This is a genomic window from Chryseobacterium sp. YR221 (genome assembly GCF_900176315.1).
GTDB lineage: Bacteria > Bacteroidota > Bacteroidia > Flavobacteriales > Weeksellaceae > Chryseobacterium > Chryseobacterium rhizosphaerae.
The window spans coordinates 173,015-230,685 of record NZ_FWXM01000005.1; the positions used below are offsets into that span (position 1 = coordinate 173,015).

General features: G+C 35.1%; 50 protein-coding genes and 3 tRNA genes (1 of these 53 cut by a window edge). 19 read left to right on the plus strand and 34 right to left on the minus strand.

Annotated elements, in window-relative coordinates; genetic code table 11:
* Positions 1-293 precede the first annotated feature (293 nt).
* On the minus strand, positions 294-560 hold the full coding sequence (locus tag B8967_RS15835; RefSeq protein ID WP_123863356.1) for a hypothetical protein: 267 nt from the start codon (positions 558-560) through the stop codon (positions 294-296).
* Positions 561-864: 304 nt separating this feature from the next.
* Between B8967_RS15835 and B8967_RS15840 the strand changes: the two genes are divergently transcribed.
* Positions 865-2,541, plus strand: a complete 1,677-nt coding sequence (locus tag B8967_RS15840; RefSeq protein ID WP_179140072.1) for a helix-turn-helix domain-containing protein — start codon at positions 865-867, stop codon at positions 2,539-2,541.
* Between the two features lie 434 nt (positions 2,542-2,975).
* On the opposite strand, the gene B8967_RS15845 is transcribed toward B8967_RS15840, so the two are convergent.
* From B8967_RS15845 to B8967_RS15860, 4 genes are all read right to left on the minus strand, one after another.
* Positions 2,976-4,433: a TolC family protein gene (locus B8967_RS15845; RefSeq protein ID WP_047489214.1), complete on the minus strand. Its 1,458-nt coding sequence runs from the start codon at positions 4,431-4,433 to the stop codon at positions 2,976-2,978.
* Entirely contained in the window at positions 4,405-7,596 is a 3,192-nt protein-coding gene (locus B8967_RS15850) for an efflux RND transporter permease subunit (protein WP_084086724.1), read from the minus strand. Before B8967_RS15850 ends, B8967_RS15845 begins: the two co-directional genes overlap by 29 nt.
* 21 nt (positions 7,597-7,617) lie before the next feature.
* Positions 7,618-8,700 carry an efflux RND transporter periplasmic adaptor subunit gene (locus B8967_RS15855; RefSeq protein ID WP_047489532.1) on the minus strand — a complete coding sequence of 361 codons (1,083 nt, stop codon included), beginning with the start codon at positions 8,698-8,700 and terminating at the stop codon, positions 7,618-7,620.
* A 151-nt stretch (positions 8,701-8,851) separates the two neighbouring features.
* The gene (locus B8967_RS15860) at positions 8,852-9,238 is read right to left on the minus strand and encodes a hypothetical protein (RefSeq protein WP_084086725.1); all 387 of its coding nucleotides are present in this window, start codon (positions 9,236-9,238) and stop codon (positions 8,852-8,854) included.
* Positions 9,239-9,926: 688 nt separating this feature from the next.
* On the opposite strand from B8967_RS15860, the gene B8967_RS15865 reads away from it, so the two are divergent.
* The 3 genes from B8967_RS15865 (at position 9,927) to B8967_RS15875 (ending at position 12,241) form a co-directional block, all read left to right on the plus strand.
* Positions 9,927-10,916 (plus strand): hypothetical protein, encoded by a 990-nt coding sequence (locus B8967_RS15865; protein WP_143330534.1) that lies wholly within the window; start codon positions 9,927-9,929, stop codon positions 10,914-10,916.
* Positions 10,917-11,388: 472 nt separating this feature from the next.
* Positions 11,389-11,778: a hypothetical protein gene (locus B8967_RS15870; RefSeq protein ID WP_084086727.1), complete on the plus strand. Its 390-nt coding sequence runs from the start codon at positions 11,389-11,391 to the stop codon at positions 11,776-11,778.
* Positions 11,779-11,812: 34 nt separating this feature from the next.
* A complete protein-coding gene (locus tag B8967_RS15875; RefSeq protein WP_047489226.1) occupies positions 11,813-12,241 on the plus strand; it encodes an META domain-containing protein in 429 nt (142 codons plus the stop codon).
* 57 nt (positions 12,242-12,298) lie between these two features.
* Here B8967_RS15875 and B8967_RS15880 read toward each other — a convergent pair whose 3' ends face one another.
* From B8967_RS15880 to B8967_RS15920, 9 genes are all read right to left on the minus strand, one after another.
* Positions 12,299-12,559 (minus strand): SemiSWEET transporter, encoded by a 261-nt coding sequence (locus B8967_RS15880; protein ID WP_084086728.1) that lies wholly within the window; start codon positions 12,557-12,559, stop codon positions 12,299-12,301.
* 59 nt (positions 12,560-12,618) lie between these two features.
* Complete coding sequence (locus tag B8967_RS15885) at positions 12,619-13,650, minus strand: NAD(P)/FAD-dependent oxidoreductase (RefSeq protein WP_084086729.1); 1,032 nt, start codon at positions 13,648-13,650, stop codon at positions 12,619-12,621.
* A 55-nt stretch (positions 13,651-13,705) separates the two neighbouring features.
* Positions 13,706-14,644 carry a type IX secretion system ring subunit PorN/GldN gene (gene gldN, locus B8967_RS15890; protein WP_047489230.1) on the minus strand — a complete coding sequence of 313 codons (939 nt, stop codon included), beginning with the start codon at positions 14,642-14,644 and terminating at the stop codon, positions 13,706-13,708.
* A gap of 20 nt (positions 14,645-14,664) precedes the next feature.
* Positions 14,665-16,254, minus strand: coding sequence for a type IX secretion system motor protein PorM/GldM (locus B8967_RS15895; protein WP_084086730.1), 1,590 nt, complete (start codon positions 16,252-16,254; stop codon positions 14,665-14,667).
* Between the two features lie 50 nt (positions 16,255-16,304).
* Positions 16,305-17,003: a type IX secretion system motor protein PorL/GldL gene (gene gldL / locus B8967_RS15900; RefSeq protein WP_047489234.1), complete on the minus strand. Its 699-nt coding sequence runs from the start codon at positions 17,001-17,003 to the stop codon at positions 16,305-16,307.
* Positions 17,004-17,057: 54 nt separating this feature from the next.
* Entirely contained in the window at positions 17,058-18,479 is a 1,422-nt protein-coding gene (gene gldK / locus B8967_RS15905) for a T9SS ring complex lipoprotein PorK/GldK (RefSeq protein WP_047489237.1), read from the minus strand.
* Positions 18,480-18,587: 108 nt separating this feature from the next.
* The gene (gene glmS / locus B8967_RS15910; RefSeq protein WP_084086731.1) at positions 18,588-20,441 is read right to left on the minus strand and encodes a glutamine--fructose-6-phosphate transaminase (isomerizing); all 1,854 of its coding nucleotides are present in this window, start codon (positions 20,439-20,441) and stop codon (positions 18,588-18,590) included.
* A 34-nt stretch (positions 20,442-20,475) separates the two neighbouring features.
* The gene (locus tag B8967_RS15915) at positions 20,476-22,104 is read right to left on the minus strand and encodes a DUF4270 family protein (RefSeq protein ID WP_084086732.1); all 1,629 of its coding nucleotides are present in this window, start codon (positions 22,102-22,104) and stop codon (positions 20,476-20,478) included.
* A gap of 14 nt (positions 22,105-22,118) precedes the next feature.
* The gene (locus B8967_RS15920) at positions 22,119-22,889 is read right to left on the minus strand and encodes a glycogen/starch synthase (protein WP_047489246.1); all 771 of its coding nucleotides are present in this window, start codon (positions 22,887-22,889) and stop codon (positions 22,119-22,121) included.
* A 172-nt stretch (positions 22,890-23,061) separates the two neighbouring features.
* On the opposite strand from B8967_RS15920, the gene panC reads away from it, so the two are divergent.
* The gene (gene panC, locus B8967_RS15925; protein ID WP_047489249.1) at positions 23,062-23,910 is read left to right on the plus strand and encodes a pantoate--beta-alanine ligase; all 849 of its coding nucleotides are present in this window, start codon (positions 23,062-23,064) and stop codon (positions 23,908-23,910) included.
* Positions 23,911-23,963: 53 nt separating this feature from the next.
* Here the strand turns inward: panC and B8967_RS15930 are convergent, their stop codons facing one another.
* The 4 genes from B8967_RS15930 to B8967_RS15945 form a co-directional block, all read right to left on the minus strand.
* Positions 23,964-24,302, minus strand: a complete 339-nt coding sequence (locus B8967_RS15930; RefSeq protein WP_047489252.1) for a hypothetical protein — start codon at positions 24,300-24,302, stop codon at positions 23,964-23,966.
* 115 nt (positions 24,303-24,417) lie between these two features.
* Positions 24,418-24,490, minus strand: a tRNA-Lys gene (locus B8967_RS15935).
* A gap of 53 nt (positions 24,491-24,543) precedes the next feature.
* A tRNA-Leu gene (locus B8967_RS15940) sits at positions 24,544-24,626 on the minus strand.
* 38 nt (positions 24,627-24,664) lie between these two features.
* Positions 24,665-24,737 (minus strand) — tRNA-Lys (locus B8967_RS15945).
* 114 nt (positions 24,738-24,851) lie between these two features.
* Between B8967_RS15945 and B8967_RS15950 the strand changes: the two genes are divergently transcribed.
* The gene (locus B8967_RS15950) at positions 24,852-25,367 is read left to right on the plus strand and encodes a shikimate kinase (RefSeq protein WP_047489542.1); all 516 of its coding nucleotides are present in this window, start codon (positions 24,852-24,854) and stop codon (positions 25,365-25,367) included.
* 14 nt (positions 25,368-25,381) lie between these two features.
* Here B8967_RS15950 and B8967_RS15955 read toward each other — a convergent pair whose 3' ends face one another.
* Positions 25,382-25,819 carry an RNA-binding S4 domain-containing protein gene (locus B8967_RS15955; RefSeq protein WP_084086733.1) on the minus strand — a complete coding sequence of 146 codons (438 nt, stop codon included), beginning with the start codon at positions 25,817-25,819 and terminating at the stop codon, positions 25,382-25,384.
* Between the two features lie 55 nt (positions 25,820-25,874).
* On the opposite strand from B8967_RS15955, the gene B8967_RS15960 reads away from it, so the two are divergent.
* Positions 25,875-26,618 (plus strand): hypothetical protein, encoded by a 744-nt coding sequence (locus B8967_RS15960; RefSeq protein WP_084086734.1) that lies wholly within the window; start codon positions 25,875-25,877, stop codon positions 26,616-26,618.
* Between the two features lie 70 nt (positions 26,619-26,688).
* On the opposite strand, the gene B8967_RS15965 is transcribed toward B8967_RS15960, so the two are convergent.
* The 5 genes from B8967_RS15965 to B8967_RS15985 all read right to left on the minus strand — a co-directional run bounded on the left by B8967_RS15965 (position 26,689) and on the right by B8967_RS15985 (position 33,423).
* Positions 26,689-28,206 (minus strand): FMN-binding glutamate synthase family protein, encoded by a 1,518-nt coding sequence (locus B8967_RS15965; RefSeq protein WP_047489261.1) that lies wholly within the window; start codon positions 28,204-28,206, stop codon positions 26,689-26,691.
* Between the two features lie 52 nt (positions 28,207-28,258).
* Positions 28,259-29,605: a tRNA (N(6)-L-threonylcarbamoyladenosine(37)-C(2))-methylthiotransferase MtaB gene (mtaB, locus tag B8967_RS15970; RefSeq protein WP_047489264.1), complete on the minus strand. Its 1,347-nt coding sequence runs from the start codon at positions 29,603-29,605 to the stop codon at positions 28,259-28,261.
* Positions 29,606-29,672: 67 nt separating this feature from the next.
* Positions 29,673-30,263 (minus strand): DUF1572 domain-containing protein, encoded by a 591-nt coding sequence (locus tag B8967_RS15975; protein WP_084086857.1) that lies wholly within the window; start codon positions 30,261-30,263, stop codon positions 29,673-29,675.
* A 98-nt stretch (positions 30,264-30,361) separates the two neighbouring features.
* Positions 30,362-32,467, minus strand: a complete 2,106-nt coding sequence (locus B8967_RS15980) for a T9SS type B sorting domain-containing protein (RefSeq protein WP_084086735.1) — start codon at positions 32,465-32,467, stop codon at positions 30,362-30,364.
* A gap of 158 nt (positions 32,468-32,625) precedes the next feature.
* A complete protein-coding gene (locus tag B8967_RS15985) occupies positions 32,626-33,423 on the minus strand; it encodes a hypothetical protein (protein WP_047489269.1) in 798 nt (265 codons plus the stop codon).
* Positions 33,424-33,627: 204 nt separating this feature from the next.
* Here B8967_RS15985 and glgP point away from each other — a divergent pair, with 204 nt between their 5' ends.
* Positions 33,628-35,292 (plus strand): alpha-glucan family phosphorylase, encoded by a 1,665-nt coding sequence (gene glgP / locus B8967_RS15990; RefSeq protein ID WP_047489272.1) that lies wholly within the window; start codon positions 33,628-33,630, stop codon positions 35,290-35,292.
* 77 nt (positions 35,293-35,369) lie between these two features.
* Here glgP and B8967_RS15995 read toward each other — a convergent pair whose 3' ends face one another.
* The gene (locus B8967_RS15995) at positions 35,370-35,558 is read right to left on the minus strand and encodes a DUF6496 domain-containing protein (protein WP_047489275.1); all 189 of its coding nucleotides are present in this window, start codon (positions 35,556-35,558) and stop codon (positions 35,370-35,372) included.
* Between the two features lie 11 nt (positions 35,559-35,569).
* Positions 35,570-36,043: a hypothetical protein gene (locus tag B8967_RS16000; RefSeq protein WP_047489278.1), complete on the minus strand. Its 474-nt coding sequence runs from the start codon at positions 36,041-36,043 to the stop codon at positions 35,570-35,572.
* Positions 36,044-36,165: 122 nt separating this feature from the next.
* On the opposite strand from B8967_RS16000, the gene B8967_RS16005 reads away from it, so the two are divergent.
* Entirely contained in the window at positions 36,166-38,295 is a 2,130-nt protein-coding gene (locus B8967_RS16005; protein WP_047489549.1) for a S9 family peptidase, read from the plus strand.
* Positions 38,296-38,364: 69 nt separating this feature from the next.
* Here B8967_RS16005 and B8967_RS16010 read toward each other — a convergent pair whose 3' ends face one another.
* From B8967_RS16010 to B8967_RS22525, 3 genes are all read right to left on the minus strand, one after another.
* Entirely contained in the window at positions 38,365-39,183 is an 819-nt protein-coding gene (locus B8967_RS16010) for a GLPGLI family protein (protein ID WP_084086736.1), read from the minus strand.
* Positions 39,184-39,228: 45 nt separating this feature from the next.
* Positions 39,229-40,359 carry a TlpA family protein disulfide reductase gene (locus B8967_RS16015; RefSeq protein WP_084086737.1) on the minus strand — a complete coding sequence of 377 codons (1,131 nt, stop codon included), beginning with the start codon at positions 40,357-40,359 and terminating at the stop codon, positions 39,229-39,231.
* Positions 40,360-40,448: 89 nt separating this feature from the next.
* Positions 40,449-40,610 carry a bacteriocin-like protein gene (locus B8967_RS22525; RefSeq protein WP_179140073.1) on the minus strand — a complete coding sequence of 54 codons (162 nt, stop codon included), beginning with the start codon at positions 40,608-40,610 and terminating at the stop codon, positions 40,449-40,451.
* A 289-nt stretch (positions 40,611-40,899) separates the two neighbouring features.
* Between B8967_RS22525 and B8967_RS16025 the strand changes: the two genes are divergently transcribed.
* The 6 genes from B8967_RS16025 to recG all read left to right on the plus strand — a co-directional run bounded on the left by B8967_RS16025 (position 40,900) and on the right by recG (position 49,247).
* Entirely contained in the window at positions 40,900-42,555 is a 1,656-nt protein-coding gene (locus B8967_RS16025; protein WP_047489299.1) for a peptide MFS transporter, read from the plus strand.
* Between the two features lie 133 nt (positions 42,556-42,688).
* Positions 42,689-44,443 (plus strand): peptide MFS transporter, encoded by a 1,755-nt coding sequence (locus B8967_RS16030; protein ID WP_047489302.1) that lies wholly within the window; start codon positions 42,689-42,691, stop codon positions 44,441-44,443.
* Between the two features lie 62 nt (positions 44,444-44,505).
* Complete coding sequence (locus B8967_RS22675) at positions 44,506-44,874, plus strand: DUF1016 N-terminal domain-containing protein (protein WP_084086739.1); 369 nt, start codon at positions 44,506-44,508, stop codon at positions 44,872-44,874.
* A 117-nt stretch (positions 44,875-44,991) separates the two neighbouring features.
* The gene (locus B8967_RS16040) at positions 44,992-46,467 is read left to right on the plus strand and encodes a peptide MFS transporter (RefSeq protein ID WP_084086740.1); all 1,476 of its coding nucleotides are present in this window, start codon (positions 44,992-44,994) and stop codon (positions 46,465-46,467) included.
* A gap of 46 nt (positions 46,468-46,513) precedes the next feature.
* The gene (locus tag B8967_RS16045) at positions 46,514-47,047 is read left to right on the plus strand and encodes a thioredoxin family protein (RefSeq protein WP_047489311.1); all 534 of its coding nucleotides are present in this window, start codon (positions 46,514-46,516) and stop codon (positions 47,045-47,047) included.
* Positions 47,048-47,162: 115 nt separating this feature from the next.
* Complete coding sequence (recG, locus tag B8967_RS16050) at positions 47,163-49,247, plus strand: ATP-dependent DNA helicase RecG (RefSeq protein WP_047489314.1); 2,085 nt, start codon at positions 47,163-47,165, stop codon at positions 49,245-49,247.
* A gap of 604 nt (positions 49,248-49,851) precedes the next feature.
* Here the strand turns inward: recG and B8967_RS16055 are convergent.
* The 4 genes from B8967_RS16055 to dapA form a co-directional block, all read right to left on the minus strand.
* Positions 49,852-50,298, minus strand: coding sequence for a response regulator (locus tag B8967_RS16055; protein ID WP_084086741.1), 447 nt, complete (start codon positions 50,296-50,298; stop codon positions 49,852-49,854).
* Positions 50,291-50,872, minus strand: coding sequence for a helix-turn-helix domain-containing protein (locus B8967_RS16060; protein WP_084086742.1), 582 nt, complete (start codon positions 50,870-50,872; stop codon positions 50,291-50,293). The genes B8967_RS16055 and B8967_RS16060 overlap by 8 nt, the downstream gene beginning before the upstream one ends.
* Positions 50,873-51,161: 289 nt before the next feature.
* Positions 51,162-51,665, minus strand: coding sequence for a GNAT family N-acetyltransferase (locus B8967_RS16065; protein ID WP_084086743.1), 504 nt, complete (start codon positions 51,663-51,665; stop codon positions 51,162-51,164).
* Positions 51,666-51,797: 132 nt separating this feature from the next.
* A complete protein-coding gene (gene dapA, locus B8967_RS16070; RefSeq protein WP_084086744.1) occupies positions 51,798-52,670 on the minus strand; it encodes a 4-hydroxy-tetrahydrodipicolinate synthase in 873 nt (290 codons plus the stop codon).
* 107 nt (positions 52,671-52,777) lie between these two features.
* Between dapA and B8967_RS16075 the strand changes: the two genes are divergently transcribed.
* From B8967_RS16075 to recO, 4 genes are read left to right on the plus strand one after another with little or no spacing between them, the layout of a single operon-like run.
* Complete coding sequence (locus tag B8967_RS16075) at positions 52,778-53,536, plus strand: 5'-nucleotidase C-terminal domain-containing protein (RefSeq protein WP_084086745.1); 759 nt, start codon at positions 52,778-52,780, stop codon at positions 53,534-53,536.
* On the plus strand, positions 53,536-54,486 hold the full coding sequence (locus B8967_RS16080; protein ID WP_084086746.1) for a bifunctional metallophosphatase/5'-nucleotidase: 951 nt from the start codon (positions 53,536-53,538) through the stop codon (positions 54,484-54,486). The genes B8967_RS16075 and B8967_RS16080 overlap by 1 nt, the downstream gene beginning before the upstream one ends.
* Before the next feature lies 1 nt (position 54,487).
* On the plus strand, positions 54,488-56,743 hold the full coding sequence (locus tag B8967_RS16085) for a type IX secretion system anionic LPS delivery protein PorZ (RefSeq protein ID WP_179140074.1): 2,256 nt from the start codon (positions 54,488-54,490) through the stop codon (positions 56,741-56,743).
* Positions 56,743-57,429 carry a DNA repair protein RecO gene (gene recO / locus B8967_RS16090; RefSeq protein WP_047489337.1) on the plus strand — a complete coding sequence of 229 codons (687 nt, stop codon included), beginning with the start codon at positions 56,743-56,745 and terminating at the stop codon, positions 57,427-57,429. The genes B8967_RS16085 and recO overlap by 1 nt, the downstream gene beginning before the upstream one ends.
* Before the next feature lie 30 nt (positions 57,430-57,459).
* Here recO and B8967_RS16095 read toward each other — a convergent pair whose 3' ends face one another.
* Positions 57,460-57,671: the end of an MGH1-like glycoside hydrolase domain-containing protein gene (locus B8967_RS16095; protein ID WP_084086747.1), read on the minus strand. It continues 2,443 nt past the right edge of the window; 212 of the gene's 2,655 nt are visible here — the last part of the coding sequence; its start codon lies beyond the right edge, outside the window — the gene reads right to left on this strand; it ends in the stop codon at positions 57,460-57,462.

The window sequence follows — 57,671 nt, forward strand, 5'->3', positions numbered from 1 at the left end:
TTATGCTGATGCTGATGGTAACAGCTGTACGTTGTATATCTGGTGATTAATTTGTTCAGCAATTCCTCCCTAGTCTAAGGAGTATATGCTGATTGGCAATTTTCACGTTAGATAAACAAGGTATGGGTAAACCATCTTGTCTTTCAAAAGAATGTTAAAGGCTGTTATAAACGATTTGTACAAGTAATTACTTCTGCTATTCTCTGTATATGAAAACAAGAAGAAATTACCCCAAATAAAAGAAAGGGTAGAAATAAGTGATTCATCGTATAGTTATTAGTTATTTTTTAAGCTTACTGAACTTTTACTGGAGGAATTGGTGGAGATTTTGGTCCTCCGTCATAAGCAGACTCTTCGGTATTTTCCCAACTATTTTTCATAATTAAAGAATCTGACGCATTCATAGGACTGCTTCTCTGTAACTCTTCAGAATTACTTGTTGGCTTCATTTTTGCTGTTGGCGCAGGGAGGTCTTGATCATCATCCTGTCTGCACGATACAGTTAAAAATGCAATAGCACATGCGTATAATATGCTTAGTAGAAATATCCTTTTTGTCATAACAGTTTTTTTATACAATTTATGTAATCCTAGTAGCCGAAACTACAAATTTAATTATCAACAAGTGTCATTTCTTAAAAAAAATATATTAAATCATAAAAAAATCAACCACACAATTATTATAAGTAACTAAATATCAATGTTTTACTTTTTTGTATTTTTAAAAGATTAATCACTATTTTTGTTAGAGTTTTTTTTGTGATTTTTGTAATTTTCTAGAATGAAAAAAATATATTTTCTACCACTTTTTCAATTATGCTTAATACTGAGCATTTTTTGTTCTTCATTAATAAGAGGGCAAAAAATGGAAAAAGCGAAGGATTCGCTCAGTGACGAAGAAAAATGGAAAAAAATTTCACTTCAAATAAAGAATTCTAAAGAAAATAAGGAATTTAAGAAACTTTATGATGCCTATGAAAATGCGGCATTGATGGGGGCGAAAAATCAGAAGAACTACTTAGATAGTCTTTTAATAACAGCAAAAGAGTTGAAAGACGATAAGCTGATTGGAGAAGCTTATATGTGGTTGGGAATGAATGGTGAAAGCATAGAAAATTATCCTGAAGCGCTGGATAACTATATCAATGCATATAGCATGCTTTCAAAAACCAATAATCAGCTGGCCATCAACAAATCAATTACCTTTCTGGCAAGGGTTAAATTGTATATGGGAGATTATGATGGGGCCTACAATCTCTTAAAACCTGCTTTAAAGAATCTCAAATCAATAAATACTGAAGAATCCCACTTATATTTTACATATGGACAGCTTGCTCTTATTGAAACCAATTGGTATCTGAAAAGAGACAATAACAGTGCCTTAGTAAAAGAAGGAATGGATTTTATTAAAAACACTAACCAATCAGGATATTACCCTTATTTTCTGGCAGCAGAAGGAGTTGATGAATATTACAATAAGAATTATAGTGAAGCCATCAGAAAAATAACTTCTGCAGAAAAGCTATACACAGACCAATTTCAGCATTTAACGGATAAACTTTACCTTGCCCTCAGCTATTGGGAACAGGGTAATACTAAGCAGGCGTATACTTTTTTACAGCAGATTGATGACGCCTACGATAAAACGGGGAAAATAGACCCGAAATTCCGTTCTGCGTTTGAAATGTTGATCAAGTATTATGAGAAAACCGGTGATAAGGACAAAGAGCTGGAATACGTAAAGAAACTATTATCAATTGATGCTAAATACGAAAAGGATTACAAACTCCTGTTTTCCACCATGCACAAAGAGTTTGATAATAAAAAACTAATCGAAACCAAAACAATATTAGAAAACAAGATAAAAAAGGGCAAGATCATATATAAGATCAGTATTGCCATCGGAATTGGACTTATTATTTTCCTTATATCCATTATCTATAAAGGAATTAAGAAAAGGAATAAATACCAGAAACTGTACAAAGAATTTATCAGTATCAAGAGTAGTGAAGATTTAGATGAAGAACTTCTTGACGAAGATCCTGTGACAGCAGAATTTATAGACGCTTATGATATTGATTCCGATTCTGATACAGAACTGGATATCCTGGATGATATTGATGATATTGATATCAATCCAAAACTTGTAGAAAATGTTCTTAAAGAACTTGATCTGTTTGAAAAGAATAAAGACTTTTTAAAGAAAAAAGTAAATCTGGAAAGCCTTTCATTACAGTGTGGAACCAATACCGCCTATCTTTCTAAAATTATCAACCATTATAAAAAGCAAAATTTCAAAACCTATCTCAATGATTTAAGGCTTAATTATGTCATGAATCTTTGGCGGGGAAGTAAAAAGAGTAGAAGATACTCTATACAGGATATTGCAAGTAAGGCAGGATTCAGTAATTCGCAAAGCTTTTCAAAAAAATTTCAAGAAAAATTCGGGGTTTCCCCTTCATTTTTCTTGAAAAAGCTTAATTCCAATAAAGAATTGGAAAGCGATATAATCGCTACGGATAATGAATTAAAAAATGATTAATATGTTGTTAATGTAAACTGTGTACCTTATTTTAAAATGGCTCTATTTCCCTTATGGGTTTTACCATCTGCTCTAACGCTGAAGCTAAATTAGTTATTATCCTGATATAATATCAAAACAAGGGGCCTCCGGAGGGTTGAAAACTTAAAAAAGAAGACCCAAAAACTTAAAAAACTTAAAAAAACGCATCTTCTTTTCTGCTGATTTACAATAGAATAAGATTTTATAAAGTAGGTTTTGAATCTTATTTATTTTAATGATTGAAAGTAGAGATAAAAGTACCAGAATCTATCATTTAGGCCATAAATTTTCAATGTACACTGGATAATACATGGTTAAAATACCTATAAAATGATCACATCAAAACACAAAAAGGGCCAATTCCCAAAAGAATTGACCCCAAACATTAACTGTTTACTGAATTATGATGTTTTTTATTTCCAGCCTCCACCTAAACTTTTATAGATATCTACTACTGTACTCAGCTGTTTTTGCTTGGCTTCAATAAGTTCCATTTTTGCATCCAGTGCATCTCTTTGGTTCAACAGAACTTCAAGATAATCTGCTCTGGAATTTCGGAACAATTGGTTGGCAATATCTATGGATTGGTCCAATGCTTTGGTTTCCTGGGATTTTAATTGATAATACTGGTCTATATTCTTAATCCTGGACATCATATTGGCAACATCCAGATACGCATTCAAAATCGTTTTATCATACTCATACAGCGCCTGAACCTGTCTCGCATCAGCTGTTTGGAAATTGGCCTTGATAGCACTTTTGTTGATCAGTGGTCCAGCCATCTCTCCAACAAGATTATAGGCGATAGATTCCGGCATTTTAACCAAATAAGAGGGTTTAAAGGCCTCCAATCCCAGGGTTGCAGATATTTCCAATGAAGGATAAAACTCTTTTCTTGCCGCTTCCACATCTAATTTTGAAGATTTCAATTCAAGTTCGGCACGTTTTATATCCGGACGGTTGGAAAGCAGTTGTGATGGAATTCCGGTATAAACCGTCTGCGGAATTGTAGACATAAAACTTTCCTTTGTCCTTACAATCGGCTGTGGATATCTTCCTAATAACGCATTGATACCGTTTTCCTTCTCAGTAATTTGCTGACGAATCGTATATTCTGCAGCTTTTGACTTGGCCAGTTCGGCTTCAAATTTCTTCACCGCCAATTCTGTTGTCGCTGCAGCTTCCTTCTGGATTTTGGAAATTTCCAAAGCTTTTTGCTGAAGCTTAATGTACTGCTGTATGATATCCAACTGATTATCAAGAGCCAGCAACTCATAATAACTGTCAGCTACCTCTTCAATCAGATTAGACAACACAAAATTTTTCCCTTCCACTGTAGAAAGATAATGAGCGACAGCGGATTCTTTCTCGGTTCTGAGCTTTTTCCAGATATCAATCTCCCAATTCGCCATTAATCCTCCTTCAAAATTCCCCAGTGGATCCGGCATTTCTCTTCCCGGTTCTATTTCGGTTGTAGCATCTCCCGCCCCTTCACTGGTATAGCGTCCGGCTTTTTTCAGTCCGGCACCTATCCCCGCAGAAACAGTTGGGCTCAGTTTTCCTTTTTTAGCCAAGACACCACTCTTAGCAATTTCAATCTCCTGAAGCGTGATCAGAAGTTCCTGATTGTTCTTTAGAGAGATTTCAATAAGGTTTACAAGATTAGGATCAGTAAAAAATTGTCTCCACGGTGTTGTTCCGCTGTTATTATTAGCATCCTGTTGTTCTTCCTGGTTAAAATTTTGAGGTATATTCTCTTTAACCTCATCTTTTATGACTGTCGCCATAGGAGCTTTACAGCTTGCCAGAACAAGCGATAAAGCAATGGTTGTGATTATATTTTTAGTCTTCAAATTTTCCATCATGTTCATAAGGTTCAGTTTGTTCTGTTAAAGGATTTTCCTCTTCATATCGTGCCAATCTCGATTTATCCGCAATCGTTCCGAAAATATAATATAACCCCGGAATAATCATTAATCCGAAAATGGTTCCTATCAACATTCCTCCTGCGGCCGCAGTACCAATCGTTCGGTTACCCACTGCACCAGGCCCGGTTGCAATTACCAACGGAATTAACCCGGCAACGAATGCAAATGAGGTCATCAGAATAGGACGGAAACGGATTGCAGCACCTTCAATCGCTGCTTTTGCTACAGGAATACCTTCTTCAGCTTTCTTCTGTACCGCAAATTCTACAATCAGTACCGCATTTTTACCCAGAAGCCCGATAAGCATTACCATGGCAACCTGTGCATAGATATTGTTTTCCAGCCCTAAAAGCTTCAAGCATAAGAATGCTCCAAAAATACCTACCGGAAGAGATAGAATCACCGGTAACGGAAGAATGAAACTTTCATACTGTGCAGAAAGGATCAGGTAAACGAATCCTAAACACACAAGAAAGATAAATACAGCTTCATTTCCACGGCTTACTTCATCTTTAGAAATCCCTGCCCAGTCTATACCAAAACCTCTTGGAAGTGTTTTATCCGCAACTTCCTGAATGGCTTTGATGGCCTGTCCACTACTGTATCCGGGAGCCGGAGTTCCACTTACCTCTGCCGAGTTATACATATTATGTCTTGTAATTTCAGATAAACCATACACTTTTTCAAGTCTCATAAAATCTGAATATGGCACCATCTGGTCTTTATCATTTTTAACATATAATTTCAACAGATCTGTTGGCAGCGCACGATACTGGGGACCTGCCTGTACAATTACCTTATAAGGTCTGTCAAAACGGATAAAACTCGTCTCATAGTTGGAACCGATAAGGGTTGATAAGTTGTCCATTGCCTTTTCAATGGTCACCCCTTTCTGTTCCGCAAGGTCATTATCTATTCTAAGCATATATTGAGGGAAACTTGCAGAATAAAACGTAAATGCCGAACCGAGTTCCGGACGCTTTTTAAGCTCTCTTACAAAATCATTACTTACCTGTTCCATTTTATGATAATCCCCACTTCCTGCTTTATCCAGCAAACGGAGTTCAAAACCTCCTGCAGCCCCATACCCCGGAACTGAAGGTGGCTGGAAGAATTCAATATTGGCTCCCGGAATATTCTTAGCCTTTTCTTCAAGTTTTTCAATAATTTCTGAGGCAGATTCTTTACGTTCTTCCCAGCTTTTAAGGTTGATCAGACAAGTTCCCGAGTTAGATCCCGTTCCTTCGGTCAGAATTTCATATCCTGCCAGGGAAGAAACAGACTGTACCCCGTCAATATCTTCAGATTCTCTTAAAAGTTCCTTTGCAATCTGATTGGTTCTTTCCAAGGTAGATCCCGGTGGAGTCTGTATAATTGCATAAATCATCCCCTGATCTTCCGCGGGAATAAATCCTGAAGGAAGGGAGTTGCTGAGAAAATAAGTACAAGCACAAAAAGCCAGTAATAATGGTAACGTAATTGTTTTTTTCGTAACCGTTTTATTAAGCATCTTCTCATATTTTCCGGCTCCTTTCGTAAAAATATTATTGAATTTATCCAGGAATATGGAAACCAGAGTTTTCTTTTTAGCTTTTCCGTGGTTATTTTTCAGAATTAAAGCACATAATGCAGGAGTCAGCGTAAGCGCTACAATTCCGGATAAAATAATAGACGATGCCATTGTAATAGAGAACTGGCGATAAAATACCCCAACAGGTCCGGACATAAATGCAATCGGGATGAATACGGATGCCATTACCAATGTTATGGCGATAATAGCACCACTGATCTCATGCATCGCCTCTTCAGTTGCTTTTAAAGGAGAAAGGTGTTTTTCTTCCATCTTGGCATGGACAGCTTCAATCACTACAATCGCATCATCCACTACGACCCCGATTGCCATTACCAGGGCAAAGAGTGAGATCATATTCAGGGTAATTCCAAATGCAGACATTACAGCAAATGTACCTACCAGTGAAACGGGAACTGCCAGTGCAGGAATAAGCGTTGAACGCCAGTCTCCAAGGAAAAGAAATACAACAATAGCCACCAATATAAATGCTTCGAACAGGGTATGTATCACTTTTTCCATAGAAGCATCCAGGAATCTGGAAACATCATAGCTGATATCATAGTGCATTCCTTTTGGAAAGTTATTTTTTTCAAGATCCTTCATCAATGCTTTTACATTTTTGATAACGTCACTAGCATTGGATCCATAGGACTGCTTTACTGTAATTGCTGCAGAAGGTTTTCCATTTAACGTAGAATAAATATCATACATGGAACTTCCAAACTCTATATCCGCGACATCTTTTAATCTTACGGATTCTCCATCAGGTTTCGCCTTTAGAATAATATTTCCGTAATCTTTTTCATTATTAAAACGTCCCGGATATTTTAAAACATATTCAAAAGACTGAGAACGTTTTCCTGAACTTTCTCCTGTTTTTCCTGGAGAAGCCTCCAAACTCTGCTCATTCAGTGATTCCATCACTTCATCAGCCGAAATATTATATGCTGTAAGCCTATCCGGTTTAAGCCAGATACGCATTGCATATTCACGGGTTCCAAGGATATCGGCAAAACCTACTCCACTTACCCTTCTCAATTCAGACATTACATTGATATCTGCATAGTTGAAAAGGAATTTCTGGTCAGCTTTGGGATCATCACTGTAGAGGTTAATATACATCAACATATTGGGCTCTTCGCGGGTAATTTTCACCCCTTCACGTACGACCAGCGGAGGTAATTTATTCACTACCGAAGATACCCTGTTTTGTACATTTACAGCAGCAACATTGGGGTCTGTACCCAGATCAAATACAATCTGAATAGAGGCTTCCCCATCATTTCCGGCATCCGAGGTCATATATTTCATACCGGGAACACCATTCAATCCTCTTTCCAACGGAATCACTACGGATTTGATCAGTAGCTCGTTGTTGGCTCCCGGATACTCTGCCGTAATATTAACTTTAGGTGGAGAAATGGATGGAAACTGCGTCACAGGAAGTTTCACTAAGGACAGAATCCCTAAAAATACTATAATCAATGAGATTACAATAGACAGAACAGGTCTGCGAATGAATTTCTTAAACATACTTCTTCATTTTAGAGTAGACTACTCTGCTTTTAATTTCAATGATTGAAGAACCTTTTTAGGATCCTGGAATTTTGTTTTTATCTTTTGGTCGTCTTTCACTTTCTGAACTCCTTCCAAAAGAATCTGATCTCCTTTTGAAAGCCCGGAAGCTACAACATAGAGGTCCGGAAGTTCATAAGCAATTTTAATATTTCGGGATTTTGCAGTTCCGTTTTTATCAATGACAAATACATATTTCTGATCCTGAATCTCGTACGTTGCTTTTTGAGGAATGATCAGTGCATTGTGAACCGGCATTACCATTTGAACTTTACCGGTTTCCCCATTTCTCAGCAGTTTTTCCGGATTCGGAAACTTTGCACGGAAAGCAATGTTTCCGGTTTCATTATCAAACTCTCCTTCGATAGTCTGAATTTCTCCTTTATGAGTGTAGGTTTCACCATTAGCAGTAATCAATGCCACTTCATTGCTGCCACGATCTGCCACATGAGTCTGGTAGCTTAAATATTCAGGTTCTGAAACATTGAAGTAAGTATAAATATTAGTATTATCTGATAATGAAGTAAGAAGATCTCCTTCATCTACCAAACTTCCAAGTTTTAGAGGGATTCTGTTGATCACCCCGGAAAACGGAGCTTTGATATCTGTAAATGACAGATGGATTTGTGCTAACTTCATTTCTGCATTGGCAGCATCCAATTTAGCTTTTGCCATCGCCTTTTCGTTTTTGGACACAATATTGTTATTGGCCAGTGTACTGGCATTTTTCAATTCAATAGACGCCTGTTCTACTTCTGCCTGTGCCTTTAGCAGCTCTGCCTGATACAGTTTAGGCATAATCCGGAATAAAGTCTGTCCGGCCTGTACATACTGTCCTTCGTCTACGAAAATCTTTTCAAGGAAACCTTTTTCCTGTGCCCGGATTTCAATGTTCTTCACTGACTGGATCTGAGCAACATATTCTTTATTAATTACAGTATCCTGGACTACCGGGGACGTTACCGGATAAATAGAGGCTTCTTCTTTTTCCTCTTTTTTCTTGGTACAGCCAACAGCCAGTAGCAGAATGCTTAAAGCAATGCCTGGGGCAACTCTTTTTATCATAATTCTAGAGTTTATATAAATCGTTAATGTTTTAATAGAAATAAGAATGGTAATCGGGAATGCTACGATGTGATGATTACCGGAAGGTCACAACGCAAGAAAACTCTCCACCTGACATCAGGCAGAAAATAAACGGAAAAAGGAATTTCTAAATTCTAATGGAACGGATGAAAAGAAATTTTTTGGCAGAAACACCAAAAACAAAACCGTGAATGTGCGGTTTAAACTGTTTATAACTTTTTAATCCGAAAATATAGACCAAACTGAAGATACCGGCAAAAACAACAATAGCCTGAAATACATCAGACAACTGAAAATCATTTTCGATAAGTTCTAAGGTGGAATTGTCTACATTGTCTGCCTTCTGCTGAACTGATAGTTTTTCGTATGTCTGGTTCAGACGGTTAGCTCTTTTAGGAATGTGATGAGAAACATGACCTGAATAGTCATTTCGCAATGTTTTAACGTTAAGCTTACTTTCCACTATAAAGAGCAGAAAAAGGCTTGTTAAAAAATATACTATAAAGTTTCTCATTTTGAAGTCGCAAATGTACATTTAGATTATGATATAATCATAGTAGATTAACAAAATTTAACGATTCTTTAAATTACCTGAATGTAGAAATTACATAGTATTTTTTTTACTTTCCTGCTTGTCTGAAAGAAAAATGACAAGCTATTCTTTATTTTATAAATTATAAATTTCTGATAGTTTTTTTGGACATTTTATGTATTCACTCCTCTTTATGTATAAAACTACACTTCAGATCCTTTTTTCAATCCCATATGCAATTTTAATAGATCTACAGCCTTTTTATCCCTTTTATAGTTCACTTTATTCACCTATACTTGATTTATAAAAACATGAACTTAAAATAGAAAATTACACATAATAAGTAAATTATTTTATCAATTAATTTATAATAATTTGTATATTTATAAAAAATAAACAACTAAATATGATAAATTTAGTTTATATTTTAAATTATCCAAAAGAGAATTTTCACCCTAATTTTTCTGAGGGTTATAAGGTGCTCTGCTCTTTAGTAAATTCCTTTTCCGTCTTCACATCACCAGGTACAATCATTTTTCCAAATTTATATTTACCTGGCTGTGCTTTTCCTTTAAAAGCCAATAGTTTTTATAATACCGCGAAAATAAGCTTCCCAATTTTTGACTTGTATTTTAACAAACCTACACACAACAACCAAAATATTTTACTTATGAGAAAGAATTTATCTTTACTGGGATTAGTTTTTGTTTCAATCCTTCAAGCACAGGTAGGTATACACACCTCCAATCCTCAAAACACATTTCATGTAGACGGAGCAAAAGACAATCCCGCCACAGGAGCTCCCTCCTCCACTCAACAGGCCAATGACGTAATTGTAACTTCCAGTGGTAGTACAGGAATCGGAACCATCACTCCCGATCCTTCCGCTATGCTGGAAGTGAATTCCCCCAACAAAGGGATTTTACCGCCCAGAGTGGTCCTCACCTCTGCCAATATGCAGCTTAGTGCCAATCCTAATGCTACGGGACTATTGGTTTACAATACTTCTTCAACTCCCTTAAAAACAGGGTATTACTTTTGGGATGGCATACAATGGCAAAAATTAGACTCTACAACAGATAACAGCGGTGTTAATGCCACTGTAGAAACTAAAGCTGTAATGGGACCCCTGACAGCCACCACAGATAATGGCAGAGCCGGCTACGCCATTGTTGTAACAACACCTGATGGCAGATTTTCTGTACGTTGCTTTATTCCTTCAGGAAGTCTATTTGCTGATGTTAATTTACAGATCAGAAATAATGATATTCCAACAGTAGATATCATTTCAAACGGGCATTATTTATGGTCCGGGGCGGGAGGATACCAGCAAAACCAACTGAGATTACCATCTGCAGCATGGGCTGGTGATAATGCAACTACTTCACAGGCACTAATTGATGCAACAACCGGAGCAAGAATACAAACAGCCCTCACCAATCCATACTGGGGAGATCCTGGTGTATATGCCAGTGGCGTTCCGGAACAAAGACTATATTCATGGACTACCACTGATGGTAATGATAAAGTTTTCTACAAAATGTACTTTATGATGGGTTCCTCTACTCCAGCCAGTGCAGGAAATGCAACAACATGTCCTGGCGGCATATGCAACACAACAAAAGCATTTTTCACTATAGATCAGGTTAAAGCTCCTTAATCAACTTCATCTGCTTCATATCACCCAAAGAAGGACTGAAAAATTCAGTTCTTCTTTTTTATTGATGAATAGGCTGTCATTGCCTGATAACGTACGTTTTGATAAGGAGAATCTATTATAAAAAACTAACTTTTATCATGATTTCCAATTATTTACAAAATCCTATTGTTATTCTCTTCTTTTTGAATTATTTTTGCCGAAAATTAAAACAACAAATACAAAATGAAAAATTTATACTTTATCTCATTTAGAATGAGCAGAATATACTTCTCTGCTTTTACAAACTAAAACTTAAATCCCTCATCCCTATTATTCTGTTTCAAAAGATCTGTTTCTAATAAACATAGAAACACATCCGATTAAAACATAGTGTTAATTTTACATAAACTAACATATTTTTAATAAAAATAGTTGTAAATTCATATAGTATTAACACCACAATTCATGAAACACTTTAAAATCACTTATCACTATGAAAAATTTATTACCATCAATCCTTTTGGGTTTGACAATTCTTTCCTCAACAGCGTGTAAACACCCCGGTAAGGAAGCCGACATTCTAACTGCTGCACCGGAAAACAAGGATGATATTTCTAAAAATGTTTATGTAGATAGCTATGGAGAAAAAATAGAAGTTACCATAAACAGTACTAAAAATACAGCAACAGTACATTTGAGTGGCAAAACATATGACCTTAAAAAAAGTGAAGCATTGCCAGAATATACCGCTTCAAATGAAGAGTATCAGTATTCTGAAATTAAAGGCAATATTACTTTTTTGAAGAAAAATGTAGACATGGTTCTCTTTCATCTTAAAAAGGATAAAAAAGAATCTGGCCCGGCTAAAATGGCATCATATTAGCTAAAGAGTTAAACATACATTTAAATTAAACTTTATGAAAAACTTGTATTACTACCTATCAGCTCTTTTTCTTGCTGTATTTCTTGTTGCCTGTAAAACTCCTGCAGTACAGAAGTCTACAGATATTACAGGAAAAACATGGAAACTTGTTGAGCTTAACGGACAACCCATTCAATTAAAAAATCCTAAGAATAATCCTCATTTTAAGCTTGACACCAATGGTATGAGATATGAAGGACATGCAGGATGCAACGGTCTTGGAGGTACTTTTGAAATAAAGCCTGATATTATGAGAATTAAATTCAATCAGGGAATGTCTACTATGATGGCATGTGAAGATCTTGATATTGAAAATCAATTTACAAAGGCTTTACTTTCTGCAGATAATTATTCTGTAAACGGGAATACTTTGACTTTAAACAAAGCAAGAATGGCTCCTTTAGCTAAATTTGTACTTCAGTAAGTATTGGAAATCACAATAAAAATACAAAGACGCTCTGCAGTTGCAGAGCGTCTTTTTTTATCCTTTCTTGTTGTATATTATATAACAGATTAAAAGACTTATATTGACCAAAACTGCAAATGAATTGGAAACAATAATGGGCAATTCATCCTTCATAAAACCATACCACACCCAGAGAGAAAGTCCAGAAATAAGAACAAGGAGCATAAGAAGAGAGATATCTTCCACATTCTTTTCCTTGATCACTTTTATAAGCTGGGGAATCATTGAAATAGAGGTTAAAATCCCTGCAATAATTCCTAATATATTTTCATTCATGGTTCTGTTTTTTTCTGTTGATAAGAATTAAAGAATGTCAGGATCAAGAAAAATTCTGATTATTTGAACCTATCTGCAGAAACTTCTTCATGAAGAGGAATATCATTCTCGATAAAATCATAAAGGTTTTTTGAAAAATAACATCCATTCAGAATTCCCCTTGCCCCCATACCATTAAAGACATATAAGTTTTTTAATGACTCATGTCTGCCAATGATAGGTCTTCTGTCCTTTACTGTCGGGCGGAAACCAAAATGAACTTCTTCCACTTCGAAATCATGGGAATAAAATTCTGAGAGACCATTTACCAACTGTTTTACCGCAGATTCATCTATATGATGATGCAGCTGTTCTCTATCATATGTTCCACCATAGAAATGCAGCCCGTTTCCAACAGGAAATAAAAAATGTTTCTTTTTGATGGTGATATCCGGCACAGCTTCGGAAAGTTTTACTTTAATGTGATGTCCTTTATTTGGAATGACAGCAACTTCTGAAAAATAAGGATTTTCCTTCACCCCCATTCCTTCACAGAAAACAATATTTTTAAAAGTAAAATCCCGATAAGAAGATTCAGAAGGATTCAGTTTCTCATACTCAAATTTTTCTTTTACCAAAAGGTCATTTTTTTCAAAATATTTAAATAAACCCGCAAAAAATCCATTAACATTCAGTCTGGCTGACTGAGACACCTTTCCGCTGAGAAAATCGTTTTTTACCCCATTTAAAGACTCAAATTTTTTAGTAAGAAAACCTGATAAGTCTTCATTTTCTGATTTCTTCAGCCATAGTTTCTGTTCATTTTCATCATGAAAAATTCTATGGATAGATTTTTCTACCAAATAATTTTCTCCTGTATATGATTCTATTTCTTCCAGCGTATTTTTAAGGAAATCAATCTGTTCCTGAGCTTTCCAGAAGGTTGTAAACTTCTTAAGAACAACAGGATTAATGATACCGGCTGAGATTTGAGAAGCACTTTTCCTTCCTTCCGAGAATATTACAAAGGACTTATTATTTTTAATTAGCTGGTGAGCGAAGAAAAGTCCTGCATATCCATCCCCCACTATAATATAATCTACATTTCTCATAATAAAAAAAACCTGAGTAAAAGTACTCAGGTTTTCTATAAATATCAAGTGAAATTTAGTAATTCCACATATCATTTTCCATTTCAAGGATCTGCGTCTTGATTCTGTCACTTTCATCTAGCTGATCATCAGCATCTCTAGGGATATAGTCCTTAATAGTACCATCTCCTAAACCAGCTGAAGATTTGTAGATTACAGAAGAGAACCTTCTCGCATTGATAATATCATCGAAAGATAAATCAGCTGAAGAGTTTTTTCTGTTGAAAACATAATTGTTTGCTAAGATATCTCTTGCATTAGGATAGAAGATCCAGAATAGATCGATAAGCTCGTCATTGCTCGCAAGCGGCTTACCATCAGGACCTATTACTCCCTGTACTGCCGGGTCAGGACCCATAGCTGCAATACCAAGAGGTCTGTATTTCATCTGTCCGTCTCTCTTATCGATGAACCACATACCCATAATTTTAAGAACTTTTACTTTATCAGTAGTCGTTTCAATAATATCGGTATATTCTTTTTTCTCCTGCTCAGTTAACTGTCTTCCAGAGTTCAGGATATCGATCGCTGCATCACTGATTTTCACATTAACCAATCTTTTCTTAATGGCTTCCGGAGTAAGTTTATCTACAAAATTTTCGTCGTTGTAAACCTGCTCAATTTTACCACTTAAAGCGGCATCAAGCAACAATTTATATAAAGATCTTGTAGGTGTAGAAAGCAATCCATCCGGATTATCATAATAGAACGGCTGATTGATCTTATCGTTCATATCAATGATTTCCCAAACAAACATACTCTTAAGGATATCTTTATCTTCTACAAAACCATATTCAAGAGGTTTTACTGTTTTATCAATAATTGTATCACCGACTTTCTGTTTATTCTCCTCTCTCATCTTTCTAAACTCTTCTGGAGAAGAAGCGTTCAGAATAGTCTGGGACAAAGCAAATCCCGAAACTAATACTAAAAGGGTGCTAATATATTTTTTCATAATAAATTACAATTTTAGTCCTATTGAACATTAATTAATATAGGAGTAATGTTTTTAATCTGTTGCCCTTCTAAACCTTGAGCTGTTGCTTTAATATCAAATATTGAAAATACATCTCCTGATCTTAAGTTTCTAACTAATCCAGCTGCTTCACCTAAAGAATTTCCATGGATCAGCAATGCTGCTTTTCCAGGTACTCTTACCATAAACTGAGTTACAGTGAATGATACTGGGAAGTCAAAGTCAGGAATAGTTGCCTGTACAGTTTGGTTCGGGATAGAAGTTGCCGGCATAGACAATATATTCTGTCCTCTCATTTGCCCCTGTGGTGGCGGTACATTCTTGATTCTATATTCAAATACCTGAGATACTGATTTACCATAAGGATCAAGACCTGACAATGTCAACTTAACTGTAGTACCAGCACCAGGTTTTACATTCCATTTACCAGGACCTGTACTTTTCACAGATGCTCCCGGAGCTGATAATGAAAGTTTAGCATTGTCTGCCCCTAAGATTGATCCTGAAACAGGGTTCTCAAGTCCTCTATACATTACATTCATTTTGTCAGCAGAAAGTAATAATCCTTTTTCAAGTTTTACTTCTCTTGGTCCTGCAATTACGTTGTAAGTATGCGTCCAAGGGTAGTTTTGAGCTTTACCTGTAGCATCCGTTAATGTAATTACACCTCCTAATTTATGTTCACCGATACCAGCGCCAGAGATAGGAATAATACCTTTTCCATTCTCCAGTTTGCTTACACCTGAGATACTGATTTTATTACTGTTAGAATAGTTACCCAACATTACTTTTACTTCAGCCTGCTTACCAGCCTGGATATCCACCGGACCTGCAACAATAGCTTCATAACTTGTAAATTTAATGCTTGCATCTACTTTCTCCTGAAGTAATAACGCCAATGCATCAGACTGAACATTTCTGGCATCATTTTGGATAATCTCTAAATTGGAAATAGCTGCAATTAAAGGCTGGTGATAGAATTTATTCTGAAACCAGGTCTTATCATTTGGAGATTTTCCTTTAGGATATTCTGCAATAAGAGATTTATTAGCTCTCTCTACTAAATCTTTAAGCTGAGCATTGTTCCCAAAAGTAGCATTAATGTAGTTTCTTACATCATCAATTTTAGCTTTTAAGTCTAATGCATTCTTTGAAGGTGTATTTTCATCTCCTTCCTTAAAGAAATATTCTGTAGTTGCTTCGTTATTGTTAAGTGCTGCAAAGTTCTCACTTACATCAACATCTTTTCCATTTTTATCTTTATCATGAAACTCAGATTGTTTTTTCAAAAGATCTTTGATATCCTGAGAAGATTTTACCAACGCATCAATCTTAGTTTTCAATACTTTGTACTGTGCCCAAGGCTGTGCATAAGTATCTGGAACTTGCTGAGCTTTAGCTTCAAGCGTCTTTTCAAAGATTTTCTCGTTCTTTCTTTCTGTTAAAGTTCTGGTTTCATTTAATGCTCTGGTAGAGTCGTAATATGATCTGATGATTTCTGCATCAATGTTTAGGGCCATCATCGCGATGAACACCAGATACATCAGGTTGATCATCTTCTGACGAGGGGTCTGTTTTCCTTGTGCCATTCTCTGTTTCTTTTTTTAGATTAAATAGTTATTTAGAAATGGTTTAGGAATTAAGACTTCATAGCAGTTAACATACCACCATAAACTCTATTTAAATTATTCAGATTAGAGGTTAAACCTTGTAGCTCTTGGTTGAATTTTTCAGATTGCTCTGCAGATTTCTGCATATCAGCAACATATTTGTTGGCGTACTCAGATTGTTTTTTACCATTCTCAAGTTGCATAGTATAAAGAGCATTCATGCTTTCCATATGCTGAGCAGCTTTATTCAACTGATCATTATATTTATGCGTAGAAGCTGATACATCTACAGTTTGGTTAATTTGATCTACAGAATTTGAAAATTTATCAATTCCTGTTCTTAATCTGTCAAATAACTGAACATCCAATTTAGCATCCTCAAGCATTTTATCTAATTTCTTAGAAAGAGAATTTTCCAATTCAGCAAATTGAGCTGCAGCATTGTTATTTCTAGAAGAAACATTAGAATGTAAAGGGTTTGGGTTAGCATGTTTATCTAATAGTTCAGGATAAACATTTTCCCATGCATAAGACTCTTCAGATTTTGGAGGGTCGAATGCAAAAATGATAAAGATAATTGCCTCTGTAATAAGCCCTACTGTAAGAGCTATATTACCATTAATGGGTCCCAAGGTAATGTGAGTAATTTTAAGCCAAGCTCCAAGAATTACAATTGCAGCACCGAATGAATAAAAGAAATTCATCCAAGCATCTTTAGTCTTAAACATATTGAGTTAGTTTTTTTATGTTAAATAAAATTGTTTTGAAAAATAATTGTCTTGTTATCTGTTAACTCTTCTTGGTTTCACAGCTGCTTCAGGAATATCCTGAACAGTTCTGAATCCGATATAGCTTCTAGCAGAATCCTTTCTTTCCCAATCTCTTGCTCCCGTCATCAATGCATATCCTATATCTTTCCAAGATCCCCCTCTTACAGATTTTTTAGTATCCTTTTTATCTTTTGTAGAAGGATTTAATGTAGAAGAGAATCCATATGAAGAATTGTTATATGCAGATACTGTCCATTCAGAAACGTTTCCAGCCATATCAAACAACCCAAATCCATTTTTCTTAAATTTCTTAACTGGAGCTGTATATGTATAAGTCCCTTTTTTCTCGTCTTCCATGTAGTTACCTCTCTTAGGCTTAAAGTTCGCTAAGTAGCAACCTCTATCATCCATTAAATATGGACCTCCCCAAGGGTAAGTGGCATTTTGCATACCACCTCTTGCAGCATATTCCCATTCAATTTCTGTTGGAAGACGGAACTGCAATGGTCTTTGTTTTTTTCTTTTTAAACTTTCGTTGTAATCAGTTTTCAATTTAGATCTGAAGCTACAATAAGCTCTTGCCTGATCCCATGTTACTCCAACTACCGGGTAGTTTTTGTAAGCCTTGTGCCAGAAATATTGTTCAAATAATGGCTCATTGTAAGCAAAGTGGAAATCTTTTACCCAAACTGTAGTATCCGGATAAATCGCGATACTTTCGCTTTTAAGGTAATTAACTCCTCTTTCGTTATCTGCAATTGCAGCGTCCATATCTCCCCAACGGTAAGTATATTTAAGCTTACTTACATCTAAAATTCTTTCGTTTCCAATTCTGGAAGATGCAGGCAAGTACAATGCTTCTAAAACCTCTGCATATTCTACATCCGGATATTTTGAAGTACTCCAATGTAATGGAATTTTCCAATCTAATCTTTTGCTTGCATCATAGGTTCCATCTTCACGGCCTCCCTGGCCTTCCATATATTCCTGATAAGGTGTTAAATTTTCTTCTTTTTTAGCAAGGTATGCGTAATCTCCTATGCTCGCTCCTTTACGTCCGCCTTCATCACCACCTTCTCCGGCAGCTTCAGCAAGTAAAGTTCTCGCAATAGAATCTCTTACATAATTGATAAATACCCTGTATTCTGAGTTGGTAGTTTCTGCTTCATCCATGAAGAAAGATGAAACAGTAACGGTTTTCAATGCTGTTTTTTCAGGTGTATGTGTTGGATCCTGATCTGCCAGACCAGCAACAAATGAACCTGCAGGAATTGCGACCATTCCGTATGGTCTTTCCGCAACAAATGATTTCGTTTTTTCTCTTGGTATCAATTCTCCTTTTGTTCCAGGCTTCCCTACAGAAGAGCTGCCACCACCTGAACAAGATACCGATGCTACCGATGCAGACAATAATAAAAGAAATATCCTTTTCATGTTAATTTTTATAATTAAGCCGTAAATATATAATTTTTTTAAGAAACTTTTAAGATTTTTTTTGAAATAACGGAAGAAATCTAAATTTATTTTATTTACAACAACTTTTTATTCAACAGTAACAGATTTTGCTAAGTTTCTTGGTTGATCAACGTTTGCACCTCTATAAACTGCAATATAATAAGCAAGCAACTGTAGGGGCACTGATGCAACGATTGGAGAGAAACATTCTGAAGTTTCAGGAATTTCAATCACATAATCTGACATCTCACTTACCTGACGATCTCCTTTGTTGACTACAGCGATAATTTTTCCTTTTCTTGCCTTAATTTCCTGAACATTACTTACAATTTTATCATAATGACCTTTTTTAGGTGCTATAATAACAATTGGCATGTTTTCGTCGATCAAAGCAATAGGGCCATGCTTCATTTCTGCTGCCGGGTATCCTTCTGCATGGATATAAGAAATTTCTTTTAATTTCAAGGCTCCTTCTAAGGCCGCAGGATAGTTGTACCCTCTTCCTAAGTATAGGAAATTAGTAGTTTCCACGAAATCTTTTGCAATTTCCTGAACCTGCTCATGGGTAGCATTTAAAACTTCTTCAATTCTCTTAGGAATAGCATCTAATTCAGCAATTAAGCTCATAAATTCAGCATTCCCCAAGTTTCCGTTATGTTTACCTAATTTAAATGCAATCAGTGTAAGAATGGTAAGCTGAGCAGTAAATGCTTTGGTAGAAGCCACCCCAATCTCAGGACCTGCATGGGTATAAGAACCTGCATCTGTAATTCTAGCAATAGACGAATCTACCACATTACATATACCATATATAAATGCACCTTTTTCTTTTGCCAGCTTTAAAGCAGCCATTGTATCTGCTGTTTCTCCAGACTGAGAAATTGCTATAACTACATCTTTATCAGTGATAATAGGATTTCTATATCTGAATTCTGAAGCATATTCTACTTCAACAGGAATTCTTGCATATTCTTCAATAAGATATTCTCCGATAAGTCCTGCATGCCAAGACGTACCACAAGCTATTATAATAATCCTGTTGGCATTTTTGAATTTTTCAACATGATCCCAGATTCCAGCCATTTTAATAACTCCCTCATCTACAAGAAGTCTCCCTCTCATTGTATCATGAATAGACTTTGGCTGTTCAAAGATTTCTTTAAGCATAAAATGCTCGTAACCTCCTTTTTCAATTTGCTCCAGGCTCAGTTTAAGCTTTTGGATTTCCGGCTCGATCTTAGAGTTTTCATTGATTGTTCTAATATCTACTCCTTTTTCAAGAGAAATAATAGCCATATGCCCTTCTTCCAGATAAATTGCTTCTTTTGTAAATTCTACAAAAGGCGAAGCATCCGAAGCAATAAAGTATTCATTTTCTCCGATTCCTATTGCTAGCGGCGAACCTAATCTTCCCACTACCAGTACTCCAGGATAATCTTCATGAAGTACAGTAATTGCATAGGCTCCATATACTTCATTCAAGGCATATCTTACCGCTGTTGGGAAATCAATCTCAGGATTCAGTTCCATGAAATACTGAATAAGGTTCACCAATACTTCAGTATCTGTTTCTGATTGGAAAGTATACCCTTTCTCAGTAAGCATTTTTTTAATAGTATCATAATTCTCAATGATACCATTATGCACAATAGCTATTTTTCCATTATTTGACAAATGCGGGTGTGAGTTTCTGTCACTTGGAACACCGTGAGTTGCCCAACGTGTATGTCCCATCCCAATTTTGGCTGTTCCTTTCAATTCTGCTGAAATATTTACCAAATCATCAACCTTACCTTTTGTTTTTTCTACTGAAAATTTCTTTTCAGTATTTTCTAAAACAATTCCTGCACTGTCATATCCTCTGTATTCTAATCTTCTAAGACCGTTGATTACTATTTCGTAAGCGTCTTGAAAACCTGTATATCCTACTATTCCGCACATATTTATTTTGTCTAGTGTGTTGTTATTTTTTTGTTTATTTTTTTGTACCGTAAGTAACTCTTAGCTGAATTCTATTCGCACTTTTGTCACTTCCGACCAATATCGTTCTGTTCATATCAAATGCTCTTGTTGTAAATGTTGGTCCAAAATAGGCTCCTGAACTTACAATTCTTGCAAATGCACCCTGATTGATAAGTAATACATTATTTTTAAACTGATACTCATTATCCGTAGTAATTTTAATACCATCTGCAGGACCTTCAACAATACCTTTAATGGTCTTTGTTATCACAAAGTCATAATATGCTGGTTTTTCATTGATCAGATAAAGAGGGAATCCTGCCATTAAATCTGAAGTAAAGCCTGGCGAAACAAACTCGCCATCTTTTCCTTTATCTTTATTTACCGGAAGGAGTGAAAATCTACTGTCTCCAAATTTCGAATGTTTATTAGACCATGTTAATGGATCTACATAAATTCTGATTTTTGCACTTACAATTCCTGCTTTATCTTTTTCATATAAACTTTTAAGCTTATTAATAGCCTCTTCCGGAATTTTCACTCCTATAGAAGGCCCTCCCATTCCCTGAGCATAAAGCTTCGGATCACCAGTGGTATCATTACTTGCTGCTAATGCAGATGAAACTTGAGATCCTGTTCTATTGTAAGCATACTGACCTATGTGAACATTACCTCCTCCTAAATTAAATTTAAGTGTAGTTTGTGGTCGGGTCGTTGTACCATTATCTGTTTTATCATATTTATAGTACATCACAATCTCCATATCATTAGGCGAAAACTGGAAAAGATATTTATCCGTTTCACTTACTGAAATCTTGATTCCTCTTAGATATCTGATAAAGTTTGCTGTATTTTGCAATTCAGGCATTCCTTTTTTATCTACAATTCTGGTTTGGAAGAAATCTTTATCCAACTTCATTCTAAAGTCATTAGTCGAATTGAATACAGCGGTATTGTCAGATTTTTTAGTCACGGCTATCGTGCTTACTCTACCGTCAAATACTGCTGAACCTAATAATCCGCCCGTGCTCACATCTACATTTGAACGGGTGAAAGGTTTAGCGTTAGCATCCAGGAAAGTTGTAACCTCATGTACATTTATGGTCATAGAGTTATACTGCCCCCCTATTTTACCATATTTAAAAACCGGATATGTCTTTTTATCTATAGAAACTGGTACCGTTTCATTTCCTACCGGGAAATCACTTCTGTCATAAGCACCAGGTGCTTTTACTGAGTCTGTGATATAGTATGGTGTTTTCATCACCAGAACAACAGAGTCTACTTTTGCGTTAGGTCCGGTAAAATCGAAGTTATCGGTAGGCATTCTCAATTGTGTAATATAAGATGCTTTTTGCCCTCCAAACTGATTTTCAGTAAAAGCTCCCAGAACACCAACGGTTGTGAATCCTCCTGCAGCATTTTGTTCACTGATCAATTTAGAAGCATCACTTCTGATGGAATCATGATTATCAATATTATATGCAATAAGATCATATAATGTTTCATTACCATCTACCTGATCTTTTATAAACAGCTGTTCCCCAAGGGAATCTACATCCGGTTCACAGTTATAAAGAATGGTACTTCCGAAAATCGCCAGTAAAAGTACGGCGAATGTCTTTTTAAGATTATGAGTCATTAAAAATGTGTTTTTTAATAAAGTTGGTTTATAGAATCTACGTCAAGATACTCTGACTTTTTGGTAGCTGTTTCATTGAAAGCCTGGTCAAGGTCTTCATCAAGAAACTCATCTCCTTTTACAACTGCATCTACGTAGTTCATACTTTCGATAACAAAGCTTTTAATTGTTGGATTATCTAACGCTTTTAATCCTGAAATATTATCAAACTTCAATTTTTCATCAATCTTTTTATCCAGAGCAGCGTCTTTCTCATTATACAGAGAAAGAACAATTTTAGCGTCTTTGAAATAAGTATCTGATTCGTAATACGTTTTAAGGTAAATAGGGACAAAAGAAGACATCCATCCGTTCAGGTGGATAACATCCGGTACCCAGTTCAGCTTTTTGATGGTTTCAATAACTCCTCTTGCAAAGAAAATAGCTCTTTCGTCGTTATCCTCGAAAGGATTTTCTTCGTCGTCAAAATAGTATTGCTTTCTTTTGAAGTATTCTTCATTATCAATAAAGTAAACCTGAAGTCTTTCCCCCGGAAGAGACGCTACTTTAATAATTAAGGGCTGGTCCAGGTCATTGATAATAATATTCATTCCTGAAAGACGGATTACCTCATGAAGCTGGAATTTCCTCTCACTTATTTGTCCAAATCTTGGCATAAAAACTCTTACATCATTGCCTTCATTGTGCATCTTAAGTGCCATTTTGTTTACCACTGCAGCCATATTGGTATCTTCCTGATATGGATACATCTCTGTAGTAATGTACAGTATTTTTTGATTCGGCATAAACTTTCTATCTAATTTTTTGTAAAAATGCTTTAATGTGCAAAATTACAAAAAAACATCCAACATTATTTTAATTAACATTTTTTTACGAAAATTACCTTTTCCAAATTATTAAAAACACACTTTATTATGTGATATTTTTAGTATTTTTGAAATAGTATTAAAATAAACTATGGAAGTTATAAGAAATAGGAAAGTCCTTCAGGATTTCATTGAAAGACAGAAAGAAATGGGAAAAAGAATAGGCTTTGCTCCTACTATGGGCGCCCTTCACAAGGGTCATCTTTCTCTATATGAAGAAGCAAAAAAGGAGAATGATCTTGTTATTTCATCAATTTTTGTAAATCCCACTCAATTTAACAATCCTGAAGACCTTGAAAAGTACCCAAGGGACATTAACAGAGATATTTTAATCCTTGAAAACTCAGGGCTTGTAGATGCTGTATATATTCCTGAAATAGCAGATATTTATCCTGAAAAAGCAGAAAGCAAGCACTATGATTTTGATGGACTTGAGAATGAAATGGAAGGAAAATCACGACCAGGACATTTTGACGGAGTAGGAACCGTCGTAGAAGAACTTTTCAGACAGGTACAGCCAGACAGTGCCTATTTTGGAGAAAAAGATTTCCAGCAATTAGCCATTATTAAGAAAATGGTTGAAAAGACACATCTCCCGGTTAAAATAACAGGTGTTCCCATCTATAGAGCCGAAAACGGACTTGCACTAAGCTCAAGAAACCAAAGACTTCACGAAGACCGAAAAGAAGCTTCAAAAATCATTTATGAAACCCTGAATAAAGTAAACGACTGGTTCCGAACGGTTACCATTGCAGAAATTAAGGAAAGGGTAACAGATATTTTTGACAACCAGCAAGGAATGCATCTGGAATATTTCCTGATTGCCGATGAAAACACATTAAAAGAAACTGATTTTTTCTACAAAGACAGAAGTTTCAGAGCCTTTATCGTGGTAGTGGTAGATGGTGTAAGATTAATTGACAATATGCATTTAGATTAAAAAAAGCTATATAATATGTATGCTTTTATAGAATACAAACTCTGATGGTAACGTCAGAGTTTTTTTGATGTATTATAATAAGAACCGAATAACCAAATAATCACGGGAGAGAAAAATAATACCACAGAAAAGATTCCTACTACTACATTTTCAATACTATCATTTTTTATTCCAAGAAATAATAGACAAAGGAATTCAAAGCCCATTACAGCAGCTCCTCCTAAAACATAACCATAGGATCTGGTATCCTTAAATTTTATTTTCTCCCGATTGGATTTTATGTAGCCACAAACTACGTGATATAAAAAAATTAAAAAGAAAACTCCTGCAGACAATAATACAACAAGAATCATCCAGGCTAATTCTTCATCAATGATACTAATATCACTCATATTTCTTTTATAATTAAGTATTAACAAAAAAAAATCAAAGGCCTCTTGAGGAGACCTTTGAAACACCAAATCACAAAATATTAATATGAAAAAAATTTACTTTTCAGTAAACTTGTGACCCGGCTGGGATTCGAACCCAGGACCCATACATTAAAAGTGTATTGCTCTACCAGCTGAGCTACCGAGTCGGCCACAATTAAAGTGAATTACTTCACTATTAATTATTAAATTTTCTTTGCAGTGCCTGCGACTGGACTCGAACCAGCACATCCTTAGGAAACCACCCCCTCAAGATGGCGTGTCTACCAATTTCACCACGCAGGCAATAAAATTACAAAAAATTAAGTAATTTTTATTGCTAGTGACCCGGCTGGGATTCGAACCCAGGACCCATACATTAAAAGTGTATTGCTCTACCAGCTGAGCTACCGAGTCGGTCACTTATGCATCAAGTTTCATTTAAGTAATGTCCCTTGTTTTAAGTGGTGCAAAGATATGACTTTTTTCTTTATCTCAAAACTTTTTCGCAAATTTGTTCAAAAAAAATTCATGATAATTTCACTGATTGGATACATGGGAAGTGGCAAATCTCACATTTCCAAAATATTAAGCGAAAAAATAGATTTTAAATTAATTGACCTCGATAAAGAGATCGTCAGGAGAAATAAATTAACCATTCCTGAAATATTCGAAAAAAGAGGAGAAATCTATTTTAGAAAGCTAGAAAGAGAGGCATTGGAAGAAATTCTGGCTTCTGAAGAAAACGTGGTTTTAAGCCTTGGCGGAGGGACTCCTGTTTATTATAATAATATGGAGATCATCAATCATAACTCAAAGAGTATATTTTTAAGAACATCGGTAGGAACATTGGTAGAAAGACTTTCAAAACAGAAAGAAAAAAGACCAATAATTGCTAATATTACGGATGAAGACCTTCCGGAATTCATTGCCAAGCATCTGTTTGAAAGAAATCAATTTTACAGTAAGGCACAATACAGTTTAAGTACGGATTCCAGAGAACCTGAAGACATCGTCAAGGAAATAATAGAAAAGCTCTATCTCTAGAGCTTTTTTTATTTTTAATCTTCTTTTTCAGCTTCGTCACCTGTTTCTCCAAAGAAATCATCCCAATCTGTAAAGTCTGCATCAATATCATTACCCACATATTCGTCCATTTCTCTTCTGTCTTTTTTAGTAGGTCTTCCTTCCCCTTTGTTCCTGTAATAATCCTGGGACATTTTACGAAGTTTCAGCAATTCATACTGTTCCTTATCTGTCACATCCTGTATGTGAAGGGAGACAAGCTTTGCTCCTATCCTGCTTTTAGGAATCTGAACTACCTTTATTTTATAATCAATCTGATTTTTCCGAATTTTGATAACATCTCCTTCTTTTACCTCTTTTGACGACTTTACGGCGGACGTTCCCATTGAAACCCTGTTCTTTTTAATTTCCTCTGTTGCAATACTTCTCGTCTTATAAAAACGAATGCACCATAAAAATTTATCTATTCTCATAATTTTTTATACTTTTGCCGTTATATTATTTGTAAAGTAATTAAACTTTTTTGAAATGAAAAAAATATTTTTATATATCCTTGCAGGATCTTTATGTTTTACGGCGTGTAAAAAAGATGATGTAGTAGATACCATTAATGAACCTGAAGACATTAACGTCCAAAACAACTATGATGATCAGGCGATTAGAAAGTTTATGGATGAAAATTACCTCGACGCACAAGGAAATGTAAGAACTTTCAGCACAACGGATGCCAGTGATGATAATGAAAAGAAATTATCTGACCTGCCTCACGAAACTTTACCATCAGGTACGGTTTTCATTACAAGACCTGATGCCCAGCCTACTAATGGAGTAGCAATTGCTAAAGGGGACAGTTTACGTATCATGATGAACGCGCTGACTTTTGTAGCCACTGATAACAACGGAAGTATTGTATATGGAGCAAAAACACCTTTGACTAATTACAACACCATCAGTGAAACCGGAATTCCAGTAGTTGATCCGAAATTCTACTATATCAAAAACAACAATAAATTAATCAAAAACGCTACTACAGATATAGCAAAGCAAAAAAGTTATTATATGATTGAAGGCTTTAATGAGGCTTTACAGAAATATAAAGCTTTTGATAAAGCGGATGGAGAAAGCTATAATCTTCAAGGGGTTATTATAGTACCGTCCAGAGCCGCTTTTGCAAGAGATTCTCATTACAATTACAGTGGGTATTCTTTCAGAAACAGGACTTTTGTCTTCAACTTCCAGGTCTATAAAAATACACCAAGGGCAGCTGATTAAGCTCGATAAAAAATAATAAATCCCCACAATGTTTCATTGTGGGGATTTTATTTTATACTCTGTTTTACATTTAAGATCTAGCTTTTTGCTTTACATTACCCAGAATATCCGGGAAGTATAAGTCGGCAAGATGGTCAAATTCATCACCTCTCATAAACATGGTAGCATCTACTTCTTCATAAGAACTTCTTCCGGCAGCAGCAATCAATTCATTGCAGGTATGAAGCGTATTTTTGTGGAAGTGATATACCCTCTCGCTTTTATCGGTAACATCCAATCCTTTAATCAGCATTTTATCCTGAGTAGCCACTCCGGTAGGACAGTTATTGGAATTACAACGTAAGGCCTGAATACATCCTAAAGAGAACATAAAACCTCTGGCGTTGTTACACATATCAGCTCCCATAGCAACAGCTCTTAAAATATCCAGACTGGTAAGTACTTTACCACTGGCAATTACTCTTAATTTATTTCTTACGTTGTAGCTATTCAGTGTTCTGTTTACAAAGATCAGTGCCGGCTCCAAAGGCATCCCTACACCATCTGAAAATTCCGGCGGAGCAGCTCCTGTTCCCCCTTCTGCTCCATCAATAGTGATAAAGTCAGGATAGATTTTCAGTACGTTCATTTGTACACAGATATCTTCAAATTCTTTAGTATCTCCTATACAAAGCTTAAACCCTATCGGCTTACCTCCGGAAAGCTCTCTCAGATGCTGTACAAACTTCAGCAATCCTGCTGCATCATGAAAAGAAGAGTGTGATGGTGGCGAAATAACAGTCATCCCCGGTGTGACGTGACGGATTGCTGCAATTTCCGGAGTATTTTTCACTCCCGGAAGCACCCCTCCATGTCCTGGTTTAGCACCTTGAGACAATTTGATCTCAATCATTTTCACATTCGGCAAGTTTGAATATTTAGTGAATAATTCAGGATTAAATTTTCCTTCTTCATCACGGCATCCAAAATAACCTGTCCCAATCTGCCAGCATAAATCCCCTCCTTCCATATGGTGGGGAGATATTCCTCCTTCTCCAGTATTGTGGTAAAAATTACCTTTTTTAGCACCTCTATTTAAAGAAATCTGAGCTCTGTCGCTTAATGCACCAAAACTCATTGCTGAAATATTAAATAAAGAAGCATGGTAAGGCTGTGTACATTGTTCTCCACCTACCCAAACTCTTGGAAGCTCTTCTGATGGTGACTTTGCATAAATAGAATGCTTAATTCCTTCATATTTTCTATGATTAACCTCCAGCTGCGTACCAAAAGCAACAGTATCACTTAAATTTTTGGCACGTCTGTATACTGCAGAACGCTGATTTCTTGGAAATGGCTTCCCATCTGTCTCCCTCTCGATGAAGTACTGCTGCATTTCTGGTGAAATACTTTCAAAGAAGTACCTGAAGTACCCTAATACAGGAAAGTTCCTCAGAATAGCATGTTTAGACTGGTACGCATTGTAAACACCTAATGCATAGATGGCGGACAGCAGGATGGGTATCCAATAGTGCGCTCTGATCAGTAACGCTACAATCCACGTAGCAGTTACTAATACAATTCCCCAAGATAAAAACTTATCTCTCATGAATGTAGTATTTAAAGTTAAAAATAAATTTAGTAGAATTTTCGCAAAGAGCCTATGCTTTTGCTAAAAAATTTTGGTAAGAAGATTGCACAGAAACCGTGCCATCTGACAGGATTTTTTCTAAATTTAGAAATTCTATTTGATTTACAAAGGCAGGATCAAAGTCTTTCTGGACTCTCACATAATTTTCTGTGAAGCCAAACATTTTTCCGTCTTTATTTTCATGCTCCCAAAGTACAGGAAGTGTTTTACCCAATTGAGTCTGATAAAATGCCATTTTCTTCTTTTCAGAAAGAATTCTCAACATTTTATTACGTTTTTTTCTTTCAGCTACAGGAACTACTCCTTCCATGTCAGCCGCTTCTGTATTTTCTCTTTCAGAATAAGTAAATACATGAAGATAAGTAATGGGAAGTTCATTCAGGAAATTATACGTTTCCATAAATCTTTCCTCAGTTTCGCCCGGGAATCCAACGATAACGTCTACTCCGATAGCAGCATCAGGCATTACTTCGCGAATCTTATTTACCCTGTCATTATAGAGCTTGGTAAGATAACGGCGTTTCATTTTTTTCAACAAATCATCACTTCCGGATTGCAATGGAATATGGAAATGCGGAACAAAACTTTTACTTTTCGAAACCAGTTCTATACTTTCATCTTTTAAAAGATTAGGCTCAATAGATGAGATACGAATTCTTTCTATTCCTTCCACTTTATTAAGTTCGGAAATAAGATCCAGGAACGTATGTTCATGTTTTTTGTTTCCAAACTCTCCTTTTCCGTAATCCCCAATATTTACGCCTGTAAGAACAATTTCTTTAATATCTTTTGCCGCAATTTCTGTAGCATTTTTAAGGACATTTCCAATAGTATCGGAACGTGAAATCCCTCTTGCTAATGGAATGGTACAGTAAGTACATTTGTAATCACATCCGTCCTGAACTTTAAGAAAAGCTCTGGTTCTGTCCCCAATCGAATAACTTCCGATAAAAAAGTCGGTTTCTTCAATTTCACATGAGTGAACAATTCCTTCGTTTTCTGTTTTCTCCAGATCATCCAGATAACTTAGGATATTGAATTTTTCTTTCGCTCCCAATACCAAATCTACTCCGTCAATCTGTGAAATCTCTTCAGGTTTCAGCTGTGCATAACATCCTACAATAACAACCAGCCCTTCCGGGTTAGCCTTCATTGCTCTTTTTACGTGAAGTTTACATTCACGGTCTGCATTTTCTGTTACCGAACATGTATTGATTACATACACATTAGCCTTATCATCAAAGCTTACCTTATCATAACCTGCATCTGTTAATTGACGGGCAATAGTAGATGTTTCTGCAAAGTTTAATTTGCAGCCAAGTGTGTGAAACGCGGCAGTTCTGTGAAAAGTAGACATTTGTTACTCCTGAATTTTATGGGTGCAAAGATAGTAATTTTTAATAAGAACTAAAGATTGATTCAATCTATTGCTTGTATTCATCCCTTACTTCGGGGCTATTTTGAAAACATACAGGAGATGAATTGGGATCGGATTCTTCCCTTGAAACTTTATTTATCATCTCTGTATTAAACTCCTGTGATTTATTCCTTGCAATAGAAAGTGTCTTCCACTCTTCATTTTTCATCATTTTTGCCAGGTATACAATTTGTCCTACGTGATAAGGATAATGAGCAAGCTGCCTGAAGACAGCATCAACCACAGAATGAGCTTCTCCTCTAATATAAATCGTAGAATAGATATTGTCATCAGTAATCTGGTTTAAAGCATCAAAGAGGCATGCCCACCCTTTTTCCCAATATTCAGTAACTTCTTGCTTTGTTTTGAAAGTGTTCTTAAACTCCTCATCACGGTGACGCCATGATTTTTCGCCATCTTCAGTCAAAAAATGGGTCCATCTCGAAAGCATATTTCCTGCAATATGTTTTACAATGACAGCAATAGAATTACTTTCTTCGTTATACTGCCAGAAAATCTGTTCCTCGGACAATTGTCCGAATGTCTTATCACCGAGAGATTTATAATATTCGAAACGCTTAATAAAGAGTTGCTTCATGCTTTTAATTTTGATATCTAAAATAAGACTTTTTAAGAAAAAAACCACTTCAAATGAAGTGGTTTTATCTATGTATTGTATTTAATAATTCATGTCTATTACTCTCTGTTTTTCACCAGTACCCATCCGGAAAATTTGATAGGCGTGTTCTTTTTATCACTTTCATTCCAGGTTACAGAATACCAATACGTTCCTGTGGATACTTTTTTTCCTCCTTCTGTGCCGTCCCATTTGTAACCATTAGTTCTGTCGGCCTTGAAAATTCTATTTCCATACCTGTCAAAAATATCCATGACAAAGTTCTGTTTACCGGCCAATGCAGAGTAATCAATAACATCATTCACACCATCCTGATTGGGAGTAATCACATTTACTAAGTTTGGAACAACAATATCCACTTCAATAGGGTCACAATTGTAAGCATCTTTTACAAATACTTTATGATCACCTCTTGATACATTTTTGAAGGTATTGGAATCCTGCCAGTTTATGTTATCCATAGAATATTTATATGGAGGATTTCCACCCGTTACAGATACGGTAATGGTATTATTCGTAATATCAATTCCTGAAACTACTGGCTGATCAGATGGCAATACTTTTACATTCTGTATGGCAGTACAGTCTCCAGTCTTAAGTTTCACCCAGTAGGTTCCCATTCCTACATTGGTAATGCTTTGAGTAGTGGCTCCTGTACTCCACTCATAACTTTTAAATCCAGGTCCTGCATCTAAAGTAGTGGTATCTTCTGCACAAATGGTTTTGTCTTTAAGGATATCCGAATATACCGGTGGGATAACGGCCAGTGTAATTCTGGCAATATTATAACAGCCCTGTGCATTATAAACCCTTACATATACATATCCGCTTGGAGCAATATAATTGGAAGAATTAGAAATTTCATTGGTTTGATTGATCGCGTCTGTAAGTGACGGATAATATTTTTTCCCGGCACCCGGCTGTGTAGTTACACTGGCTCCTGTAAGATTAAATAATGCCGTAGAAGGGTTTGTTTCAATAAAACATGATCTTATCGTAGCATCAGTGACAATGATTTGTGGATAAAATTTCAAAGTAATCTGAGCAACAGCACTACATCCGAACTCAGAAATTACTTTTACATAAATTGTAGCTTCAGCAGATAGAAATGCCATTGGTGTAGTAATCTCATTAATTCCGGCATTGAGATCAGCCATAGAATGATAGTATTTCTTAACCACAGTAGTACTCGCAATAATGTCTGCTGATGTCAGATCAAACAATGCCGTACCCATATTATTATTGTTACATGCTGTCAATGTAGCATTTTTCACTTTGATAGAACCATCTTTGAATTTAAATTTCCCAATCTGTTTACATTTGTTAAGTGGATTATTTGGGTTTGTCGCATCTGTATAACTAATACTATAATAAAAAACGGTAGTGGTATTCACTGTTCTTGGAGCAGTAATAGGGTTAGCTCCTGTTAGCGCTTCATTCTGACTGGTATGATAACTCACGCTAAAGCTTTGGTTTCCATTAAGTATTCCTGCAGATAAAATAGAAAAATCAAATAATTCAGTACTTCCACATATAATAACTTCCCTTGGATCAGCCGGATTTACCGGAGCAATTCCTGGGGGAATAAAAGGATACGTCTGAATATTCGGATCTGTAAACGGCGATGCCAGTGTAGCCGTACCACCCCAAGTCAAAGAAAATGGAGCTGTCGTACTGCTGGTGCTGCTCACCCAGTTGTCGATAAACAAATAATAAGTTTGTCCGGGTAAAACATCCATATATTTACAGTAAGGAGTGGTAGAACCTCCTACAGCGCTTAGAAGTGTACTTGTCATATTTAAACCTGTAGAGGGGCCTACTCCAATCACTGTTGCTGCATTACAACGTATGGGTGCTCCCAGACTTCCGCAGGTTACATTGGGCCCAAAAATAGCCCAGTCATAATCGGCATCCGGATTATTGGGAACCAGATCAAAGGTAAGTGTTCCCCCTGTGGCAATCGTGATTTTATACCAAATTGAATTATGCTCACCCGTTGCATCCAAACAACTTCCTGAATTTACCAATTCTTTTATATTACCATATCCTGTAGGGCTGTAGGTAATATCTGAGTTTCCACAAACAGCTAATGCCGTTGCACAATCTGCCTGAGAATAAAAAGTTTGAGATATACAAAAAAGAATGAAAAGTAAAAGTTTCCTCATAGATATATGTTTTTATGGTTAAATCAGTTTAAATCAGGCTGATACCAACCTATACCAAATATACCTATAATTTAATTACAAACAATAAAATTCAAATAATTTTGAAATATTACAAATTAAAACAATAAATCTTTGTAAAATCCAAGCATTACATTAATTTATTTTATACTTGTAATATTTCCACAGAGATTTTCAAGGTGAAAGATTTTATGAAAAGGACTTTTCACTTCGTTCAGATGTTCTTTGTCCTGAATAAAAGTATATCGGGAAGCAATAGAATTCATATCGGAAACTATGACCAGCCAGCACTCATCTACAGAAGTGTCATAGTATGGAAATTTTTCATTTTTCTTTTCAATAAGTTCCAAAATCTTTTCCGAACAGAGCTCATCAAAAAGGTTCATACTATATTCATGAGTGATAAAGACATTCCTGCGGTGGAAAGATTTCCGAAGACTTTTCACACAGCCGACTGCTTTATTTTTTTTAATGCTTTTGTAAATGCTGATAATATTTTCTTCCTGATGTTCAAGATTATCAAATCTTACATTGGTATGGAATTCTAAAAAATAAACACCACGATATTTCGTAGTGTCTTCCTGTTCCAATAATATTTCTGCCTGACGGAATATCTTATTCAAGGTACTTTCCACCTTCTTCATTTCCAGATGATTGATGACTTCAGTTAGCTCTATTCCAATTTTTTTATCATTTAATTTCGCAATAAAATCGGGACTTTCACAAGTGAAATCCTCAAACTTCACCTCGGGAAAATGATGCATAAAAGAGTTGAGAAGTAATATTTCGGACTTCTTTCTATATTTTTCACGGTCATGCAGCTGAGATTCATCTATTGTACGGTGGTACTTTTCTATGGGCTTTTTTTTCAAATGCCTGTTCAGGTAATATAAACTTAGATTCTTTATCAGATCTTCTTCAGAAAATGTCTTTTTCATGTGTGATTTTTTTATTGAATTAAAGAACACATGCAATCATCGGTTTTCACCACTAAAAGTTTTTGATAATCAAAATTTTACACTCTTAAAGGTAAGTAAAAAAACAATCCGATATTTACTTTCCCGGTTTATTTATCAAATAATTAATGTAGAGTTTATTTTCATAATCAATACCTTTGCTCCTTCTAACACAAATCAGCATTTATGGATTTCAGGAATTTCAAAATACCTTACAGCGTTAATCCCCAATATTCAAAAAAAACCGCCTACTTCTCAATGGAATTTGCCCTTGAGCAGGTGTTGAAAATATATTCCGGAGGACTCGGATTTTTAGCAGGCTCCCATATGAGGAGTGCATATAACCTGAAGCAGGACCTTATCGGAATCGGAATCCTTTGGAAATTTGGTTATTATGATCAGGCAAGAAATCACGATCAAACGCTACAACCGGTATGGACAAGAAAAATGTACAGCTTTCTTGTAGACACCGGGATAAAATTTCAGATCGAAATCCACAGTGCTCCGGTTTGGGTAAAAGTATGGTATCTTGATCCTGAGACTTTCAATACAGCTCCTATGTTCTTTCTTTCAACGGATGTTCCGGAAAATGATCATGTTTCCAAAACAATCTGTCACAAACTTTACGATGCCAACGAATCTACCAAGCTTGCTCAGTATATTTTACTGGGAAAAGGTGGCGCTAAACTACTGGAAGAGATGAACGTTGAAAGAGAGGTATATCATCTGAATGAAGCCCATGGGCTTCCTGCGGCATTCCACCTGTTGAAAAAATACAATGGAGACCTCAATAAAGTCAGAGAAAAACTAGTATTTACCACCCACACTCCGGAAGAGGCAGGAAACGAAAAGCACAATCTCAAATTGTGCTATGATATGTCTTATTTTTCCGGTTACAGTATGGAAGAAATAAAAAGTATAGAAGGAACGGATGATGAACGATTTAATCATTCTCTTTGTGCTTTAAAAATGGCTAGAAAGGCCAATGGAGTTTCTCAGCTTCATGGAACAGTTTCCAGAACAATGTGGAGTAAATATCCGGGAATCTGTGAAATCACATCCATTACCAATGCTCAGGAATTCAAATATTGGGCAGATAAGCCTCTTTACCATGCTAAAGATGAAAATGATGCAACTGCTTTCGATTATAGAAAAAAGCATTTAAAGAAAAAGCTCTTCAGCATTGTTGCTGATCAAACAGGAAATTTATTTAATCCTGATATTTTCACCATTGTATGGGCCAGAAGGTTTGCAGGATACAAACGTGCAGAACTTCTTTTACATGATAAAGACAGGTTTTACAGACTTCTGAATAATCCTAAATATCCTGTACAGATCATATGGGCGGGTAAGCCTTATCCCATGGATTATTCTGCTATTTCTATCTTCAATACATTGGTTGAAGAGAGTAAAAATCATAAAAGTATAGCCGTGCTTACAGGGTATGAGCTTTCTTTAAGTAAATCTTTAAAGCAAGGTTCGGATCTATGGTTAAACAATCCGAGAGTTCCCAGAGAAGCTTCCGGAACCTCCGGAATGACGGCCGCTATGAATGGTTCTGTGAATTTATCCACAGATGACGGCTGGATTCCTGAATTCGCCAAGCATGGAGAAAATTCTTTCGTGGTTCCTAAGGCAGATTATCTGAATATGAGCATCTATGAGCAGGATAATTATGATTTACATAAACTATATGAAATCCTTGAAAACGAAATTCTTCCGACATATTATGACCATCCTGATCAATGGAGAAAAATCCAGCATAATGCAATGAATGATGTAAAGGATCAGTTCAACAGTGATCGCATGGCGGATGAATATTACAGGATACTTTATAACGGTCAGCAATAAAAAGATTATAAGGAAATTCCTAAGTATTAAAATATAAAAATCCGTGAAGAAGTTCTCCACGGATTTTTCATTAAAGATTATTTGCTTTTCTTTTTTGCAGGCACTTTTAAGCCTTTTTCTCTTGCTTCAGAAATACCGATTGCTACGGCTTGTTTTCTGTTGGTCACCTTTTCTCCGGAAGAAGATTTCAATTTCCCTTCCTTGAATTCGTGCATTACTTTTCCTACTTTGTCCTGAGCCTTATCTGAATATTTTGTCTTGCTCATGATCGTTTTTTTTAAGATTTTACCAGGGATACCCCTAATTCATAAACACAGGCATGTTTCATATATTTTGAACGTTCTCGTGAAGTTACTGACTCAAAGTGATCATTTTTCAGGATAATAATCGGGTCTTCTGCATTTTCGATCTCAAAATTGGCAAAATACCGTTCGTCCGGACTTGTTTTATCATTTCTTGCTTTTATTTTCTGCAATTCATCAGCATATTTTCTAAATCCGGGATCAGATGAATGGATAAATTTATATTCATCGCCTGCATACACATAGTAATGAAGTTTTTTTTCTATTAAACCGGCTTCATCTGTAATCTGAGGGTTATCATTTCCATCTTTAAAACTCACTTCCACTAATGTTCCTCCTTTTTTTTGGGCACATTCTTCAGCGTCTTTAAAACTGGAAAAACCTGTATAAACAATTCTGTCATTCAATACATAACGGTTTAGTTTCTGGTTGTATGCATTTGTTTCCATAATTATTATTTGATTTGATTATACTTAATGATATTCAATTTTTCTGCCAAAAGTCTTATTTGAAAAGCTTTTTTTACACATTTTAATAAAATTATTATCTTTGAAATCCATTAATGCTAGAAATGAAAAAACTATTCTTAACGCTTACGATTGCTGCGGCATTCCAAACTGTATCGGCACAGGAAATTACTTTAGATAAAATATATTCAGGATATTACCGTGGTAAGGGTATTGCCGGGATTACATCTATGAAAAACGGCGAAAACTATCTGGTTATAGAACCGGCAGGAATCGCAAAATATTCTTACAAAACTTCTCAGAAAGAAGGAAATCTTGTAGATGGAAAATTTGAAAGCTATGAATTTTCTGATGACGAGTCTAAAATTCTCTTACAAGTAGGAAGCCAGCCTATTTACAGGCATTCTTTTCTTGGAAAATTTGATGTAAAAGATTTAAAATCAGGAAAAGTAATCAGCTTAAATGAAGGCAAAACTGTTCAGGAGCCTAGATTTTCCCCTGATGCTACGAAAATAGCTTTTATCTCTGATAATAATTTATTCTATCAGGATCTGACTTCCGGAAAGATCACACAAATAACCAATGATGGTAAGAAGAATTCTATTATCAATGGATTGGCAGACTGGGTATATGAAGAAGAATTCGGGCATGCAAGACAATATGAATGGACAAAAAATTCTGATGCTATTGTATTTGTAAAATCTGATGAGAGCCAGGTTCCGGAAATTTATATTCCTATCTATGGAAAAAATCTTTATCCTGCTGAAATGCGTTACAAATATCCTAAGGCTGGTGAAAAGAATTCTGTAGTTTCTGCACAACTATACCGTCTGGACAGTGGAAAAACAATGCCATTGAATTTAGGATCTTTTAAAAACTATTATATTCCCAACGTTTTTCAAACGGCAAAAGCTGATGAAATTGTTTTGATTACTTCCGAAAGAATTCAAAACGCTTCAGATATTTTAAAGGTCAATACTAAAACCGGAGCTGTTCAGAAATTATTTACTGAAACGGATGACAAATGGATTGATACGGATAGTCCTACTTTAGAATTTTTAGAAGACAATTCTTTCCTTTGGGCTTCTGAAAGAGATGGAAACCGTCATTTATACTGGTATGACAAAGATGGTAAGCTTAAGAAGCAAATCACTAAAGGAAACTGGGAGGTAACGGATTATTATGGTTTCAATCCAAAATCTAAAGAAATCTATGTTCAGACTACTGAAAAAGGAAGTATCAACAAGGTAATTTCTAAAGTAAATATTGAAAACGGAAAATCTCAGCTTATCTCTAATACGGAAGGAAACAATTCTGCCAACTTCAGCAAAAATTATAATTATTTCATTGAGACCTCTTCTACGGCTTCAAAACCTTATACTTATGTTTTAAAAGACGGAAATGGAAAGGCTGTAAAAGAACTTCAGAACAATAATGATCAGTTACAAAAATTAAAAACTGATAATTTTGCTGAAAAGGAATTCATTACCATTCCCAATGCAGTAGGTGATCAGATGAATGCATGGATCATGAAACCTAAAAACTTTGATCCTACTAAGAAATATCCTTTATTCATGTTCCAATATTCAGGACCGGGATCTCAGCAGGTTTCCAATTCCTGGGATAACGGAAATGCCATGTGGTTCAATCATTTGGTACAGAAAGGGTATATCGTTGCTTGTGTAGATGGACGTGGAACAGGCTATAAAGGAGCTAAATATAAGAAAGTAACGTATATGAACTTAGGTAAATATGAGATTGAAGATCAGATTACTGCGGCTAAATGGTTCGGTACCCAATCTTATATTGACAAGAGCAGAATCGGAATGTTCGGATGGAGCTTCGGAGGCTATATGACAAGTTTGGCAATGACTAAAGGAGCAGATGTTTTCAAGATGGGAATTGCTGTTGCACCAGTAACCAACTGGAGATATTATGACTCTGTATACACTGAAAGATTTATGAGAACCCCTCAGGAAAATGCTGATGGATATGATAAAAACTCACCTACAGAATATGCTAATTTATTGAAAGGCAAATTCCTGTTGATCCACGGAACAGCTGATGACAACGTACATTTCCAGAATTCCATGGAATTTTCCGAAGCTTTGATTCAAAATAAAAAACAGTTTGATTTCATGGCTTATCCAGATAAAAATCACGGAATTTATGGAGGACAGACAAGACCACAGCTTTATCAGAAAATGACTGATTTTATCTTAAACAATTTATAAGAAAGTACTTCTTACAAATAAAACTTACTATAGATCCCTTTCAAAATTTGAAAGGGATTTTTATTTTGTTCATGGATATTTCACCGCTTTATCCAATTCTATGGGGTTATTAAAAGCTTTTATTTTTTTTCTCTCATTACCTTCGGCAGGTTTCAGCTGTTCTTTGGAGAGAACGGTTCCGTCTTCCAACAACAATTTCTGGCCTTCGCGCATGTTCAAATTTCCATTCAATACATATTTAAAGGGATTGGAGTAGAGATCTAATTTTAATTTATCCAGTTCTTTCTGATTGACAGGAATGGCCCTAGACATAAAATTAGTTAATGAAAGACGCTTGTAAGTATCCGGAATCTTTTCACTCTTAATCACATTAAAATAGTAATTCTTTTGAGTATCATACAATTCCATAATCAATCCCGGTAATCCGTTAAACTTATAAGGTCCGTAGGGCATTGGAATATCTTTAGTAAACCATGCGATCCAGTTTCTTCCTCCGAATTGAGTACTAGCTTTTTGAAGCCGGAAATTATTAGAAACTTTTATACTGTCTGTAATAGTCCACTGTTGCTTGGCTTCTTCAGATAATTTATAGAAGGTTGCATCACCGATATATTCATAGTTTTGAAAGATGTTGTTATTGTTCTTTTTGATAAGGAAAGAAGTCAGCCTACCAGATGTATATTGCCCGGTAACACTGAATATTGAATCATTAATATAATTCAGTCTGTTATAATAGGCCAGATCATCTTTTGTAATATCAAGATAATAATTTTCTCTGGTGATATCTTTTGAAGTTGAATCCTTCTTGTATTTGACATCATAGATAAACCTGTTACTCTGAGAAAAAAACATCACTGTTCCCAGTAGTATAAATAATAAACTTTTCATAATCAATTTTAATTTTTTTACACTTACTTATCCCCTATTCAACTATTACTGTTTTAAATTCTCATTTAAATAAATTTCCAGTTCTTCAGGAGTAATATCTTTTTTAATAATTCTTCCAGAAACATCCAAAAGAAAATTCGTAGGAAATTTATTAATATTATACTGCTTAGCTTTCATACCATTTTCATCTAAAAAATGATCCCAGATAAGTTCCTTTTCTTTAATTACTCTCTTCCAATTGTCTTTATCTTTAGTTCTGTCAGTAGAGATATTTAAAATTTCAAAACCACTATGATGATACTTTAAATATATTTCCTTGTATTTTGGAAAATCATCTATGCAGGGTTGACAATAAGAAAACCAAAAATCTATAAGAGTATACTTAATATCCAACTCCGCCAGAACATGTCTGTTATTAAAAATTAAATCAGGAAATAAACTGCCTAAAGCTATCTTTTCTGATTTTTTTAACTGATCATCAAAAATCAACCCAACAGAAGATTTCTTTACTGAAGTGTTTAGATTATTGAAAATCTGATCGTATCCATTTTTATATCCCTTAGATTCAAATTTTTGTACTAATCTCCAAAATAAAATATAAGAATCCGGTGTTTTTTTTGACAGGCTTAACAACAGAGAATCTTCAGACTGATCAAGTTTTTTATATAAATTTTGCAAACTGTCTGTTGTTATTTTCTCAAGTTTAAAATGATTGCTTTCATTAATACGAAACGTAATGCTATCCAATTCATTTTTTTTAGCTGTATATGATTTCATATAAGATTCATAATTAAGTATTTCATTATAAATCTTATCCTTTCTATTGAGTATAATTTCATTATTTCCAAAATTAAAATTCACTCTACTAGTCTTTTTAGAAAGATAAAAAATGTCTGAAACTTTAAATACTTTATTTTTCCCTGTTTTAAATAAAAAACGAAAAGGTCTGGGAATATCATCATTATAATCTGGAATACTGAAGTTGTAAATATTATTTTTTATAACAGAAGAATCACCAGTAAACCCTTTATAATACTTTTCATTACATGCAGTTAATAACTTTAGCGTTTCTTGATATTGATTTTTAATCTCTTTTCCCGCAACAATTAATTTCTTCTGAGAAAAAAAATTCAGAGAAATGAAAGTGATAATGAATATGAAAAACCTATATTTCATTTAAAGCTTATTTTACAATAATAAATATAACTAAAAACACAAAAAAGACTGAAAACAACAGCCTTTTTTATGTTTTGTCTAGTTTTTCTTTAACAAGATCTTAATTCATAACCTGCATCACAGGCACCAGGTCCACCACATGGCCCACAAGACCCCGTTGATGGATTACAGCATCTGAATGTATCAGCTTTTATATAGCCTCCTTTTAATTCTTTAAGATCTGTTCTCGTTAATTTTCTTAGATTTTTCATAATTGTCTTTTTTATAAAATTGTTCTGTGTCATTGTTGACCTTTCAAAACTAAAAACAAAAATCACCTTAATGGGAAATATGCATTGTATATTATTTGCAATTTTTTATTCATAATATGTGCAATATGTACGTCTTGTAGATGCAAATTGATCAGGTTTTACAAAATTTGATTTTATCCCTTCAGAAATAAAGGGCTTCTATTTATTTCATTAATCATTTCGCTCAGTATTATTTATTTTATCAATTGAAATTAAAAACTTATTTTTGGGAAATTTGAAAATTGATTATATGAAGACTAAACATCCTAAAGGGCTACCCTTCCTCTTTTTCACTGAAATGTGGGAGCGTTTCGGATACTACCTGATTCTTGGAATCTTTGTACTATATGTTATTGAGCCCACAGGTATGAAGGGAGGCCTTGGACTGCCAGACAAAACAGCTGATGATATTTTCGGGACTTATATTGCCCTGACATACCTTACCCCTTTCATTGGCGGATTTTTAGCAGACAGGGTTTTAGGATATATCAGATCTATTTATATCGGTGGATTTTTAATGGCTGCAGGATATATTGGGATGGGAGTTTTCAAAGACCTTCCTCTATTTTATTCATCTTTAGCTTTAATTATCATTGGAAATGGTTTTTTTAAGCCTACAATTTCTACTCTTTTAGGAAACCTGTATTCTGAAGAACCCTATAAAGCCAATAAAGATTCCGGATATAATATTTTCTATATGGGAATCAATATCGGTGCATTTATCTGTAATATTATTGCTGCCTTCATGCGTAATAAATTCGGATGGGGTGAAGCATTCATCACTGCCGGAGTAGGAATGCTGATCGGTATGGTAATTTTCACGATCGGAAGAAAACACTATATCCATGCTGCACAGATGAAACCGGTGCAGGAAGGAGACACCAAACTTTCTGAAATTATGCTTAAAGTATTTGTTCCCGCTATTATTGCCGGAGCAATCGGTTGGTTTATTCCTAACAATATTTTTGGGAGTGACAGCACAGATGCCTTTATATTTGCATGTGTTCCTGTTATTTACTTTTATGCCTCTCTTTATTTCAAAGCTAAACCGGATGAAAAAGCTTCTATTGGTGCCCTATTATCCGTATTCCTGATCAGCATGTTTTTCTGGGCTGTATTTAAACAAAACGGTACTGCCTTGACAAGATGGGCTAATTATTATACAGACAGAAGTGTTCCGGCCTCTTTAGAAAAGCCGCTGGAAGGAATTTACATGGTGGATGGGAAGAGCTATGAAGATAAAGAAACCCCTGTATATGACAACCAATTCAGATCTCAAAAAGATGAAAAGGGGGATACCAGGAAAGAAACAGGAAAAGATGTTTATTTTAAAAATATTTCTCCCGAACAGCGGGCTGCTCTTGAAAAGAATCCTGAAAACAAAGTATATCTGTACAATACTGAATTATTTCAGTCTATTAATCCGTTTTGGGTAATTGCTCTGACCCCTGTCATAGTTGGTTTTTGGGCCCTTTTAAGACGAAAAGGTAAAGAGCCGTTAACCCCTACTAAAATAGTTTTAGGACTATTTATTTCAGGACTATCCTGTTTAGTGATGGTATTAGCAGTAATGGCCGGAGATAACGGAGCTGTAAAAGTTTCTCCTTTATGGCTGGTAGCCAGTTATGGTGTGATTACTATTGGGGAATTATGCCTTTCGCCTATGGGACTTTCTTTTGTCTCAAAACTTTCACCAGCAAGAATTACAGCCCTGATGATGGGAGGATTCTTCCTTGCCAACTCTGTAGGAAACAAGCTTTCAGGGATCCTTGCCAGCACCTGGTATAACTACGAAAACAAGACGAATTATTTTCTTGTTAATTTCGGTTTGTTAATATTTGCTACTCTTTTAGGCCTTTCTATGTTAAAAAGATTAAATAAAATTATGAAGGAAAAAGGGCACTAATCCTTAGTATTTATAAAGAATATAAAGCTGCAGAATGGTTCTGCAGCTTTTTTATTTAAAAATAAAATTAAAACCTTGCCAAAAACCCAAAATAAACTATATTTGTCAGTCTTAACAAAAATTAACAATAGAAATGGATAATATTGAAGCAATAAGTCCGAAACCGGATGAATTTGTAGAGAATAAGAATTCCAGACATCCGAAAGGATTGTGGGTTCTGTTCGGAACGGAAATGTGGGAGCGTTTCAACTTTTACGGAATGAGAGCTCTTTTGACGCTCTTTATGGTAAATTCCTTATTGATAAAAGAAGCTGATGCAGCTATTATCTATGGTGGATTTTTAGCTTTATGTTATTTAACTCCCCTTTTAGGAGGATTTATTGCAGATAAATATATCGGAAACAGATTTGCCATTATCATTGGAGGGTCATTAATGGCCATTGGTCAGTTTTTATTATTCATCAGTGCTTCAACTTTTTCCGCAGATATTGGAAGCGCCAAACTTATCATGTGGCTGGCTTTATTCGTTATTATTTTTGGTAATGGATTTTTCAAACCGAACATCTCATCCATGGTGGGAAGTCTTTATCCAAAACAAGAGAAGTCTAAACTGGATTCTGCTTTCACCATTTTTTACATGGGGATCAACATTGGAGCGTTTTTAGGTCAGTTTATCTGCCCTTACGTAGGAGACGTAAAAGACGCTGCAACAGGAGTAAGAGATATTTTCGCCTTTAAATGGGGATTCTTAGCAGCTTCAATTGCTATGGTTATTGGAACTATTACATTCTTTATCCTTAAAAATAAATATGTAGTAACGCCGGAAGGAAGACCTATCGGTGGATTACCAAAAAACAATACCAGTGCAGATTTTGAAGAAGGGGAAACTCAAACAGCAAAATTCTCGGGAATGGCTTTAGGTATTACCGGACTTATATTTGTTGTTTTATTCTTTGTTTTCCGATATGCATTGGTAGGAGAAATTGGATTTAAAGCTGTAGAAATGGGTCAACTGATCAAAGGAGTTATTTATCCTTTCATTTATTCAGCAGGTATTTCTTTGGCTTTCCTTATTATGAGCTCTGCAGAAAACAAAATTGAAAGACAGAGAATCTGGGTAATTTATATTGTTTCATTCTTTATTATCTTTTTCTGGGCAGCTTTCGAACAGGCAGGTTCTTCATTAACATTTATTGCAGATAATCAAACCGATAGAAACATTTTGGGGTGGAATATGCCACCATCAATGGTTCAGATCTTTAATGGTATTTTCGTTGTGCTGTTAGCCGTTCCTTTCAGTTTGTGTTGGGATAAACTAAGAGCAAAAGGAAAAGAGCCGGTATCACCATTCAAACAAGCAATGGGACTTGCATTAATAGCTTTAAGCTACTTTATCATAGCACATAATGTAAAAGATCTAGGAAACTCAGGTCTACTGGCAATAAAATGGTTAATGCTTCTATACTTCATCCAAACTTGTGGAGAGCTTTGTTTATCTCCAATCGGGTTATCACTGGTAGGTAAACTGGCACCAAAAAGATTCGCCTCATTATTATATGGTGTTTTCTTTATTTCCAATGCAGCAGGATATGCTTTGGCAGGTTCATTAGGAGCTTTGATCCCTGCAACAGGTGATAAATTTACAAAAGCGCAGGAAATAGGAGTAAACCTTCAGGATGTTTTAGATAAAAAAGTAACATTAACCGCTGATCAGACAGCTGCATTTGAAAAAGCTCAGTTACCATTACATAACCCTACTTTTGTAGGATTTGAGATTCACAATTTATTTGAATTCTTCATGGTATTTGTGGTACTTTGTGGTATTGCTTCAGTAATTTTAGCTTTACTTTCACCTATCTTAAAGAAAATGATGCACGGTGTAAACTAAGTGTGTTAACAAAATATGAATAAAACCTCTGCTAAGTCAGAGGTTTTTTTTAATTTCGTACGATGGAAATTTCCGAAGAATCTTTATTCCAATCCGTAAAGGAGATCATTAGACAGTCGCGCGAAAAGGTTTTTCGAATAGCGAATTCTACACTACTGCTTACTTATTGGCAGATTGGAAAACTTATTGTTGAAGATGTACAAAACAATTGGAATGTAAGAGATCTAAAAAGGCAGATGAACTCCCTTCCTTACGAAAGAGTTTTAAAACATAAAGAGTCTTCACCAGAAAACATCCACAGAGTTTTAAAAGATCCCTACATTTTTAAATTTCTTGGCATAAAGGCAGACGAACGGTTTTCTGAAAAAGATGAAACTATTGTAAAATACTCTGTGCTCAATGATAAAAATAATTTATTTACCAGCAAATAACTGCCGTACCTCCCAAAAGAAGAAGAAGAATTAAAACAAATCATCGATCAGGACAGAATTCGTTTTGAACTAGATCAGGATAATAAAAACCCCTAATTAAAACAATCATATATCATTATGAGCTTAACTCTAGAAGAAATACAAAACTTTAAAGGAAAGTATCCAAAGCAACTTTGGACCTTATTCACTGTAGAAATGTGGGAACGCTTTTGTTTTTACGGAATGCGCGGAGTTCTTACAATTTTTATGGTAGACCAGCTGGGACTGCTGGAAGACAAGGCTAATTTACAATATGGAGCCATACAGGCTTTTATTTATGCCTTTACCTTTATAGGAGGTATTTTTGCGGATAAAATCTTAGGATTTAAAAAGTCTCTGGTTTTTGGAGGACTTATTATGGCAGTTGGAAATCTTATTATTGCACTGTCACCTCATGACTTCTTTTATTTTGGGATTACCTGCTCTATTATTGGAACCGGATTTTTCAAACCGAATATTTCCTCAATGGTAGGAGAACTCTACAAGGAAGATGATGCCCGAAGAGATGCGGGATATGGTCTTTTTTATGCCGGAATTAATATTGGCGGGCTTCTGGGAGGAGCACTTTGTGTATATCTTGGAAAATACCACTCCTGGTCATGGTGTTTCCTGGCAGCGGCAATAGTGATGATTTTAGGATTAATTACTTTTTTTGCTACCAAAAAATCATTGGGACCAATTGGTGATTCTCCCCTACAAATTCTTCCTCAATCTAAAAGAACCCTACGTGAGGTTTTAGTTTATATTGGAGCTTTATTAAGCATGCCTCTTATTTTTATTATGGTTAAAAATACCGATTATACAGACTATTTTATGTATTTGATTGGTATCGCTGCCGTGGGATATTTTATCCTAGAAACAGTGAAACAGACAACACCTTATCAAAAGAAGCTTATTGCTGCTTTTGTTTTTATTTTCATGTACTTCCTATTTAATTCCATTTATGAGCAAAGTGGTGGTTCATTGTCTTTATTTGCAAAGGACAACCTTGTTCACAACTTATTGGGATTTGGTATGGATCCTAATGTTATCAACAACAGTGCAAATTCATTTTTCATTATTATTTTCAGTCCTCTAATCGGGTTAGCTTGGGTAGGCTTAAACAAAAAGAAGCTTGAGCCCAATACTATTAATAAATTTGGAATTGGATTTTTATTTCTCGCTGCCGGATTTTTCTTATTCTACAGTTTAAGATATTTTGCAGGTGCAGATGGTAAATCATCTCTTAATTTATTTACCTTTACGTGGCTTGTTATCACATTCGGAGAGTTGTGTTTAGGTCCTATTGGGATGTCTATTATTACAAAACTATCTCCTAAAAAGATGTTTGGTATGATGATGGGGCTTTGGTTTCTAGCCAGTGCATTCGGGCAGTTTGCAGCAGGGAAAATTGGAGCAAGTTTATCTGAATCAAATACAGGGAATACCAATATGAGTAAACTGATCGCCTATACTGATGGATACAAAACTCTGGGAATCTATGCATTAATTGCAGGTGTGGTATTGATTTTGCTATCATCCTTCGTAAAAAAATTAATGCAAGATGTAAAATAAAGAATAAACTATTATGCTTATTTTTACATAAATATCACAAATCATTATGAAGAAAATTTTAAGCATAGTACTCTTATTATTATTGAATTTTAGTTTTGCACAAATAAAGTGGATGACTATTGAGGAAGCTTTAAAAGCTCAGAAAACGCATCCCAAAAAAATTCTTATTGATTTTTATGCAGACTGGTGCGGACCGTGTAAGATTATGGATAAAAAAACATACGGTCATGCCGTGATTTCCCAGATCTTAAATGAGAATTACTATCCTGTAAAATTTAATGCTGAAGAAAAAAATAGTGTTGAAATCTTTGGAAGAACATTCTCAAATCCAAATACAGAGCATAAAAAAGGAAAAAATTCTCTGCATGAGTTTACACAATATATGAATGTAGGGGCTGTACCAAGTACTGTTTTTCTGGATGAGCATGGAGATCCAATCACCATTCTACAGGGAGAATTATCCGCCAAAGAGCTGGAGCCCTATCTGGAACTCATCTCAAAAGATTTATTTAAAAAGATCCGTACCAGAGAACAGTGGGAAGATTACCAGAAAAAGTTCAAATCTAAAATCAAAGACTAATATAAATCAAAGGCTTTCAGAATCTGAGAGCCTTTTTTAGATATTTACACCAATATTTTGGTGCTAAAAATTTTAAATCCCAGCTATTTTACCGAAATTAGGGCTCGTTTTTTAAATGACTTTAGATACTTCAATAGAATATGTAAAAGGAATAGGTCCTGAAAGAGCCAAACTCATCAAAAGTGTGCTGGGCCTTTCCACCGTGGAAGATCTTCTGAACTTCTACCCTATCCGCTATCTGGATAAAAGTAAAATTTATACAGTCTCTCAGCTTGAGGAAAGCAATCTTGATATCCAGCTGAAAGGGAAAATCACCCAGATACAGGAAATCCAGACCGGAAAAACAAAAAGACTTTCCGCCAAATTTAATGACCATACTGGCAGTATAGATCTTGTATGGTTTCAATATTCAAAATGGCTGAAGGAACAGATTCCTATCAACCGTGATGTGTATATCTTTGGAAAGATCAATGTTTTCAACAGGCAGTTTTCTATGCCACATCCGGAAATAGAAGCTGAGGAAAGTAAAGACAGTGACGTCCGCCTGAAACCTATTTATCCAAGTTCTGAAAAACTTACCAAAAGGGGGCTGGGCCAAAAATTCTTTCAAAATGCTCTCAGGAATATCTGCAAAGAGATTCCTCAACTTATTGAGGAAAATTTCCCGGAATATTTAATGAAAACCTTCAAGTTTATCTCAAGGCAGCATGCTTTTCTGAATGTGCATTTCCCAAAAGATATGGAGCATTTTGATAAGGCTGACTTCAGACTTAAATTTGAAGAGTCATTCTTTTTCCAATTGGGCTATGGCTTAAAAAAGCTTCATCATAAAACCCAGTCTCACGGCAATCCTTTTCCCATTATTGGGGATCATTTCAATGATTTTTATGAAAATCACCTTCCTTTTGATCTTACAAATGCTCAGAAAAGGGTTTTAAAAGAAATCCGTATGGATATGAAAAAGCCTATTCAGATGAACAGGCTTTTACAGGGTGATGTAGGCTCCGGAAAAACAATGGTAGGATTACTTACCATGCTGATTGCAATGGATAATGGTTTTCAGAGCTGTATGATGGCTCCTACAGAAATTCTTGCCCAGCAGCATTATAACGGAATGAAGGATTTATTACAGGAAACAAATATCAATATCCGGCTTCTCACCGGCTCTACCAAAGCTTCTGAAAGGAAAATTATTCACGCAGAGCTTGAAAGTGGCAGTCTTTCTATTCTGGTTGGCACTCATGCTGTATTAGAAGATAAGGTTAAATTTAAAAATTTAGGACTCGCTATTATTGATGAGCAGCATAGATTCGGAGTAGCACAACGGGCTAAACTTTGGGCAAAAAATAAAATTCCGCCTCACATTCTTGTGATGACCGCAACTCCTATTCCAAGAACATTGGCAATGAGTTTTTATTCAGATCTTGATGTGTCTGTGATTGATGAAATGCCAGTGGGAAGAAAACCTATAATTACTGCTCACAGGCGTGAAAAAGACAGGGCGTATGTGTACAATTTCTGTAAAGATGAGATCAAGAAAGGCAGACAAATTTATTTTGTTTATCCACTTATTGAAGAGTCTGAAACTTTAGATTACAAAAATCTGATGGAGGGGCTAGAACATGTCATGGAATACTTCTCAGATTATAATGTCACCATGCTTCATGGAAAAATGAAACCTGATGAAAAAGATGCTGCCATGACTTATTTTGCTTCAGGAAAAGCAGAAATTATGGTAGCTACAACGGTTATTGAAGTGGGAGTCAACGTTCCTAATGCATCTGTAATGGTTATTGAAAGTGCAGAAAGATTTGGTCTTTCACAACTTCACCAGCTTAGAGGACGTGTAGGAAGAGGAGCAGAACAAAGCTATTGTATTTTGATGACTTCAGATAAATTATCTAAGGAAAGCAGGACCCGTATCAGAACAATGACAGAGACCAATGATGGTTTTAAAATCTCGGAAGTCGACATGCAACTTCGAGGTCCCGGAGATATCCTGGGAACTCAGCAGAGCGGTGTCGTAGATTTCAAAAGATTAGACCTTATCAATGATTCGGCAATCATTAAGACTACAAAAAATACTGTAGACAGAATTCTGGAGGCTGATCCAATGCTGGCAAGACCTGATAATCTCATCATCAAAAATTATTACATCAGGTATTACAAAGGAAAGAATAAGTGGAGCAAAATTTCATAAAAAAAACCGCAGAAAATCTTTCCTGCGGTCCCCTTATAAAACTGTTATTTAGAAGAAATTACTTCTTGTCTGCCTAAAGAAAATTTATTTTAATAGTTTAGGTTTAATATTTTGTGATGTGGTGTGAAAATATTTATGCATTATTTGAATAGATTTCAAACCATAACTATTAAAATAAATTATAAAAAAACAAAATGAATTATTTTTCCAACTTGCTTATTATAAAAACTAACTGAATATAGAGGGAGACGAGGGAATGAAACGAATAAATATGTCTCCAACTACTTTTGAGTTTTCATGATTGTACCGTTTTGTTTAAAGATCTTCTATGCTTTATAATTGGAAATTAATATAATTCATTTTGTTAAATAACATCGTGATTTATATAAATACTTGTTGTGAAACAATTACTCTTCATTCATCTGTATCTTTTATTTATATCAAATTTGTGTCACTGATTCTATACTACAAAAGTCTGCATTTTTATTGAAAACCTTTTTATATTATTTCAGCTATTAATTATAAAATTTTCACCTATTTGTGAATACTATGTGATAAATATCGTTAAATAATCAAAAAATGGAATTAAAAAAACTATCACTACTTACACTTTCAGAATAAAATTCTCTTTATTTAAACCTGAAGTATGATACTGCCAATTGATCGTAATAACTTCTGTGAGTACTTTTTTCAGCTGATCAAATGCCTCCGGTTTTTTGATATACACATTTCCTCCTTTTACAAAGATATCTTCCACTTCATTTTCGGGAATTGATTCAGAATATATGGCTATTACCATATTGTTAAACTTCTGGTTATCCCTAATCTCCTCAATCCATTCTAAACTATTTTTCTCAGGAATTTCATACCTCATAAAGACAATTTCAGGAATAACAGCCTCTTCATTATTCAGATACTTCATTAAGGATATTCCACTGTTAAAACATTGAACTTTTATAGAAATTTTTAGCTCTTTAAATATATTTTTAAAAAAAATTAGAGTGTTTTCATTATCATCTGCTACGATTACGTTCAGAAATTCTTTATTCATACTGCATTTTATGGTTTATGGCCGTATTTTGGGCTCTGCGTCTTTTCCCTAGTATTTTTTGAAACTGGGAGGGGGTGATTCCGGTTGTATTTTTAAACTGAGTACTTAGATGGGCTACACTGGAGTAATTCAATTTGTGGGCGATTTCTGTGAGGCTTTGCTTATTTCTTATAATTAACACTTTAGCATGTTCTATTTTTTGCAAAATAATAAAGTTCTCAATAGAAGTAAAAGCAACTTCTGAAAAAAGATTGGAAAGATATCCATAGCTATGATTCAGCTTTTCAGAAATATAAATAGATGCTTTTACAGGGATAATCTCTTCAGAAAAAACAAGTTCTACGATAGCATCTTTTATCTTTTGTACCAAAGCCGTTTTCTGGCTTTCAATAATTTCGATACCATACTCTCCAAGATGTGTCTTAAAAAGATGATGTTGTTCCTGCGTTAGGGGTTCGTAAAACTCTACCTCTCCAAAGTTCAGCAACCTGTATTTCAGCCCGTGTTCTTTAAGTTTTTCATCTAACACTTTCTTACAGAGAGTGTTGAAATCAAATTTTACATACATTTTCATCCTATTATAGTAAGTCAAATTTTCAGTAAATATAATGATTTATTTCAATTAAATGTGAAATAGGTTTCTTTTTTTCGACAATGTATCCACAAAAAAATTCCTGCATTCAAGAATACAGGAATTTAAACACTAAGGATGAAAAAAATATACTGATAAAAAGCTAAATCAGCTCAAAACCAAGCATATGAATGTATTATTAAAAGTGATTTGGTTCTGAAGCAAAGATGAATCAAAAAAAGAAATCACTTGTTATAGAATTACAAGAGAAAGTTACAAGATTTTAAGTCAATTATTTGTGAATTAGAAACTCCATCAAAAAATCGTCCATTACAAACCCTCTTCCAATATCAAAAGTTCCTTCCCCAAACACCTTGTATCCCTGGGATTCATAAAAATTTCTGGCAGAATTATATTTATTAACATTCAAAATAATTCTTTCATTTCCATTTTCAGCTACTTTAAGATTCAAAAATTGAAGTGCTTCTTTTCCAAAGCCTTTCCCTTTACTTTCCGGAACCAAATAAATACGGTGGAGCTTTGTGGTCTGGGGTTCATAATCGTGTTCATATCCGATAAAACCTTCAAAAGAACTGTTATTCTCATCCTGAATCAGATAATAATGATAATCCGGATTTTGGAGATGATTTTCAATCTCAGTCTCAGAATACATTTCTGCAAGCATATACTCCATCTGTTCAGCCGAAAGAATATCTGCATAAGCATTTTCCCAGGATCTTCTTGCTAAATCCTGAATCAAAGGAATGTCTTTTACCATCGCTTCTATTAATTTCATTATTTTTATTTTATGATTAAAAAAAAGTGAAAAGTCTGAACTTTTCACTTTATGAGATTATATCAATGATCTGTTTTCAACAATGAATCGGTCTATATTAATCTCTATTCATTGCTGACGGTTGATATTCTATTAAATATTTGCCATTTCAGCTTTAATCTTTGCATAAAGTCCTTCTGAAGCAGGAACCAAAGGAAGTCTAAGGTGGTTTTTAATAATTCCTTTTTCAGCAAGAATTACTTTAATCCCGCAAGGATTCCCTTCAGCAAAGATTAAACGTGTGATTTCAACCAGCTTATTATGAATTTCATAAGCTTCTTTTACCTTTCCTTCAAAAGCCAGCTGTACCATTGTGGAAAACTCCTTAGGGTATCCCTGTCCAATCACAGAAATTACACCATTTCCACCAGCCAAAGTCACAGGAAGTGTATACTCATCATCTCCGGAAACTAATGAAAACCCTTCAGGTTTTTTTCTTAAAATATCAAAATACTGAAGAATATTGGGTGCTGCTTCCTTGATCATAAAGAGATTAGGAAATTCCTTTGCAATACGAATAGTAGTATCTGCATCAATATTCTGCCCTGTTCTTGAAGGAACATTGTAGATGATGATTTTTTTCCCTGTGGAAGCCAATACCTTGTAATGTTGGTAAAGTCCTTCCTGGTTAGGCTTATTGTAATATGGAGATACAGAAAGCACTGCTTCAAATGCAGAAAGATCTGCTTCTTCAATCTGTTTCTTTACTTCAAGAGTATTGTTACCGCCAATTCCTAATACCAAAGGAAGACGTTTATTATTTACATTAATGATATGCTCAATTACCTGTTTCTTTTCTTCATCAGAAAGCGTAGCGGCTTCTGCCGTAGTTCCCAATACTACCAAATAATTGGTTCCGTTTTCAATATTGTATTCAACAAGTTTGGTTAAACTGTCGAAGTCAACGGATAAATCTTCATTAAAGGGTGTTACCAATGCAACACCTACTCCTTTTAAAATGCTCATCTGTTCGAATTATTTTTGTCAAATTTAATAATTTACAATAAGAATTTGTAATAAATAATAATGTTTTATTATTCATATGGTTATATTTGCATATACTAAAAGATATTATGAAAAATAAATTCTTGTTACTAGGAATTGCTCTGGCATCGCTTACCGCCTGCAAAACAGCATCCACGCTGCAGCTTGCAAACGTACAGCCCCAGCAGAATATTTCTATTAATAACGAGCTAAAGAATGATGAGGAGTTTGTAAAGGTAATTGAACCTTATAAAGAGAAACTGGACCGGGAAATGAATCAGAAAATTTCTCATACAAGTGTAGACCTTACAAAGCAGGGAGACAACAGTAATCTCGGTAATCTTTTAGCAGATTATACATTTGAAGGAGGGAATGAGTGGGCAAAAATAAATCTTAAGAAAAATGTAGATGCTGCCTTGATCAATATCGGAGGAATCCGTACAACCATTGGAAAGGGTGATATTATGCTGAAAAACGTTTTTGAAGTAATGCCTTTTGAAAATGAGGTGATTATTGTTAAAATGAAAGGGGCTGATCTTCAGGGTCTTTTTGATTATTATGCAAAAACTCAAGTCAACAACCCTGTTTCCCATCTGTATATTGAAACAAAAAACGGACAACTTAATCAATCGTTAATTAACGGACAAAAAATAGACACTGGTAAAGACTATTATATCGCTACCTCAGACTATCTTGCTTTGGGTGGAGATAATATGAAATTCTTTGCCAAAGGAGAATCAATTCCGACAGGAATAAAACTTAGAGATTTATTTATTGAATATTTCAAGAAAACTCCGGAAGTAGTTCCTAATACAGATGTTCGTTTAAATTTTATCGGTAAAAAGTAATGGATAGAAAAAGTTTTTTAAAAGCAATAGGTGGTGGAACTTTAGCAATGGCTTTAGCTCCTAATATGATGAAGGCGGAAGGATTAGCTATTCCTGGATTACAATCCGCAACTAAACTGACTATTCTTCATACCAATGATCAGCATAGCAGAATAGAGCCTTTTGATGCAAGCTATACCAAAAATCCAAATCAGGGAGGTTTTGCCAGAAGAGCTAGCTTAATTCAACAGATCAGAAATCAGGAATCTAATGTATTACTTCTTGATTCCGGAGATATTTTTCAGGGAACTCCCTATTTTAATTTCTTTGGGGGTGAGCTGGAATTTAAATTAATGTCCATGATGAAGTATGATGCTTCTACCATGGGAAATCACGATTTTGATAATGGTTTAGATGGATTTTCAAAGGTTCTTCCTACTGCAAAGTTCCCATTTATCTGTTCTAATTATGATTTCAAGAATACGATACTTGACGGGAAAACTTCTCCTTATAAGATCTTTAATAAAAACGGTATTAAAGTAGGAATTTTTGGAGTAGGCATCCAGCTGGATGGTCTTGTGGGTAAAAAGCAATATGGAGAAACTGTATACTCTAGCCCCATTGATGTAGCACAGCATTATTCAAACTTTCTGAAAAAAGACCAAAATTGTGATCTTGTAATCTGTCTTTCCCACATTGGGTATGATTACAAAGACGAACCCAATAAAATAAGTGATAAAATTTTAGCTGCCAGTACAGAAAATATTGATATTATTTTAGGCGGCCATACCCACACTTTCCTTCCTGAACCTCAAACTTTCACCAACAGACAAGGTAAGAAGGTCTTGGTTAACCAGGTTGGATGGGCAGGGCTCCTTTTGGGAAGAATAGATTTTCACTTTGATACAAATAAAAACGTACAGCATATCTCCTGGAACAATCAGGTAATAGACAGCAGCATAATAGCATAATATGAAAAAACTCTCTTTAATTTCTCTTGGTATTTTAGCATCCCTGCAGTTTACAAAAGCGCAGGTCATTTCATCAAAAAAATGGTCAGATCTTTTTTCCTACAATAATGTCCTGGCCATGAAAGAAGACAATGGAAAAATAATAGCCGCAACAGAAAACGGATTATTCTATTATACTATAGGAAGTGGAGAGATTACAAAACTGTCTAAAGCTAACGGACTCCATAATATCGGAATCACCGCTTTCGATTATAATTCACAAACCAAGACAGGTCTTATTGGGTATTCCGATGGATCTATGGATGTGATTACTCCTCAGGAAATTAAATACATCGTTGATATTCCAATTGCCACAGGTTACAACGGAAATAAAAAAGTTAACCATATTTCTATCACAGGAGATAAGGCGGTTATTTCTGTAGGGTATGGAGTCTCTATATTTGATCTTAAAAAGAAAGAGTTTGGAGATTCTGCATTTTTCCTTAGCGGAGGGATATATGAAGCCAGTAATGAAGCGACCATATTCGGAAACAAAATTTATTCTGTAACCAATACAGGATTGAAAAGCCATGAGATCAATACTACATTTCCTGTATTTTCTACATGGACAACAGAAGTTCCTGGAGCATTCAAAAATATAGATGCTGAGTCTGAATTGGTGTTTTCATCCGCCACCTCTGCATTCATGTATAATAATGGTACTCCCACTCCACTTCCTGCCAGTTTTGCAAATATTCAGGATGTGGTGATCACCCAAAATAATATTGTAGTAACCGATAACAGAATCTATACCTTTGGACTCAACGGCATTTCTTTAAATGCTATAAGTCTTGGAGAAGATTGTAATACAGCTACAATAGCGGGTGGAAAAGTGTTTGGAGGAACTGTATTATCAGGAATAAAAGATGAAGGTAACAATACTTATAAACCTTCTGGTCCGTATTTTAATTTTGCCTATAAATTAAATCTGTACGATAACAATCAGATGCTTGTCTCCAGTGGGGCAAGAGCAGATATTTATAACTTCCCGGTAGAAAATCCTAAAAAACCAGGGTTCTATTATTTTAATGGTACCGAATGGATATACCCTTCCTATTTTAATAAGACGAATATAGGACAAGTCAATGTACTTGATGCAGTCATGAGCCCTATCAGCAACAATGAAGTATTCTTTACCAATTATACCATGTTTAACAATGGAGTCTATAAAATGAAATACAATGCAAGCAGCAAAGACTTTGAATTGGTAAAATATTATAATGTAGGGGGCGAACCTTTTTACCGACGTCCTGTAGGTTTTGCTACAGATGCTCAAAGTAATATATTTGTATCTATTGGATTTACAGATAATGGTATTCCATCAATGGGAATTTACGATAAAGCAGCAGATGATTTTACCATAAAAAAATATACTATTGCAAGTTCAGGTGTGCAAAAACCAGTTTTATATGAAAACATGCTTTGGACACCTCTACCGAGAACAAATAATTTCTGGGTATATGACTATAAAAATGCAACTAATCTTTCTGACGATACTGATTATTTATTAAAGGAATCTAATGGAATTGCAGGTGAAGGAACTTTATCTGTAGCATTTGATAAATCCGGAGATGCATGGATTGGCAGTGATAATGGGTTAAGAATTCTTCCCAACGCAGCTTCTGAGATAAAAACTCCAAGTCCTACAGCATCCCCTATTATTATAGAACAAAACGGTCTTCCGGAAGAACTTTTCAGAGACTCACAGATTCTTCAGATTGAAGTAGATGCTGGGGATTATAAGTGGGTATCTGTAGAAGGTGGTGGGGTATACTATCTTTCTTCTAATGGAGAAAAGACAATAAAACATTTTACAAAAGAAAACTCCCCCCTTCCTACCAATAGTATAACAGATATCAAGGTAGATAAGAAGACCGGTAAGGTATATTTCGTCACCTATAGCGGTATTGTAACTTATCAGGGAGATGTTGCAGATGTAAATTCAAATTTTGGAGATGTATTAGTTTACCCGAATCCTGTAGTATATTCTAACTTTAAAGGAAAGGTTACCATTAAAGGTCTGGCAGAAAAAACGAACATAAGAATTGTAGATGCAGCAGGAAATGTAGTACATTCGGCTGTGGCAAGAGGAGGCTACTATGAGTGGGATCTTAACAATCAGAGAGGAACAAGAGTAGCTTCAGGTATTTATTTTGTATTAATGACTAATGAAGACGGTTCTGATAAAGCTACAGCCAAAATAGGGGTAGTCAATTAATGAATTCACAAAACGGATTTTTACTTTCATTTATAAAGTACGGAGAAAATGATGCTGTACTGCATTGTTTTACAGAAGAGGAGGGTTTTCAGACTTATTTTCTTAAAGGGGTTTACTCCAAGAGAAATAAAAAGAAAGCCCTGCTGCAGCCGTTGAGCAAACTCAGCTTTTCCATAAACCCAATAAGAGGTAACGGCATAGCATCGGTATCAAAGTTTGAACTGGTAAAAAACAATGATATTTATAATGATATAAAAGTAAATACCATTATTTTTTTTATTTCGGATTTCCTTAGTCAGATTCTTAAATTTGAAAATAAAAACCTCACTATATTTTTTAGTATTGATGAATTTATTGATCAGCTTATCAACAAAAATTATCAATCACATCTTCTTTTTTTACTCGCTGTTTTAAAAATTCAGGGAGTTGCTCCATTAATTGGTGAAGGAAGATTTTTAGATCCGGAAACGGGCACTTTTTCAGCCAGTTCCACCCACCATATCTTCAGTGAAGAAATCTCATTACTATGGAGAACAGCTCTCACTGCCGAAAACTTTTACACGACTAAAATCCATTCTTCCATGAGGAAAGATTTCCTGGATAGTCTTTTGGTCTATTACCATTATCATATCACCGATTTTAAAACACCTCCTTCATTGGAAATTATACAGCAGATATTCGAATAGAGTAAAGATAACCAGCAAATTTGTTTTTCACTATTTCGCTTCCTCGGGCATTTCAGTTTCAGATTCTGCAATTTCTTTTTTGGTGAATCTTGGCTGCAGAATTTTTGCGATCAATCCCGTCCAGCCTGTCTGATGAGAAGCACCTACCCCACGGCCATTATCACCATGAAAATATTCATAAAATAAAATATAATCTTTAAAATCCGGATCCGTCTGGAATCTTTCGTACTGACCATTCACTG

Bases quoted from the DNA above. Each gene is read 5' to 3' on its own strand.
- B8967_RS15835 (WP_123863356.1), bottom strand. From the start codon at position 560: ATGACAAAAAGGATATTTCTACTAAGCATATTATACGCATGTGCTATT.
- B8967_RS15840 (WP_179140072.1), top strand. From the start codon at position 865: ATGGAAAAAGCGAAGGATTCGCTCAGTGACGAAGAAAAATGGAAAAAA.
- B8967_RS15845 (WP_047489214.1), bottom strand. From the start codon at position 4,433: ATGAACATGATGGAAAATTTGAAGACTAAAAATATAATCACAACCATT.
- B8967_RS15850 (WP_084086724.1), bottom strand. From the start codon at position 7,596: ATGTTTAAGAAATTCATTCGCAGACCTGTTCTGTCTATTGTAATCTCA.
- B8967_RS15860 (WP_084086725.1), bottom strand. From the start codon at position 9,238: ATGAGAAACTTTATAGTATATTTTTTAACAAGCCTTTTTCTGCTCTTT.
- B8967_RS15865 (WP_143330534.1), top strand. From the start codon at position 9,927: ATGAGAAAGAATTTATCTTTACTGGGATTAGTTTTTGTTTCAATCCTT.
- B8967_RS15870 (WP_084086727.1), top strand. From the start codon at position 11,389: ATGAAAAATTTATTACCATCAATCCTTTTGGGTTTGACAATTCTTTCC.
- B8967_RS15875 (WP_047489226.1), top strand. From the start codon at position 11,813: ATGAAAAACTTGTATTACTACCTATCAGCTCTTTTTCTTGCTGTATTT.
- B8967_RS15880 (WP_084086728.1), bottom strand. From the start codon at position 12,559: ATGAATGAAAATATATTAGGAATTATTGCAGGGATTTTAACCTCTATT.
- B8967_RS15885 (WP_084086729.1), bottom strand. From the start codon at position 13,650: ATGAGAAATGTAGATTATATTATAGTGGGGGATGGATATGCAGGACTT.
- gldN (WP_047489230.1), bottom strand. From the start codon at position 14,644: ATGAAAAAATATATTAGCACCCTTTTAGTATTAGTTTCGGGATTTGCT.
- B8967_RS15895 (WP_084086730.1), bottom strand. From the start codon at position 16,254: ATGGCACAAGGAAAACAGACCCCTCGTCAGAAGATGATCAACCTGATG.
- gldL (WP_047489234.1), bottom strand. From the start codon at position 17,003: ATGTTTAAGACTAAAGATGCTTGGATGAATTTCTTTTATTCATTCGGT.
- gldK (WP_047489237.1), bottom strand. From the start codon at position 18,479: ATGAAAAGGATATTTCTTTTATTATTGTCTGCATCGGTAGCATCGGTA.
- glmS (WP_084086731.1), bottom strand. From the start codon at position 20,441: ATGTGCGGAATAGTAGGATATACAGGTTTTCAAGACGCTTACGAAATA.
- B8967_RS15915 (WP_084086732.1), bottom strand. From the start codon at position 22,104: ATGACTCATAATCTTAAAAAGACATTCGCCGTACTTTTACTGGCGATT.
- B8967_RS15920 (WP_047489246.1), bottom strand. From the start codon at position 22,889: ATGCCGAATCAAAAAATACTGTACATTACTACAGAGATGTATCCATAT.
- panC (WP_047489249.1), top strand. From the start codon at position 23,062: ATGGAAGTTATAAGAAATAGGAAAGTCCTTCAGGATTTCATTGAAAGA.
- B8967_RS15930 (WP_047489252.1), bottom strand. From the start codon at position 24,302: ATGAGTGATATTAGTATCATTGATGAAGAATTAGCCTGGATGATTCTT.
- B8967_RS15950 (WP_047489542.1), top strand. From the start codon at position 24,852: ATGATAATTTCACTGATTGGATACATGGGAAGTGGCAAATCTCACATT.
- B8967_RS15955 (WP_084086733.1), bottom strand. From the start codon at position 25,819: ATGAGAATAGATAAATTTTTATGGTGCATTCGTTTTTATAAGACGAGA.
- B8967_RS15960 (WP_084086734.1), top strand. From the start codon at position 25,875: ATGAAAAAAATATTTTTATATATCCTTGCAGGATCTTTATGTTTTACG.
- B8967_RS15965 (WP_047489261.1), bottom strand. From the start codon at position 28,206: ATGAGAGATAAGTTTTTATCTTGGGGAATTGTATTAGTAACTGCTACG.
- mtaB (WP_047489264.1), bottom strand. From the start codon at position 29,605: ATGTCTACTTTTCACAGAACTGCCGCGTTTCACACACTTGGCTGCAAA.
- B8967_RS15975 (WP_084086857.1), bottom strand. From the start codon at position 30,263: ATGAAGCAACTCTTTATTAAGCGTTTCGAATATTATAAATCTCTCGGT.
- B8967_RS15980 (WP_084086735.1), bottom strand. From the start codon at position 32,467: ATGAGGAAACTTTTACTTTTCATTCTTTTTTGTATATCTCAAACTTTT.
- B8967_RS15985 (WP_047489269.1), bottom strand. From the start codon at position 33,423: ATGAAAAAGACATTTTCTGAAGAAGATCTGATAAAGAATCTAAGTTTA.
- glgP (WP_047489272.1), top strand. From the start codon at position 33,628: ATGGATTTCAGGAATTTCAAAATACCTTACAGCGTTAATCCCCAATAT.
- B8967_RS15995 (WP_047489275.1), bottom strand. From the start codon at position 35,558: ATGAGCAAGACAAAATATTCAGATAAGGCTCAGGACAAAGTAGGAAAA.
- B8967_RS16000 (WP_047489278.1), bottom strand. From the start codon at position 36,043: ATGGAAACAAATGCATACAACCAGAAACTAAACCGTTATGTATTGAAT.
- B8967_RS16005 (WP_047489549.1), top strand. From the start codon at position 36,166: ATGAAAAAACTATTCTTAACGCTTACGATTGCTGCGGCATTCCAAACT.
- B8967_RS16010 (WP_084086736.1), bottom strand. From the start codon at position 39,183: ATGAAAAGTTTATTATTTATACTACTGGGAACAGTGATGTTTTTTTCT.
- B8967_RS16015 (WP_084086737.1), bottom strand. From the start codon at position 40,359: ATGAAATATAGGTTTTTCATATTCATTATCACTTTCATTTCTCTGAAT.
- B8967_RS22525 (WP_179140073.1), bottom strand. From the start codon at position 40,610: ATGAAAAATCTAAGAAAATTAACGAGAACAGATCTTAAAGAATTAAAA.
- B8967_RS16025 (WP_047489299.1), top strand. From the start codon at position 40,900: ATGAAGACTAAACATCCTAAAGGGCTACCCTTCCTCTTTTTCACTGAA.
- B8967_RS16030 (WP_047489302.1), top strand. From the start codon at position 42,689: ATGGATAATATTGAAGCAATAAGTCCGAAACCGGATGAATTTGTAGAG.
- B8967_RS22675 (WP_084086739.1), top strand. From the start codon at position 44,506: ATGGAAATTTCCGAAGAATCTTTATTCCAATCCGTAAAGGAGATCATT.
- B8967_RS16040 (WP_084086740.1), top strand. From the start codon at position 44,992: ATGAGCTTAACTCTAGAAGAAATACAAAACTTTAAAGGAAAGTATCCA.
- B8967_RS16045 (WP_047489311.1), top strand. From the start codon at position 46,514: ATGAAGAAAATTTTAAGCATAGTACTCTTATTATTATTGAATTTTAGT.
- recG (WP_047489314.1), top strand. From the start codon at position 47,163: ATGACTTTAGATACTTCAATAGAATATGTAAAAGGAATAGGTCCTGAA.
- B8967_RS16055 (WP_084086741.1), bottom strand. From the start codon at position 50,298: ATGAATAAAGAATTTCTGAACGTAATCGTAGCAGATGATAATGAAAAC.
- B8967_RS16060 (WP_084086742.1), bottom strand. From the start codon at position 50,872: ATGAAAATGTATGTAAAATTTGATTTCAACACTCTCTGTAAGAAAGTG.
- B8967_RS16065 (WP_084086743.1), bottom strand. From the start codon at position 51,665: ATGAAATTAATAGAAGCGATGGTAAAAGACATTCCTTTGATTCAGGAT.
- dapA (WP_084086744.1), bottom strand. From the start codon at position 52,670: ATGAGCATTTTAAAAGGAGTAGGTGTTGCATTGGTAACACCCTTTAAT.
- B8967_RS16075 (WP_084086745.1), top strand. From the start codon at position 52,778: ATGAAAAATAAATTCTTGTTACTAGGAATTGCTCTGGCATCGCTTACC.
- B8967_RS16080 (WP_084086746.1), top strand. From the start codon at position 53,536: ATGGATAGAAAAAGTTTTTTAAAAGCAATAGGTGGTGGAACTTTAGCA.
- B8967_RS16085 (WP_179140074.1), top strand. From the start codon at position 54,488: ATGAAAAAACTCTCTTTAATTTCTCTTGGTATTTTAGCATCCCTGCAG.
- recO (WP_047489337.1), top strand. From the start codon at position 56,743: ATGAATTCACAAAACGGATTTTTACTTTCATTTATAAAGTACGGAGAA.